Below are 57671 nucleotides of genomic sequence, written 5' to 3'. Positions count from 1 at the left end.
TGTCGTTCACCGCAGATGAAATTTGGGCTGAGCTGCCGGGCAGCCGTGAGAAATTCGTCTTTACCGAAGAATGGTATGACGGTTTGTTCGGTCTGGCGGGCAACGAATCCATGAACGATGCGTTCTGGGATGAACTGCTGAAAGTCCGTGGCGAAGTGAATAAAGTGATTGAACAGGCGCGTGCAGATAAACGTCTGGGCGGTTCTCTGGAAGCGGCGGTCACGCTGTTTGCTGATGATGCGCTGGCAGCCGACCTGCGTTCTCTGGGCAACGAACTGCGCTTCGTGCTGCTGACTTCAGGTGCGAAAGTTGCCGCGCTGTCTGAAGCAGACGATGCCGCTGTGCCAAGTGAATTGCTCAAAGGCCTGAAAATCGGTCTGGCGAAAGCGGAAGGCGACAAATGTCCGCGCTGCTGGCATTACACTACTGACGTCGGCCAGAACGCGGAACATAGCGATATCTGCGGCCGTTGTGTCACTAACATCGCTGGCGACGGCGAAGAGCGTAAGTTTGCATAATGAGTAAATCGATTTGTTCCACCGGACTCCGCTGGCTCTGGCTGGCGGTCGTGGTCATTATCGTGGATCTGGGCAGTAAGTTTCTCATTATGGGAAACTTCCAGCTCGGCGAATCCATGCCATTGATCCCGTATTTAAATCTGTTCTACGCCCAGAACCATGGCGCTGCGTTCAGTTTCCTGGCAGATAAAGGCGGCTGGCAGCGTTGGTTCTTCGCGTTAATCGCACTGGTTATCGTCGTGGCGCTGGTCGTGCTGATGTATCGCGGCAGCGCGAAGCAGAAGCTGAATAACATTGCCTTCGCTATGATTATCGGTGGCGCACTCGGTAACTTGTTTGACCGCCTGTACCACGGTTTCGTGGTCGACTTTATCGATTTTTATGTCGGTAGCTGGCATTTCGCGACCTTCAATCTGGCCGACAGTTTTATCTGCGTCGGTGCGGCAATGGTGGTGCTGGAAGGTTTTCTGGCTAAACCGAATGAAGCCACGAAGAGCAAAGGATAAGAATTATGTCTCAACAGGTGAAACACGACAGCGCCGTGCTGGTGCATTTTACGTTGAAGCTGGAAGACGGCTCGACGGCAGAATCGACCCGCGCTAATGGGAAACCTGCGCTGTTTCGCCTTGGCGACAGCAGCTTGTCTGACGCGCTGGAAAATCAGCTGTTAGGGCTGAACGTGGGGGATAAACGTGCATTCACGTTAGCCCCTGAATCGGCATTCGGGACTAAAAGCCCGGATCTGGTTCAGTTCTTCTCCCGTCGTGATTTTCAGGAAACAGGGGTGCCGGATGTCGGCACCATCATGTTGTTCAGTGGCCGCGATGGCAGTGAAATGCCTGGCGTTGTCCGTGAAGTGACCGAAGATTCCATCACTGTAGATTTCAACCATCCGCTGGCAGGGCAACATATCGATTTCGATATTGAAGTGCTGGAAATTGACCCGGAGCTTGAGGGGAAACATGCAGATATTGCTGGCTAACCCGAGAGGGTTTTGCGCGGGCGTTGACCGCGCAATCAGTATTGTTGAACGTGCGCTGGAAATTTACGGCGCGCCTATTTATGTGCGTCACGAAGTGGTACACAACCGCTATGTGGTCGACAGCCTGCGTCAGCGCGGGGCGGTTTTTATTGAGCAAATCAGCGAAGTGCCGGATGGCTCAATTCTGATCTTCTCCGCCCACGGTGTTTCTCAGGCTGTGCGCGCAGAAGCGAAAGCCCGTGACCTGACGATGTTGTTTGATGCGACCTGTCCGCTGGTGACCAAAGTCCATATGGAAGTGGCGCGCGCCAGTCGTAAAGGCACTGAAGCCATTTTGATTGGTCATGCCGGTCACCCGGAAGTGGAAGGCACGATGGGCCAGTACAGCAACCCGAACGGGGGCATGTATCTGGTTGAAGCACCGGAAGATGTGTATAAATTGCAGGTGAAAGATGAAAACAACCTGTGCTTTATGACGCAAACCACGCTGTCGGTTGACGATACTTCAGCGATCATTGATGCGTTGCGCGATCGTTTCCCGAACATTGTCGGGCCGCGCAAAGATGATATCTGTTACGCCACCACTAACCGTCAGGAAGCCGTGCGTACGCTGGCGGATGGCGCAGATGTTGTGCTGGTGGTGGGGTCGAAAAATTCGTCGAACTCCAACCGTCTGGCGGAACTCGCCCAGCGTGTCGGTGTGCCTTCTTATCTCATCGACTCGGCAGCTGATATTCAGGAAGGCTGGCTGAAAGATGCGAAAAGCATTGGCGTAACGGCAGGCGCATCTGCACCGGATATTCTGGTGCAGGACGTGATCAGCAAGCTGAAAACCTTTGGTGGCCTTGATGTGATTAACATCGAAGGACGCGAAGAAAATATCGTGTTCGAAGTGCCGAAAGAGCTGCGCGTAGATGTAAAACAGATCGACTGACATCAGGCTTTAAAATGAAAAACCGGCTCACTGTGGCCGGTTTTTTTATCGCTGAAATCCGGAGGGAATTAAGGCTTTTCGAGTTTAAACAAATTCTGTGGCGCACCCACCGCGGTGGTTTCTACATGCAGTAACGCACCTTCCAGTGCATGTGGCGCATCGAGGTTTTTACGGGCTGAGGTGATAAACAGCTCAGTCATATCCGGACCACCAAACGTGCAGCAACTCGGTTGTGTCACCGGCACCGGTTGCGTATCCAGCTTCAGTAATTCACCCTGATTAATCTGCTGACGCAGCAGGCATTTCGATCCCCAGCATGCGGTGATCAGCCAGCCATTTTGTGTCAGTGCTGAACCATCCGGGATTTTATCGCCTGAAGAGAAGCAGGATATTTTCAGTGGATTGATCCGGCGGGCGTTGGCGGAAAAGAAGCGTTTTTTCTTGCTGTCAGCGAACCAGACTTTACCTTCATGCCAGACCAGCGTGTTGGTACAACCGACGCCATCGAGCATCATTTCAGGTTTTTCTGCCCCTGCTTCATAGCGGAACCATTCGCCGTTGTCCTTCTCTTCCTTAATATCGAGCGTACCAAACCACAGCGAACCGTCGGGGGCGACAGCGGCTTCGTTCGGCCGCGTGCCTTCGGCACCGGGATAATCACAAAGCTTCTGACGGGATTTTTGCTCGTAATCGTAGAGGTAGATACCGTCGACGGAAACCAGCAAAAATTGATTTCTCTTTTCGGTCAGCAACACGGCGCTGGTGACGGCGGGAAGCTCATGGATTTCAGTTTGCCCGGTATCAGGCCAGTAGCGCAGAACGCGCTGAGCCAGAATATCGACCCAAAGCAAAGATTGTGTGCGCTGGCACCAGACGGGAGTTTCACCCAATTCGGCTCGATAGTCGCCAATGGCAGTTATGTCGGACCGGAATAATGCTGACATCGCAAAGCTCTCCTGCAGGTTACAAAGTGGATATAGCGACAATTGTCTCTATGAGTCTAGTCTGGCTTTGCTTCTGCGGGATAGGTGAAATGATGTAAAAAGAAAGGGCCAGCCCGTCAATAAGACGTAAAGCCGGCCCTCAGAGTTCAATCGTTAAGGCTTAGAAGTCGTAACGAAGACGGATCAGGTTCATATCACCGAGGTTATCGGTAGAGGACGTGAACACGTGCTCGTAATCAACACGGAAGCCGTAATCAAGCTGGAAGGACACGCCCAGCCCGTTATCAATACGCTGGTAATTACGGCCAGTCACATAGGTCAGACGGTCACCCATGAAGTATGGCTGAATGGTTTTAACTGCCAGCTGATTGATTGGGAAAGCATAACCCAGGAAGTATTCCAGCCCGTAAGCGTCGCCCGCGAAGAAGTTGTCTTCAGTTTTCACGCCAGTGGTCAGGAAGTCATGGTAGTAACCGCCGCCGAAGGACGCCGTCCAGTTGCCCGGTTTCCAGCTCAGTGCGGTACCGACAATGCTCTGGTTGTAGTCTTTAGAGGTGTTATCGCCAGGGTTTCTCATTTCTGCATCGGTGTAGTTGTACGCCGTACCCCAGGTCAGATCTTTGGTGATGTGGTAATCCACACCGACGGAACCGCCGCCGTTACGTTTGTAACGCAGGCCATTTTTGCCGGTCAGCAACTCGTTGTCTTCGAACAGGTAAGAGGCATACACATCGGCGTCGCCGAAGGTGTTTTTGTATTTCAGCATCTTACGGGAACGGTAAGAACCGTCGTAATCGCCGTTCACACCATTACCCGGTGCCTGGGCGAGCATGTCGTAATCCCAGATATCGGTTTTCGCACCGACCACATCGTAGTAAACGCTGTTTTGCTGACCGAAAGTCAGCTGCCCGTAGGTTTTGCTTTTCAGACCGGTATAAAGCATACGGCGGCTGGTGTTATGCGCGCCATCTGCGTGGTGATTGTCCCAGCCCGTCAGGGCCGGGATATTGACACCCAGTTCGTAGTAGTTAATCCAGCTGATATCATCAAACAGATAATAATCAGTGGAGAAACGGAAACGTGTACCGCCATCAAAACCGTTAGTTTTGTAGTTTTTCACGCCATTCTGGAACTGGAACTGCGGACGAATACTCCCGCCAACCTGGAATTGCAGACGGCTCAGCGGATCGTTCGGCTGCGGGTCTTGTTTAATCAGGGTGATTTCTGCGTGTGAAGCGAAAGAGGCTAAGCCAAAGAACAGGCCAGCAGTAGTCGCCTGGGCGACTTTGTTTAGTTTGAATTTCATCTTGAGTCCCTGTGCCAACATGCTGATTAGAAAAATCAGCAACAATATTGGCCCTGTATTTTTATTTTTCCCCTCACTGATGACTGTCTGGTGAGGGTGAAGACGCGCCTTATGATGCCAGGCTACTCATTTTGACTGCGTTTAAATCAAATTTCCGCAGTTAAAATTAGGTTGCTATTTATTACCACAATCATTGGTTTTATCAATATTATTTGTGTAGATATAATAAAAATTTAATGTTTCAGATCTAAGAAATGCTGCGTTTGATGCATTATTTGTCATTACGGCAGCAGGAACAAAAGTGCGCAGATATCGCCGACATGTTCGCTTTATTCCTGAATAACATATTGTCAGACGGTGCTTTGAAGGACGGTGGTAAAATCACTAAAGTGAGTGATAAGGTGACTGAGGTGTTGGAATGGCAGAGTTTATGCAGGTTATTGCATGATTATGCGAATGGCGTTTTCAGGGGCTTTTTGGTGAGTTTCGCCCGTCAAGTTCCAGTTCTGTCAGCGGGTTAACACAAAACCCTACGTTTAGTAACCTGAAACCAGATGGCTTTTACTGATATTAACCGGCCTGTATCATAATTTTCTAATTATGAGGCAATTTCGCTGGCTCCCTCATGGCGGGGCCGATAACCTGATTCTGTTTCACGGCAGAACCCCTATAAGAAGAGAGTAATTATGAGTAACGCTGATATTCGCATGGCCATTGTTGGCGCAGGTGGCCGCATGGGCCGGCAGCTGATTCAGGCCGTATCCGATGCCGATGGTGTGGTGTTGGGCGCAGCGCTGGAACGTTCGGGCTCTTCCTTAGTGGGTGCCGATGCGGGTGAACTGGCCGGTGTCGGTACTATGGGCATTAAAGTGCATGACAATCTGGATGCTGTGACGAATGACTTCGATATTTTGATCGACTTCACCCGTCCGGAAGGCACGCTGGCGCATCTGGAATTTTGCCAGAAGCACCATAAAGGCATGATTATCGGGACCACGGGCTTTGATGATGCCGGTAAGGCCGCAATTAAGCAGGCTTCGGAGATCATTCCGGTCGTTTTTGCCGCCAACTTCAGCGTTGGCGTGAATGTTGTCCTCAAGCTGCTGGAAAAGGCGGCCAAAGTCATGGGCGATTACACGGATATTGAAATCGTGGAAGCGCACCACCGTCATAAAGTTGATGCACCATCAGGTACAGCACTGGCGATGGGTGAAGCGATTGCCGGTGCATTATGCCGTGATCTCAAAGAGTGCGCGGTGTATGCCCGTGAAGGTTATACCGGTGAACGTGATCCAAAGAGTATTGGTTTTGCCACAATTCGTGCAGGCGATATCGTCGGTGAACACACCGCGATGTTTGCAGATATCGGTGAGCGCGTTGAGATAACGCACAAGGCTTCCAGCCGCATGACATTCGCAAATGGCGCTGTTCGTGCGGGTAAGTGGCTTTCCTCACATAAAACCGGTCTTTATGACATGCGCGACGTGCTTGGTTTAGACGATTTGTAAAAGATGATTTAGATGTGATGTGGTTGTTTTGGTCATAATGTTTTGATAAAAGGGCAGTTCCTTGATTGCCCTTCTCTTTTTATTAAAAAATAAGTGTTTCGCTTGTTTTTATCTGTGTGTTATCATTTTTATAGTGTTTTCACTGGTTTTATCTGATGTATTGCATGTTTTTTGAACGCGACCACTCTCCGGCTCTGTAACAATTCCCCTTTGCTCGTCATTTTCCACACATCCTCTCCCGCAAACGGTTACTATGACGACTTAGTCACTATTTTTATGCCAGTCAGAGAGCCTTTTCTCTGAGTTGTACGAAAAGAAGAGAAATATTGGTGCTTTTGGTAGACAAACCGTACTGCCATCATTAGAATGCGCGCAATTTGCCAAAAATTGCCTTTGGGAGCGATTTTTGCATTGATTTAGATCGGGTTATCTGAATTAATATGCAGATATTGTGATTTATTATTCTTGGAGGATGCTTTGATAAAGTCAGCGCTATTGGTTCTGGAAGACGGAACCCAATTCCACGGTCGGGCCATCGGGGCAGAAGGGTCGGCAGTGGGGGAAGTGGTCTTCAATACGTCGATGACCGGTTATCAAGAAATCCTCACTGATCCTTCCTATTCCCGCCAGATTGTCACTCTCACTTATCCCCATATCGGTAATGTCGGCACTAACGCCGCTGATGCAGAATCCTCCGCAGTACACGCTCAAGGCCTGGTCATTCGCGATTTACCTCTGATTGCCAGCAATTACCGCAGTGAAGAAAACCTCTCTGATTATCTCAAGCGCAACAACATCGTTGCCATCGCCGATATTGATACCCGCAAACTGACCCGCCTGTTACGTGAAAAAGGCGCACAGAACGGCTGCATCATTGCGGGCGATTCACCGGATGCTGAACTGGCGCTGCAAAAAGCCAAAGCATTCCCGGGGCTGAAAGGGATGGATCTGGCGAAAGAAGTGACGACGACAGAATCCTACAGCTGGCAGCAAGGCAGCTGGACGCTGGAAGGCGAACTGCCGGAAGCGAAGAAATCTGAAGAACTGCCATTCCACGTGGTGGCTTACGACTACGGCGCGAAGCGTAATATCCTGCGCATGCTGGTGGATCGCGGTTGCCGCCTGACAGTGGTTCCTGCGCAAACGCCTGCAGAAGAAGTGCTGAAGATGAATCCGGACGGTATTTTCCTGTCCAACGGCCCGGGTGACCCGGAGCCATGTGATTACGCGATCGCGGCGATCAAATCCTTCCTGGAAACTGACATTCCGGTATTCGGCATCTGTCTCGGCCACCAGTTACTGGCACTGGCCAGCGGCGCGAAGACCGTAAAAATGAAGCTCGGCCACCACGGCGGTAACCACCCGGTAAAAGATATCGATAAAGATATCGTGATGATCACCGCGCAGAACCACGGTTTTGCGGTTGATGAAACCGGTCTGCCTGCCAACCTGCGCGTGACCCACAAATCACTGTTCGACCACACGGTGCAGGGAATTCATCGCACTGATAAAGCGGCGTTCAGCTTCCAGGGACACCCTGAAGCCAGTCCGGGCCCGCACGATGCGGCACCGCTGTTCGACCACTTCATCGAACTGATCGAAGCTTTTCGCGCTACCAATAAAAACGACGCCACTCTTACAGGCAAATAAATCAGGAGCAAGAAAAAATGCCAAAACGTACAGACATAAAAAGCATCCTGATCCTGGGCGCCGGCCCGATTGTTATCGGCCAGGCTTGTGAATTTGACTACTCGGGTGCGCAGGCGTGTAAGGCGCTGCGTGAAGAGGGTTACCGCGTCATTCTGGTGAACTCCAACCCTGCGACCATCATGACTGACCCGGAAATGGCCGATGCGACTTACATCGAGCCAATTCACTGGGAAGTGGTGCGCAAGATTATCGAGAAAGAACGTCCGGATGCCGTGCTGCCAACCATGGGCGGCCAGACCGCACTGAACTGTGCGCTGGAACTGGAACGTCAGGGCGTGCTGGAAGAATTCGGCGTGACCATGATTGGTGCGACCGCCGATGCGATTGATAAAGCGGAAGACCGTCGCCGTTTCGACGTGGCGATGAAAAAAATCGGCCTCGACACCGCACGTTCCGGTATCGCACACACCATGGAAGAAGCGCTGGCGGTTGCCGCTGATGTTGGCTTCCCGTGCATCATTCGTCCTTCCTTCACCATGGGCGGCACCGGTGGCGGTATCGCGTACAACCGTGAAGAGTTTGAAGAGATTTGCGAACGCGGTCTGGATCTTTCTCCAACCAAAGAGCTGCTGATTGATGAGTCGCTGATTGGCTGGAAAGAGTACGAGATGGAAGTGGTGCGTGATAAAAACGACAACTGCATCATCGTCTGCTCCATCGAAAACTTCGATGCGATGGGCATCCATACCGGTGACTCCATCACCGTAGCACCCGCGCAAACCCTGACCGACAAAGAATACCAAATCATGCGTAACGCCTCGATGGCGGTACTGCGTGAAATCGGCGTAGAAACCGGTGGCTCTAACGTCCAGTTCTCGGTAAACCCGAAAAATGGCCGTCTGATCGTTATCGAAATGAACCCGCGCGTATCACGTTCTTCCGCGCTGGCGTCTAAAGCGACCGGTTTCCCGATTGCCAAAGTGGCCGCGAAACTGGCGGTGGGTTACACCCTCGATGAGCTGATGAACGACATCACCGGCGGTAAAACCCCGGCCTCGTTCGAACCTTCCATCGACTACGTTGTGACCAAGATTCCTCGCTTCAACTTCGAGAAATTTGCCGGTGCCAACGACCGTCTGACCACGCAGATGAAATCTGTCGGCGAAGTGATGGCGATTGGCCGCACTCAGCAGGAATCTCTGCAAAAAGCCCTTCGCGGTCTGGAAGTGGGCGCGAGTGGTTTTGACCCGAAAGTGAGTCTGGATGACCCGGAAGCGCTGACTAAAATTCGTCGCGAGCTGAAAGAAGCCGGTGCCGAGCGTATCTGGTACATCGCTGATGCTTTCCGCGCTGGCATGTCCGTTGACGGTATCTTCAACCTGACCAACGTGGATCGCTGGTTCCTGGTGCAGATTGAAGAGCTGGTGAAACTGGAAAATGAAGTGGCCGAAGGTGGCTTCAACATCCTGACCCACGATTACCTGCGCATGCTTAAGCGCAAAGGCTTTGCGGATCTGCGTCTGGCGAAACTGGTCGGCGTTTCAGAAAGCGAAGTGCGCAAACTGCGTCACAAATACAACCTGCATCCGGTCTACAAACGTGTGGATACCTGTGCGGCGGAATTCTCTACCGATACCGCCTACATGTATTCGACGTATGAAGAAGAATGCGAATCTAACCCGACCAACGACAAGCCGAAAATCATGGTGCTGGGCGGTGGTCCAAACCGTATCGGTCAGGGTATCGAGTTCGACTATTGCTGCGTTCACGCCTCACTGGCGCTGCGCGAAGACGGTTACGAAACCATCATGGTTAACTGTAACCCGGAAACGGTGTCTACTGACTACGACACTTCCGATCGTCTGTATTTCGAATCCGTCACACTGGAAGACGTGCTGGAAATCGTGCGTATCGAACAGCCGAAAGGGGTGATTGTTCAGTATGGCGGCCAGACTCCGCTGAAACTTGCGCGTGAACTGGAAGCCGCTGGCGTGCCAATTATTGGTACCAGCCCGGACGCGATTGACCGTGCCGAAGACCGCGAACGTTTCCAGCAGGCGGTTCACCGTCTGGGTCTGAAACAACCGGCGAACGCCACCGTTGCGACTATCGAACAGGCAGTCGAAAAAGCGGCGGGTATCGGTTATCCGCTGGTGGTGCGTCCTTCGTATGTGCTGGGCGGCCGCGCGATGGAAATCGTCTACGACGAAATCGACCTGCGCCGTTACTTCCAGAACGCGGTCAGCGTCTCGAACGATGCTCCGGTTCTGCTGGATCGCTTCCTTGACGACGCCGTAGAAGTTGACGTTGATGCTATCTGCGACGGCGAGCGCGTACTGATTGGCGGCATCATGGAGCACATCGAACAGGCGGGTGTTCACTCCGGTGACTCCGCATGTTCATTGCCTTGTTACACGCTGAGCCAGGAAATTCAGGATGTGATGCGTCAGCAGGTCGAGAAACTGGCTTTCGAGCTGAGTGTTCGCGGTCTGATGAACGTCCAGTTCGCCGTGAAGAACAACGAAGTCTATCTGATTGAAGTTAACCCGCGTGCAGCCCGTACCGTACCGTTCGTCTCCAAAGCGACCGGTGTACCGCTGGCGAAAGTGGCGGCTCGCGTGATGGCGGGTCAGACTCTGGCACAGCAGGGCATTACCGAAGAAGTGATCCCGCCTTACTACTCCGTGAAAGAAGTGGTACTGCCGTTCAACAAATTCCCTGGCGTTGACCCGATTCTGGGGCCGGAAATGCGTTCTACCGGTGAAGTCATGGGCGTCGGCCGTACCTTCGCAGAAGCCTTTGCTAAAGCGCAGCTGGGCAGTAATTCCGGTATGAAGAAAGCCGGTCGCGCCCTGTTGTCAGTCCGCGAGGGTGACAAAGGTCGCGTGGTGGATTTAGCCGCGAAACTGCTGAAACGCGGTTTCGAGCTGGATGCAACCCACGGCACGGCGGTAGTGCTGGGCGAGGCCGGGATTAATCCACGTCTGGTCAACAAGGTGCATGAAGGCCGCCCGCATATTCAGGACCGTATCAAGAACGGCGAATATGTCTATATCGTGAACACCACGGCTGGCCGTCAGGCGATTGAAGACTCTAAGCTTATCCGTCGCAGCGCACTGCAATACAAAGTGCATTACGACACCACGCTGAACGGTGGTTTTGCTACCGCGATGGCGCTGTCATCTGACCCGACTGAGCAGGTAATTTCGGTGCAGGAAATGCACGCCAAAATCAGCAAATAAGTCTCCGCTGTTTTCATCCGGTCGTTAAGACGCCCGCTCCCGAAAGGGGCGGGTGTCTTTTTATATCTGTTAGGCTAAAATGTTAAACATAATCATTAATTATGTTTAACATTCAAATCATATTTTTTATGTATTGGTATCTTCATATGAAAGAGGGTTTTGATGTAACTTATTCTTTTAGATCGATATTTCAGGTTAATGTGATGAGTGTCATGTTGTTTTAATGTTTAATTATTGTTATGTGTTTATGTCTGATTTTATACTCGAAGCCTTGGTTAGTTCACATCGAGAATTAACCCTTCTTGCAGCGCTTCCAGTCAAAAAATGAGGAATTTCACATGTACAAAACTCCTGTCAGCCTTCTGGCTTTGCTTATCGGCACGGTACTTGCGCCGGTCTCACAGGCGGCTCTACCCGGAAAGCCAACCCTTGGCGCGGATGAAACCACCTTTGCCATTGTTGATATCAATCAGTCTGCCTCGGCCTATAACCAGCTGGTGACGGTAAAAAATGCGGCGGATGTGACGGTCACCTGGAATTTATGGACCGGCGACGCGGGCCAGACGGCCAAAGTTTTACTCAATGGTGCGCAGGTCTGGAGCGGTCCCTCAGGCGCGACAGGCAGCGCCACGTTTGCTGTCAATAAAGGCGGGCGTTATCAGTTACAGGTCGCCTTATGTAACAGCGAAGGTTGTACCACCAGCGATGCCAAACAAATTGTGGTGGCAGATACCGACGGCAGTCATCTGCTACCGTTAACCAGCACGCTGAAGGAAAACAACCAGCCTTATAACAACAAGTCTGGCAAGGTCGTTGGCGCATATTTTGTTGAGTGGGGCGTGTATGGTCGCGGATTCTCCGTGGATAAAATCCCTGCGCAGAACCTGACACATATCCTGTACGGCTTCACGCCGATTTGCGGCGGGGACGGGATTAACGACAGTTTAAAAAGCATTGAGGGCAGTTTTCAGGCCTTGCAACGCGCCTGTGCGGGGCGTCAGGATTTTAAAGTTGCGATACACGATCCCTGGGCTGCGGTGCAGATGCCTCAGCAAGGCGTCAGTGAATATTCAGCACCTTATAAAGGTAACTTTGGTCAGCTGATGGCGCTGAAGAAAGCCTATCCAAACCTGAAAATTGTCCCTTCCATCGGTGGCTGGACGTTGTCAGACCCGTTCTATTTCATGAAGGATAAGGCGAAGCGGGATGTCTTCGTGGCCTCGGTAAAAGAATTTCTGCAAACCTGGAAGTTCTTTGACGGTGTGGATATTGACTGGGAATTTCCGGGTGGTGGCGGTGAAAACCCGGCGCTGGGCAGCACGGCGGATGGCGATACCTATGTGCAGCTGATGAAAGATCTGCGGGCGATGCTTAATGAATTGTCAGCCCAGACAGGAAAAACCTACGAACTGAGTTCGGCGATCAGTGCAGGCAGGGACAAAATTGATAACGTGGATTACAGTTCCGCGCAGCAGTATATGGATCACATATTCCTGATGAGCTACGACTTCTATGGGGCTTTCTCACTGACGACGCTGGGGCATCAAACCGCCTTATACGGTTCCGCCTCGAAACCCGATACCGATTACACCACCGATCATGGCGTGCAGGCATTGCTTTCACAGGGCGTGACGCCGGGCAAAATCGTGGTGGGTGCCGCTATGTACGGACGCGGCTGGACAGGAGTGAAGAATTTCCAGAATAACGATCCTTTCACCGGCACCGCGACGGGCCCGACCGCAGGGACCTGGGAAAATGGCATTCTCGATTACCGTCAGGTGGCGAAGCTTAAAGCCAGCAGTGACTGGCAGTACAACTATGATCCGGCGGCTGAAGCCCCGTATTTGTGGAAGCCTTCCACCGGTGATTTGATCACTTACGATGACAACCGTTCAGTGATTGCCAAAGGTAAATACGTTCTGGCTAATCAGCTTGGCGGCCTGTTCGCATGGGAAATCGACGCAGATAACGGCGATATTTTGAATGCCATGCATGAAGGGTTAGGGGATGGCAGCGGCGGCGGCACTACAAATCTTGCGCCGCTGGCTAGTGCGGGAACGAATCAGAACGTGACCGGTCCGGTTACCGTGGTACTTGATGGTTCAGCCTCCCGAGACCCGGAAAATAGTGCGCTGACGTATCTGTGGACCAAAATCTCCGGCCCGGCAGTGACGCTGACTAATGCAGACAAAGCCAAAGCGCAGTTTAACGTCCTGACTACCACACAAGATCAGGTGTGGGTATTCCAGCTCAAAGTCACCGACCCGCAAGGACTGAGCGCTACTGCGCAGGTTCAGGTGACAAACTCGGCGGTTCAGGCGAACCAGCCGCCGGTGGTGACGCTGCCAGCGACCATGACCGTGACGGCAGGTAATACCTTCGCGCTGGTGGCACAGGCGACGGATGCTAACAGCGATCCGCTCACGTATCAGTGGACGTTGGCCGCCGGTCTGAGCGCCAGCTCGCTGACGACAAGCTCCATCAACGTTACCGCTCCGGCGGTCACCACCAGCACGGTTTATCAGGTCAGTGTTGTGGTCAGCGACGGAAAATCATCCGGCATGGCCAGCTTACAGCTGACAGTAAATCCGGCGACCTCAGGCGGATGTGGCGTGACAACGGATCCTGCAGCGGCACAAGTGGCAGCCTGGGACAGCAGCAAAATCTACAATACCGGTGATGCCGTAAGCTACAACCAGCTGATATGGAAGGCGAAATACTGGACGCAAAACAATCCGCCATTGCGCAGCAGCGATCAGTGGCAACTCGTCAGCAATATCACTTTGCCTTACGACAATGCGGCTACCTATGTTCAGGGTGAAATGGCCACTTACGGCGGCCATAACTGGAAAGCGAAAGTCTGGACACAGGGAGTGACGCCGGTTGCGGGTGACAACTGGCTGGATCTCGGGGCAGTAAGTTGCCCGTAAACCTTTCATCTAAATCAACAGGGCCTGAGGGCCCTGTTTTTCATCGTGTATACGGCAGTTAATAAATGTTAAAAATACTTTATGATGAATGCATATTTTGTCGATATGAGTTCACTGATGATTTTAATAATTTACGCCCATCCTTATCCGCGTCATTCAAGAGCCAATCAGGGGCTGCTGTCTGCCGTCAGTGATTTGCCCAATGTTGAAGTGCGCTCGCTTTACGACCTCTATCCCGATTTCAATATCGATATCGCCGCTGAACAGAAAGCGGTTGAACGCGCGGATTTGGTGGTTTTTCAGCATCCCATCCAATGGTACAGCCTGCCGCCGCTGATGAAACTGTGGATCGACAAAGTGCTTGAGCATGGCTGGGCCTACGGTCACGAAGGCAATGCGCTGAACGGAAAACATTGCCTGTGGGCGGTGACGACCGGTGGCAACGAGCACCATTTCGAACTGGGTGATCACCCTGATTTCGACGTGCTGGCGCAGCCGTTACAGGCGACAGCCATTTATTGCGGTATGCACTGGCTGCCGTATTTTGCCGTCCACAACACCTTTATTTGTGATGAAGTGGCGCTGAAGGCGGCGGGCGAGGAATATCGCCGGCGTTTAACGGCTTGTCTGAGTCTGAAAGAAGGCTGTCCGCCGGAGGTGAGTCTTGGATAACCATAACCTGATGATCGAAGGCCTGATTTATCTCGGCTCGGCGGCGCTGTTTGTGCCGATTGCGGTGCGGCTGGGGCTGGGTTCCGTGCTCGGTTATTTGATCGCCGGCTGCATTATCGGTCCGTGGGGGCTGAAGCTGGTGTCAGATGCGGAGTCGATTCTGACCTTTGCGGAAATCGGCGTGGTGCTGATGCTGTTTGTCATCGGTCTGGAGCTGGATCCCAAACGGTTATGGACCATGCGTGCCTCAGTATTCGGCGGCGGCAGTATTCAGATGGTCGGCTGCGGCGTGGTGCTCAGCGCGTTCTGTTACTTCCTCGGGCTGGACTGGAAAATCGCGTTGCTGATTGGCCTGACGCTGGCGCTGTCCTCAACGGCCATAGCCATGCAGGCGATGAGTGAGCGCAGCCTGACCGCGTCACCCATTGGCCGCAGCGCGTTTGCGGTATTGCTGTTTCAGGATATCGCGGCGATCCCGCTGGTGGCGATGATCCCGTTACTGGCAAGTACCGGCGAAGCCACCACGCTGATGAGTTTTGGTTTGTCAGCGGCAAAAGTGGCCGGTGCGCTGGTGCTGGTTATTCTGCTCGGACGCTATGTCACGCGGCCATTACTGCACTTCGTGGCACGTTCCGGCATGCGAGAAGTGTTCAGTGCCGTTGCGCTGTTTCTTGTATTCGGTTTCGGCATTTTGCTGGAAATGGCCGGTATGTCGATGGCGATGGGCGCATTTCTGGCAGGCGTATTGCTGGCGAGTTCTGAATACCGTCACGCGCTGGAAAGCGATATTCAGCCGTTTAAAGGCCTGCTGCTCGGCCTGTTCTTTATCGGCGTCGGGATGTCTATCGACTTCGGCACGCTGGTCCATCAGCCGTTGCTGATCGCCACATTGCTGGTCGGATTTATGGCGCTGAAAGCCGCTTTGCTGTGGCTGATTGCGCCGTGGCTGGGTGTGCCGAAAAAGCAGCGCGGCCTGTTTGCCATCTTAATCGGGCAGGGCAGTGAATTCGCGTTCGTGATTTTCAGTACGGCGCAGATGGCCGGTGTGTTGCCGGTGGAATGGTCAAAAGCGCTGACGCTGGCCGTTGCACTTTCTATGGCGGTGACGCCATTACTGCTGGTGTTGTCGGCGCGTCTTGAACGCAATGCGCCAAAAGATGACCGTCCGCAAGACACCATCGATGAAGAAAATGCGCAGGTTATTATCGCCGGATTCGGTCGTTTTGGTCAGATTGCCGGTCGTCTGTTACTGGCCAACAACGTTCATACCGTGGTTCTTGACCACGATCCTGACCATATTGAAACGCTGCGCAAATTTGGTACCAAAGTATTTTACGGCGATGCCACGCGCGTGGATTTGCTGGAATCGGCAGGCGCGGCGCAGGCTAAAGTCCTGATTAACGCCATTGATGATGTGGACGCCAACCTTCAGCTGACCGCGCTGGCGAAAGAGCATTTCCCGAACCTGAAAGTGATTGCCCGTGCGCGTGACGTTGATCACTGGTATCAGTTGCGCCAGTTAGGTGTAGAAGCGCCGGAGCGTGAACTGTTTGAAGGTTCACTGCGCGTCGGTCGTGATGTGCTGGAAGCGCTGGGGCTGGATGCTTATGAAGCCCGTGAGAAAGCCGATTTGTTCCGCCGCTATAACCTGAAAATGCTGGAAGCGACTATCGAGAATTACGAAGATACCGAATTCCGCATCGCCAGTATGCAGCGTGCGAAAGATATGCTGACGGCAGCTATTGAGCAGGATCAGGAGCGTCTGGCTTCCGGTCAGCAACAGGGCTGGCGCGGCAGTATTGACGGAAAAGCCCCGGAGAATGAGGTGATTGAAGCGAAGGGGTAAACAGATTCAAAATACAAAACCGGTGCCTGATGCACCGGTTTTTTTCTTTCCTGATTCAGTACAAATCAGCTCAGTGCGACTTTGATACCTAAACCAATCAGCACGCCACCCAGCAGCTTATCGATAATTTTTTGTGCTTTTGCCAGACCGCGACGTACCGGCGGGCTCTGGATCAGCAAGGCCAGTGACGGCCACCAGATAGCAGACAAACCCACGATTATCGAGGCGTACCACAGCTTTTCACCGACGGTGGAGTTGATCTGCAAAACCTGAGTAAACATCGCCAGGAAGAAAAGCGTCGCCTTAGGATTCAGCAGATTACACAGGTAACCCTGCACGAACGCCGTGCGTAATTTCACCTGCTGCGGCTCGAGCCCGTCGAGGTTCATTTTGCTGTTGCTGCGGGAGAACAACGCCTGAATACCCACCCAGATCAGATACACGGCACCGACGTATTTCAGCAAATTGAATAACCACGGCGTAGTGGTGATCACCACTGCCAGACCCGCCACGCAGTAAGACATGTGCGTAATCACGCCGCAAATCACACCCAGCGACGTCATGAGTGCCGCAATGCGCGGATAGCGGGCCGCATTTTTGATCACCAGAAAGAAATCAGGGCCGGGAGAAAGCATGCCGAGGAAGGCAATACTGGCAACAAAAAGGGTGGTTTCAAGCATGAAAATAACCGTCGTCAATGTTCGGAGCAAAAGAAGGCGGCATGATACGCCAATCCTCAGTAAGTTAAATCACTCTTATTGCTTTTTTTGCGGACGGTGAATGGTATGCAGGATCCGGTCATAGAATACCCGGTGCGTGAAAGCCCCGAGGCGCATCATCAGCGTGAAATTACCCGGTTATGCATCGAATGTGCCCTGATGCTGTTGCAGCATGGCGCGGAAAGTATGCTGGTCGAACAGCTGTCGGCAAGACTTGGTGTCGCGCTGGGCATGGACCGGGTGGAAAGCTCAATCTCCGCCAATGCCATTGTGCTCAGCACGCTCAGCGGCGGTTACTGCCTGACCTCAACGCGTAAGAATGTCGATCGCGGGATCAACATGCAGGTGGTGACCGAAGTCCAGCACACGGTGATCCTGGCTGAGCATAAACTGCTCGACAGCGCGCTGGTGGCAAAACGCCTGCAAAAAATCAAACCGCTGCGCTATCCGCGCTGGCTGATGGTGTTGATGGTGGCGCTCTCCTGCGGGTGTTTCAGCAAACTTAACGGCGGCGGATGGGATGCTTTCATCGTCACCTTTTTAGCCAGCGGCGTCGCTATGGCCGTTCGCCAAAGTCTGACTGCGCAGCACATGAATCCGCTGATCAACTTTTGCTGTACTGCATTTGTGGCGACCTCCATTTCAGGGCTGTTGTTGCGGCTGGGCATTTTTGATCAGTCGTCAAACGTCGCCATGGCCGCCAGCGTATTATTGCTGGTGCCGGGTTTTCCGCTGATTAACGCTGTGGCGGATATGTTCAAGGGGCATGTGAATACCGGGCTGGCACGCTGGACGATGGCAAGTCTGCTGACGCTGGCAACCTGCATCGGTGTGGTCATGGCCATGGCGCTGTGGGATTTGCGGGGGTGGTCATGAGTCTTTTATGGGCGCTGATCGAGGACATGATTTTTGCCGCGGTGCCTGCGCTGGGCTTTGCGATGGTGTTTAATGTTCCACGCCGGGCATTACCCTATTGCGCACTGCTTGGCGGGCTCGGCCATGGCACCCGGATGTTACTTATTCATGGCGGGATCAACATTGAGTGGGCGTCCCTGCTGGCGGCTATACTGATTGGCATTATGGGCATTCGCTGGTCACGCTGGTTGCTGGCGCATCCTAAAGTTTTCACCGTTGCCGCCGTTATACCGATGTTCCCCGGTATATCAGCCTACACGGCGATGATTTCCGTGGTGGAGATTTCTCACCTTGGCTACAGCGAGGCATTGCTGTCGACGGCGCTTACCAATTTTCTGAAAGCCAGTTTTATCGTCGGAGCTTTATCTATCGGATTATCATTACCGGGATTGTGGCTGTACCGTAAACGCCCCGGTGTGTAAGGGATGTTGTACAACATGGATATACAGGACGAAATGAAGATAAACGGTTTAGCATTTTCGACTGAATTACGGCGAAAGCTTCCGGCTTTTGACCACTCTTCAGGGGCTGAACTGGCACTTTTGACGGGGAATATCCCGGCAGGGTTAAAGCTCTCTTATATCTTTGTAAAGCGCAGGTCTTCCTATCGACGGCTGATAGGGCTTTCCGTATAGTGTCAGCTCTTTTTTCGGGTCACGCTCCAATTCCTTCTCTACACAGGGCTTCACAATGATTATTAGCCTGATCGCCGCACTGGCGACCGATCGCGTTATTGGCATGGAAAACGCTATGCCTTGGCATTTACCCGGTGATCTGGCCTGGTTCAAGCGTAATACGCTGAACAAACCTGTCATCATGGGACGCAAGACGTTTGAGTCAATCGGACGCCCATTGCCTGGCCGGCTGAATATCGTCATCAGCTCTAAACCGGGCGAACATGAAGGCGTGACCTGGGTAACGTCCGTTGACGCTGCACTGGCGGCGGCCGGTGATGTGGAAGAAGTGATGGTGATGGGCGGAGGCCGCGTTTACGAGCAGTTGCTGCCAAAAGCTAACCGTTTATACCTGACTCACATCGATGCAGAAGTGGAAGGCGACACACATTTCCCTGATTACGAGCCGGATGACTGGGAAAGCACCTTCAGCGAATTCCATGATGCGGATGAGCAGAACTCCCACGGTTATTGCTTTGAAATTCTCGATCGCCGCGCCTGATCCCTGATCAACCTGAAATAAAAAAGGCACCCCTTGAAGGTGCCTTTTTGCTGTCTGAATGTCTGCGGTTTATTAAATCGCTTTTGGGATCTCAGACTGCTCTTTTTCGCTGTGGCGGTTGGACGGCTGCGTGAAGTAGGTTTTATCTTCCCAGCGTAGCATCGTCAGATCTCCGCCCCAGCAACAGCCGGTATCGAGTGCGTAAATACCTTCCGGCGCGCCTTTTCCTTCCAGAGACGCCCAGTGACCAAACGCAATGCTGTAACCCGCTTCCCGGACAGGACCCGGAATATCAAACCAGGGTTTGAGCGGTTTTGGCGCGCTTTCCGGCACATCTTTGCAAATCATGTCCAGCTGACCGTTTGGGAAACAGTAGCGCATACGGGTAAACGCGTTGGTGCTGAAACGCAGGCGTGCCAGGCCCGAAAGCTCCGGGTGCCAGTTGTTTGGCATATCGCCATACATCGCATCCAGAAATAGCGGATAGGTGTCGCTGCTCAGCACGGATTCCACTTCACGGGCGCACATCTGCGCCGTTTCGAGATCCCACTGCGGCGTGATCCCGGCGTGTGCCATGACCAGCTTCAGCTCATCGTCTACCTGCAATACCGGCTGACGTCGCAGCCAGTTGATCAGCTCATCAGCATCTTCGGCTTCAAGCAGAGGCGTGATGCGATCTTTCGGTTTGTTAAAGCTGATGCCGGCGTAAACCGCCAGCAGATGCAGATCATGGTTCCCTAGCACCATGCGAACCGAATCGCCCAAACCGCTGACAAAACGCAGCACGTCAAGAGAGGACGGACCGCGGGCAACCAGATCACCGGTCAGCCACAGGACATCATTTTGCGGATCAAAATCCACCTGCGCCAATAGCGCCTTGAGTTCATCGATGCAGCCGTGAACATCACCAATAAGATATGTCGACATGAGGATTAATTTATCAGCGTAGGGATGGCGAGGCGGAAGACCGGAACAGGCACACGGAAGGCTTCACCGTCTTGTGCGACCATTTCATAATGGCCTTCCATCGTGCCCAGCGGCGTTTCTAAAATCGCGCCGCTGGTATAGTGAAATTCATTGCCAGGCAGGATCAGCGGTTGTTCACCGATGACCCCTTCGCCCTGAACTTCTGTCTGGCGGCCATTACTGTTGGTAATCAGCCAGTAACGGCGAAGCAGTTGGACATTAAAACGCCCCAGATTGCGGATGGTGATGGTGTAAGCGAAGACAAAACGTTCTTCTTCCGGTATCGACTGTGACTCAACGTAGATACTTTGCACCTGAACACAAACGCGGGGCGAATTAAGCATAACGCTACTCCTGAGGTTCCGGGGTTTTAGGTCGTGTGGACAACCAGTTAGCCAGTTTACAGAATTGCTCTACAGAAATATTTTCAGCACGCATGCTGAGATCTAAGCCCAGTTCGGTCATTTGCTCTGGTGTGAACAGATGGCCGAGGCTGTTGCGTACGGTTTTACGACGCTGGTTGAACGCATCGGTAGTCAGACGGCTCAGAATGCGAATATCCGGGACCGGATACGGGATCACTTCATGCGGCACTAAACGTACCACAGCGGATTCCACTTTCGGCGCCGGTGTGAAGGATTCTGGTGGAACTTCCAGCACCGGGATCACGTTGCAATAATATTGCGCCATCACCGTTAAACGACCATACGCTTTGCTGTTCGGACCTGCAACCAGACGGTTTACCACTTCCTTCTGCAACATAAAATGCATGTCTTTGATAGCGTTGGTATAGGTGAACAAATGAAACATCAGTGGCGTAGAAATGTTGTACGGCAGGTTACCAAAGACGCGCAGTGGCTGACCGAGTTCTTCAGACAGCTCGCCGAAATTGATTTTCATTGCGTCAGACTGAATGACCCGCAATTTTCCCTGAAACTTAGGGTTATTTTCCAGACGCGTTGCCAGATCACGGTCGAGTTCGATCACCGTCATGCTGTCCAGACGTGAAGCGACAGGCTCAGTTAATGCTGCCAGACCCGGACCGATTTCAACGACAGCTTCACCCGGCATAGGGTGAATGGCCGACACGATGCTATCGATAACAAACTGATCGGTTAAGAAGTTTTGCCCAAAACGTTTACGGGCAAAGTGACCTTGGTGGACTCTACTATTCATTGTTGTTATTTATCGTTGCTGTTATTTGCCATGTGAATGGCGAGATTTATTGCTGTCTTGAAACTGCCCGCATCGGCGGTGCCGGTGGCGGCGAGTTCAAGGGCGGTACCGTGATCAACGGAAGTCCGGATAAAAGGCAGGCCAAGCGTGATATTCACTGCGCGACCGAATCCCTGATATTTTAGCACCGGAAGGCCCTGATCGTGATACATCGATAAAACAGCATCGGCATGTTGCAGATATTTAGGCTGGAATAACGTATCAGCGGGCAGCGGGCCGATGAGATCCATCCCTTGCTGGCGCAGTTCGTCCAGTGCAGGAATGATAATGTCGATCTCTTCGTGCCCCATGTGGCCACCTTCGCCGGCATGTGGATTCAGACCACACACATAAATTTTCGGCGCGGTAATACCAAATTTGGTTTTCAGATCATGATGCAAAATGGTGATGACTTCATGCAGGCATTCACGGGTAATGGCACCCGGCACCGCCAGCAGAGGCAAGTGCGTAGTCGCCAGCGCAACGCGCAATTCTTCAGTCGCCAGCATCATCACAACACGGTTGCAATGGCTGCGGTCGGCGAAGAATTCGGTGTGACCGATGAAGGGAATACCGGCATCATTGATAATACTTTTCTGAACCGGACCGGTAATCAGTGCGGAAAATTCGCCGCTGATGGCACCGTCGCAGGCACGCACCAGCGTTTCAACCACATAAGGCGCATTAGCAACATCCAGTTTCCCGGCTGTCACAGGCGCGGCGAGGTTAACGGGTAAAACGGTCAGTGTGCCTGCCGCCTGAGGCTCAGGCGGACGGCCTTGCTGATAATCACGCAACTGAATACTCAGACCCAGTTTCTCAGCACGTTCAAGCAGTAAGGCCGGATCGGCACATACCACTAACTCAACAGGCCATGCCTGCTGAGCCAGAGCAAGTACCAGATCCGGCCCAACCCCGGCTGGCTCGCCGGGGGTGATGACCACAGATTTTGTCACGGAAGTATTATTTTCCATTACCATCCATAATTTTCACATACGCTTCAGCACGTTGTTCCTGCATCCAGGTCTGAGCTTCTTCCGCAAATTTACGGTTGAACAGCATGCGGTAAGCACGTTCTTTCTGTGCTGCATCTGTTTTATCGACCTGACGGGTGTCCATCAGTTGGATCAAATGCCAGCCGAACGAGGAGTGAACCGGTGCGCTCATTTCACCTTTTTTCAGGTTCATCAGGGCATCACGGAACGCCGGATCGTACATGTCTGGTGAAGCCCAACCTAAATCGCCGCCCTGATTGGCAGAGCCCGGATCCTGAGAAAGCTGTTTAGCTTCATCAGCGAAGGTCGCTTTGCCGCTCTTAATATCCGCAGCCACTTGTTCCAGTTTTGCACGCGCCTGCGCATCGGTCATCACCACTGAAGGTTTCAGCAGGATGTGGCGGGCGTGTACTTCGGTGACGGAAACGGTTTTGTTATCGCCACGGATATCGTTCACTTTCAGGATATGGAAGCCAACACCTGAACGGATCGGACCGATAACCTGACCTTTCTGCGCGGTGCTCAACGCCTGTGCAAACAGGGAAGGCAGTTCCTGCAATTTGCCCCAGCCCATGTTGCCGCCTTTCAGCGCCTGGGAGTCAGCAGAGTAGGTGATCGCCAGTTTGCCGAAATCCGCACCATTGTTCAGATCAGAGACGATTTTCTTCGCCAGCTGTTCTGCAGAATCAACTTGATCCTGCGTCGGGTTTTCTGGCAATGGCAACAGGATGTGGCTGAGGTTGAATTCAGCACCGCTGCCATTTTGCGCAGCAACCTGTTTGGCCAGCTGATCCACTTCCTGAGGCAGGATCGTAACGCGACGACGTACTTCGCTGTTACGCACTTCGCTGATGATCATTTCTTTGCGGATCTGGGCACGGTAGGTGCTGTAGTTCAAACCGTCATATGCAAGACGGCTGCGAAGCTGATCGACAGAAATGTTGTTCTGCTGGGCGATACTGGCGATGGCTTTATCGACATCCTGATCGTTTGGCGTGATCCCCATACGGGTCGCCATCTGCAACTGGATCTGATCCATGATCAGACGATCGAGGATCTGGTGACGTAACGTTGCGTCATCCGGCAGCTGTTGTTTAGCCTGCTGTGCCTGCTGTTTAACGGAATTAAACAAACCATCCACGTCACTTTGCAATACGACGCCGTTGTTCACGACGGCAGCAACTTTATCAACTTCCTGAGGGGCAGCAAACGCAGTGCTGGCACAAAGCGTCACGCCGAGGAGAAGTGTTCTCCAGTTCTTCATACTTTTTCCATTTGTCTAATCCGCAAGCGCGGGTTTCAAGTTCACTGAGTTCGTAGTGTCTTCACTAAATCAGCCCTGTCTGCACGAAATGACATGCAGACAGGAAATCAAGAGCGTCGTCGGGCTTAGAAAGCTCGCTGATATGGCAGTATGCCGGTGGCCAACATTTCTTTTGTTCCGAGGGTTTGATTGTTACCCAGGCCTCTAAGTTCAATATTGAAACCAATCTTATTGTCATACTTACTTTCGGACTTGGTCGTGTCGTAGTTGGTGATCTTACGTTCGTAACCGACATTGATTGCCCAGCAGCAGGTATTGTATTGCAGGCCGATTAACTGATCGGCGCTTTGCTGTGCTTTGGTATCGTAATAATACGCACCGACGATGGACCAGCGATCGGCAATCGGCCAGCTGGCGATACCGCCGACCTGAGAAATACCGTCCTGATACCCCGGGTTGGTGACCTGAGGTAATGTCGCCTGAATATATTCCGGGCTGGCATAACGGTAGCTCAACTGAATCATTTTCTCTGAGTCAGCACGATACTCAAGCACTGCATCGCCCAGCGCCAGTGCATCAAGACGGGTGTCATATTGCACACCGCCGCGAACGCCCCAGAAGTTATTGATTTTGTAATAAGTGTCACCTGCCCAAACCAGGCTGCCGGTGTCATCATTTTTATCCAGCACGCTGTTCTGATCGCCAGTGCGCGGTGGCTGGAAGTAATAAATCTGTCCGGCAGAGGCGTTAAAACGCTCTTCCAGATTTTCGTCGTAAATACGCGTGGTTAAACCACTCGCCACCTGATTGGCAGAAGCGATGCGGTCAAGGCCACTGTAACTTTTATCGCGGAACAGACCGGTGTAGTCGGACTGTAACAACGTGGAGTCATAGGTATTGATCGAACTCTGGTTACGATACGGAATGTACAGGTACTGCACTCGCGGCTCGAGGGTCTGGGTGTAATCACTGTTCCAGTCCATCGTACGGTCAAACACCATTTTGCCGTCGGTTTTAAATTCAGGCATAACGCGGTTCACGGATGAACGCAGTTTGGTGTCCGGGTTCGCATCATAATAGGCATCTGGAATATCCTGCTGATAGTGAGTAGCCATCAGCTTGATTTCGTTATCCAGACTGCCCCAGCCATTACTGAGCGGCAGGCTTAACGTAGGTTCGAAGTGCGTACGTATCGCTTCCGGGTTATCCGGGTTCACGCTGGTGAATTTCACCGCCTGACCGTACAGGTGCAGGTCGAACGGACCTACATCGTTTTTATAATAGTTAATGTCCAGCTGTGGCTGGGCACGGTAAGCATTGCTGTTACCATAATCAGTGAAGACCTGGAACTGCTTACTTGCCAGCGTCACATCCCAGTTCTTATTCGCATACCCTACACTGAATTTTTGCGTGGAATAGCCATCGGTACTGGAACCGTATTTCGAATCGAAATCGGTGAAGTAATAAGGGTCACTGACTTTGGTGTAATCGACGTTGAAGCGCCACACCTGATCGTAAACACCTGAATGACGCCAGTAATACATCCAGCGTTTGGTGGTGTTATCACTGGTACGGCCTTCGTCCTTCAGGAACTGATCGTCGATCTTCTTATCATTGCCCAGATAATCGAACTCCATCAGACCCGCACCGGCGACGGTCAGGTAGCGGAATTCGTTCTGCAGCTGCAGACCACGATCGCTCATGTAATTTGGCGTGATCGTGGCGTCGTAGTTTGGCGCAATGTTCCAGTAATAAGGAACTGTCAGGCCGAAACCATTGTTGGTGCTGTATTTAGCGTTAGGGATAAGGAAACCGGAACGGCGCTTATCCCCAATCGGTAACTGCATATAAGGGCTGTAGAACACAGGAACCGGGCCGATATGGAAACGTGCGTTCCAGATCTCAGCCACTTCTTCCTGACGGTCCTGAATCACTTCTGAACCGACGACGCTCCAGCTGTTATCACCGGGCAGACAGGTGGTGAACGTGCCGTTATCCATGATGGTGTAGCGGTTATTGTCACGCTGCTTCATCTTGTCAGCCTGGCCACGACCCTGACGGCCAACCATCTGATAATCACCATCCTGAACATCAGTGTCTTTTGTGGTCAGGTTTGCAAAGCCTTTCGGGCCCTTCAGCTTGATTTGATTATCGTTATAACGCACGTTGCCGGTCGCTGTGGCGGTTCGGGTCGGCGTTGGCTGATTAGGATTCGCGATTTGATTGAGCTGAACCTGATCAGCGTCCAGTGTGCTGTTTCCCTGAACAACGTTAACGTTGCCGCTAAACAACGCGCTGTCGGGATAATTGCCTGTCGCCTTATCGGCATTAATAGTGACAGGCAGTGAGTTAGGATCACCCTGCACCAAAGGTTTGTCATAGGTCGGAACGCCGAGCATACATTGTTCTGCGAGATCGGCCATTGCGCCGTGACTGTACAATACTGACCAGATTGTGGCGGCCAGCATTGTCGGTAAGCGTGTTTTCAGACGTCTGTTTTTCATACGTAAAATGGTGTTCCGTCATCAGAGGCATCATGCCGGCAAACGGTCAGAGACTATCTCACTCATCATGGTTGCGCTAGTGTTAAATCCCACCGGTTACGTTGCCGCCGTTAGGCACAACGATAAATGCCGGTTATGATAAAGCAATTTTTAAGCGACGGCATGGCGAATTGAGGAGTATATGCAGTATTGGGGAAAACTGCTCGGACTTATCCTTGGCTTATGGTCAGGTTTAGGCTTCTGGGGAATTGTTGCAGGGCTGGTGATAGGGCATATGTTTGATACCGCGCGTTCCGCGAAACGCCGGGGATATTTTGCCGATCAGCAGACACGTCAAACCATCTTTTTCCGCACCACCTTTGAGGTGATGGGGAATCTGACTAAATCAAAAGGCAGAGTTACCGAAGCAGATATTCAGATCGCCAGTCTTTACATGGAACGTATGCAACTGCATGGCGAGCAACGTGAAGCCGCGCAACGTGCCTTCCGTGATGGCAAAGAAGCCAATTATCCTTTGCGGGAAAAAATGCGTGAACTGCGCAGTGCGTGTTTTGGTCGTTTTGACCTGATACGGACTTTTCTGGAAATTCAGATCCAGGCGGCCTATGCCGACGGTTCATTGCATCCTAACGAACGCGAAGTGCTGTATGTGATTGCTGAAGAACTGGGTATTTCACGGATGCAGTTCGATCAGTTCCTGCGCATGATGGAAGGCGGCCAGCAGTTTGGCGGCCATCAGCAGGGCGGGCGTTCCTATGGCGGCGGTTATCACCAGACGCAGCAAGGCCCGACGCTGGCGGATGCCTGTAAAGTGCTGGGCGTGAATGCCACCGACGACGCGACGACCATCAAGCGTGCCTATCGCAAACTGATGGGCGAGCATCATCCTGACAAACTGGTGGCGAAAGGTTTGCCACCTGAAATGATGGAAATGGCCAAGGAAAAAGCGCAGGCGATACAGGCGGCGTATGACCTGATCAAACGCGAAAAAGGCTTTAAATAACGTCATCGTAAAAAAGGCGTCCATTCCAGGACGCCTTTTGCTTTTCGTTTCATATGCGGTCAGGGATCAGAAACTCACCTTCACGCCTGCAATCGCCTGCCAGTAATCAACCCCTTCATCTTCAATTCTGTGCTGATACTGCACACCGGTGTTCAGTGACACATTTGGTGTCGGGTTACTGATAATCCCCAGATCGATCATACCAGAGCTACCTGTTGCCCCACTGCGGAAGCTGTTGCTGACGTCGCTATAGGTGTCCCCGATGTCCACTGACGCATCGTCACTGAGATCTTTAATGAACAGGGTATTGGCGGTCACCGCCCATTTACCTGCATTCGCGGTATCCCAGTCGTAGCGGTAACGCATCCCTAAGCGGGCAGTCGGACGGGTGATATCGTCATAATGCACCTTGGTATTATCAACATCTGTAAAATCATCGACTTGCAGTCGCTGAACGCCAAACCCAACGGATGGCGTCAGCTCATGATTGCCTGCCTGGATTTTATATCCTACATCGACAGAGCCGCCGAAGGATTTCGCACTGATATCCGCCACTTCACCGCTGCGCAGGTCGGTCGAGACATTGCCATCATAGATGGCGACATCCGAAGCCACATCCACCGTTAATCCGCTGACATACTGATACGAAAGCAGTGAAGAGAGTCCCCAGGTGGTGTATTGCGTTTTGCTGTTGCCATCGGCGGCATCCGGCGTGACATCCAGATTAGCGCTGGAAAGGCCGAGGCTCAGTCCCAATGCGTGAGTATCATTACCCAGTTGCAGAACTTTACCGCCAAACAACCAGCCTTCTTCTTTCTGGGTGTAGTCATAGCCATAATTCATAAAGCCCAACGAGGAATGATATTTGTCTTCTCCGTTGAGGTACTGGAAGAACATGTGCAGTTTTTTATCATCCTGCGCCAGTGTCTGGTTACGGAATGTCTCATTCACCCGGCTGTTATAGCTCAGCAGGGCGGAAGGTAATGAAAGATAGGAAGGTACCTGCGGTGTGACAGCCGGGCGTGTATTTTTCCCGTTATCATCCTCATCGGGTGTCGGAGCGGGAGGAACAGGTATGTCGCTGTCATCCGGAGTTGGGTCTGGAATCGGTGTATCATCGCCGCCGTCATCCGGTGTCGGATCGGGAACCGGCGTATCGTCGCCGCCGTCATCCGGCGTGGGATCCGGAACCGGCGTGTTATCGACAGGCACTGTGTTATCGCCTTCAGTCAGCATGTTGTTTTGCAGACGATAGTCCCAGAACTGATCGCCGCTTCCTTCAACATCACGCTGCTCTTCGGAGCTGCGTCCCGGCGCGAATGCGTAAAGGTTGTAGGCATAAGCGCCACGCGCGACGTATTCCCCCGCCAGTTTGAAGCTGTTTTTTGTGGCGTTACCCGCTACCTGAATCAGAGAAATCCCTTCCTGATTATCTGCTGCACCGTCATTATCGGTGTCGGTGAAGAAGCCGGCACCCGAAGGTGTGACCTGAACGATAACAGGGGCTGAAGAAACCACGTCGCCATTGATCAGTAACTTGTCGGTTTGCGCAAAACTCGGGTCGAAATGTGTGCGCAAGCTGAGCAGATTATTGTTACCTGCAGCGAGTGTGCCGTTAACGGTTTGTGTTGCCGGCACAAAGGCATCGCTTTCGCTCTCTGCTGGCCATTGAGGAAGAAGCTGAACATCATCTTTCAGAATAAGATCTGTGACGGTGCTGTTTCCCGCCAGCACGGTGTTTTGTTCCATAGTCACGGTCGAGGTAAGGGAGCCGTTGAGGATCAATGCGCCGCTGTAAATATGGGTTGAGCCGGTGAAGGTATTATCGCTGTTGATATATAACGCACCCGGCGCCATTTTTTTCAGCGTTCCGTTACCGGAAATGGCGGCATCTATGATCACATCATTATTGCCATCAGTGCTGGTGGTTTTATTGTCTGTCTGATCAACGGAAATCACACTGCCAGAGGCTAACTCAACCTGACCGCTCAAATGTGATTTGCTGTTCAGCATCATGTTTGCCTGCTCATTGAGCTTAACGTTGGCATTCAGCGTGGCATGTTCATTCACCCGCAGGGTGGCATGGCTGGCGACATCAACCTGGTTAACATTATAGGTTTCATCAATCCAATCATCACTGAAAACAGTGCCGCCGGCATGCGGTGTCGGGCGTCCGACAAGTCTTAGAATGCCGTTTTGCACGGAAAGCTGATTCAGATCGGCACCGCCCGCCAGGTCCCAGATGCCCGCAGAAGAATCAGGAGCATAATCGACGTTTAAATTTGATGCTGTTTCTTTACTGCCGAGATGGCCAATAAATGTCTGGTTATCTGAGTTATTCAACGTCAGCGTACTGATCTGGTCTGCATTGCTGTTAATAATCGCTGCACCAGAATCACTGTGATTGATGGTGCTGAAAGCCATGTCATAGCCATTCAGATCCAGATTACCGCCACGGTAGCCAAAGTTTATGTCACTGCTTTCAATCTGGTTTTCACCGCCGATCTGCACCGTCGGGCGCCCGCTTACGATGGTGATTTTGGAGAAGGCCTTTTGCTCACCCGCTTCATTGGCTTGTTGTGCCAGAACCACCAGACCGTCGCCAACATTCAGCGCGCCGCCATTATTGCCCACGGCATTGACGTACAGCGTACCTTCACCGATTTTATGCAGGGTGTCTCCGTCTAATCCATTGACTTCCCAGTCGACGGTTTTCCCCGCATCGACTTCGATCCCGCCGCCCACCCAGGTGCTGTTGGCTCCGTCGGCAGAGACGACGCGGTAATCGTTGGAAAACTGCAGTTTTGCCGCACCGTGATTCACCGCGCTGTCGAGTACGATCAGGCCGCCATCACCGGCAAAGCGCAGGTCTTTGGAGGCATCGAGTTCATCATTCGTGGCCTGCGAAGGCAGTGCCGTGTTAACACCGTGCCACTGCCAGCTGTTTTCGCCCTGGGTAATATTGGCCGCCGTCCAGTGAATGTCGCCATCGGCAGCGATATCAGTCACATCCGGGTCAATATTTTTGGCAAACACGCTCTCCATGAAAGCCTGTTGTATGTAAAGGGTATAGCTGTCGTATTTATAAGGTCCGTAACCGCCGCTCCAGGGTGAAACCCCGACAATTTTCCAGATTTTTTCTTTATTGTCATAAACAAACAGCGGGCTGCCGCTGTCACCGGCCTGAATTGCACTGCTGAAAGGCTGAACGCGTGAATCTGTAGGACCATAATTGATCCACTTCAGTTGCCCGCTCTGAAAGGTAGGATTAACAATCGTGCCACCCGATTTCCAGACATACGCATCCGCGAGATATTTCATTTTATGCGTAACAGGATCGACCTGATATTGCGTGCCGGATCCGGCGCGTGCGAAATAGGTATAACGCTCTTTATCAGTGGTAAACTCAGCGGGATCTGCGACAGGCATCGGTGCAGCTTCAGTAACCACTTTATTTAAACGCGGGACATGGAAATCTTTATTTTTGGTGTAATACTCCGGGTCAATGTTGCGATTAATCAGTTTATAGGTAGTTCTGTATTTCGCATGATTCCCAAAGTCTACGGAAGTATATCCACCGTTATGGGCCACGCTGACAATATAAGAGGGAGAAATTAATGTCGCGAACCCCAGACTGCTGACGGCGCCAAAATCAGGCATAGGGAAGTTAAGAATGCCCGCTGACGTGCCGTCCGTTTTAAAAACTTCGACATTTTCTTCACCCGCACCATATTTCCCAAGGTTTTCAGCAAAATCACGATAGTCCTGAACCGCGACATCCTCGCGCATTACACCGGCATCGGCATCAAAAAGCGCCAATGCAATCAGGCTGCTGAGCAGCTTTGGTTTCCATTTCATTATTATCTTCCCTGAGGATGAAATTATTAAAAGGAGGGGATGTTAACAGTTGCAGGAAGAGTAATGACAGGTCAGTCAATAACTGACTCAGGGAATATACTATTTTGCGGGGCGTTAAAACCTAATAAAACAATATGATGGAAATACAATACATATTACTTAAAAGTGATTTAAGAAATATGTATTGTTTGAATGATTAAAAATCCGGTTCGCAATTAAACACCAGTGGCGCATCCGTTATCGGATGATAGAACGATAATTCCTGTGCATGCAGTTGTAAACGGTCTGCTGCTGCCAGTGCCTGCGGATGCGCATAGAATTTATCGCCCAGAATCGGATGTCCCAGCGCCAGAAGGTGCACGCGCAGCTGATGCGAACGTCCGGTGATTGGCCGCAGTTTCACCCGTGTGGTGCCGTCATCATCCCATGACATCACTTCGTATTGCGTCAGCGCCTTTTTACCGGTTTCATGGCAGACCTTCTGCTTTGGCCGGTTGGGATAATCGCAAATCAGCGGTAAATCAATAATGCCGTAATCTTCTTCAACCCGTCCCCAGACCCGCGCGATGTACACTTTCTTGGTTTCACGCTCGCGGAACTGACGTTTTAGTTCGCGCTCGGCGTCCTTGGTCAGCGCCACCACAATCACACCGCTGGTCGACATATCCAGACGATGGACCGACTCGGCTTCTGGGAATTCCTGCTGAATCCGGGTCATCAGGCTGTCCTGATGCTCGGCCAGTTTGCCGGGTACCGAAAGCAGCCCGCTCGGTTTATTGACCACCATGATGTGCTCATCCTGAAAAATCACCTGTAACCAGGGATCGGTCGGTGGATTGTAATTCTCCAGCGGCCGGGTTTTGGAAGGCTCAGGAATTGTCGGTTGATGTTCGCTCATAGCGGTTTCAGTCTGTATTCAGGTTGAAATAAAGAAGGGATGCAGACCGGCTGCATCCCGTCGGGCTTACTGGTGGCTGACCACCACCAGGCGGATAGCATCCAGACGCCAGCTGGCATCGTTCAGATTCGCCAATACCTGCTTCCGGTTAGAGTCTACCGATTCCAGTTCATCATCACGAATGTTCGGGTTCACTTCCTTCAGCGCTTTCAGGCGATCCAGCTCTTTGGTCAGCTGCTCATCGGCTTCTACTTTGGCCGCTTCAATCAGGGCGCGTGCCTGCTCAGCGATTTCCGCTTCTGCCTGTTGCAACATAGCGTGGACATCCTGCTGCACCGCATTCACCAGCTTGCTGGAGTTATGACGGTTGATGGCGTTCAGCTGACGGTTAAAGCTCTCAAACTCGACCTGCGCCGCCAGATTGGTGCCTTTACGATCCATCAGCATGCGCACCGGCGTCGGTGGCAGGAAACGGGTCAGTTGCAGATGTTTCGGCGCCTGACATTCCACCACGTAAACCAGCTCAGCCAGCAGGGTACCGACCGGCAGCGCTTTGTTTTTCAGGATCGATACCGCACAGCTGCCGGTATCGCCGGACAGGATTAGATCCAGCCCGTTACGCACGATCGGATGTTCCCAGCTGATGAACTGCGCATCTTCACGGGACAGCGCCTGTTCACGATCGAAGGTGACGGTACAACCGTCTTCCGGCAGCCCCGGGAAATCCGGCACCAGCATGTGATCGGAAGGCGTCAGTACGATCAGATTGTCGCTGCGATCTTCCTGATTGATGCCGACGATATCGAACAGATTCAGCGCAAAGTTGACCAGGTTAACGTCGTTATCCTGCTCGCCGATTTCCTTCGCCAGTTGCTGCGCACGTTCGCCGCCGTTGGAATGCATCTCCAGCAGACGGTCGCGGCCATTTTCCAGCTTCTCTTTCAGCGCATCATGTTCGGCGCGACATGTGAGAATAAACTCGTCCAGACCAGCCTGCTCGGCAGGCGTGGCCAGGAAGGCAATCAGTTGTTCATATGCGCTGTCATAAATGGTACGGCCGGTCGGACAGGTATGTTCGAACGCATCCAGACCTTCATGGAACCAGCGAACCAGCACCGACTGCGCGGTCTGTTCGAGGTAAGGCACCATGATGTCGATATTATTTTGCTGGCCGATACGATCCAGACGCCCGATACGCTGCTCCAGCAGATCCGGGTTAAACGGCAGATCGAACATCACCATTTTGCTGGCGAACTGGAAGTTACGGCCTTCGGAGCCGATTTCGGAACACAGCAGCACCTGCGCGCCTTCTTCCTGAGAAGCAAAGTAAGCGGCAGCGCGGTCACGTTCAATGATCGACAACCCTTCGTGGAACACGGCGGCACGGATCGCTTCACGTTCACGCAGAACCTGTTCCAGTTGCAATGCGGTGGCGGCTTTGGCGCAGATCACCAGCACTTTCTCGTCACGGTTAGCGGTCAGATAACCGAGCAGCCATTCGACGCGCGGATCAAAATTCCACCAGGTGGCGTTCTCGCCTTCGAACTCCTGATAAATCTGCTCCGGGTACAGCATGTCGTGCGCACGGGCTTCGGCGGTTTTCTTCGCGCCCATAATGCCTGAGACTTTAATCGCGGTCTGATACTGCGTCGGCAGCGGCAGTTTCACCGCGTGCAGATGGCGCTCAGGGAAACCTTTCACCCCGTTACGGGTGTTACGGAACAGCACGCGGCTGGTGCCGTGACGATCCATCAGCATGGAAACCAGCTGTTTCGCTGCCGCTTCATCGCCTTTATTGGCGGCGGTCAGCAGGGCATCGGTATCGGCGTTGCCGACACTTTCACCCAGTAACGCCAGCGCTTCCGGCGTCAGAGGTTCTTTGTTGAGTAATAGCGTGACGGCATCGGCCACCGGCTGATACTGCTGTTGTTCTTCAATGAATTCTTCGTAATCGTGGAAACGATCCGGATCCAGCAGGCGCAGACGCGCAAAGTGACTTTCCTGACCCAGTTGTTCCGGCGTCGCCGTCAGCAGCAGAACGCTCGGGATTTGCTGGGAAAGTTGCTCGATAACCTGATATTCGCGGCTTGGCGCGTCTTCGCTCCACACCAGATGGTGCGCTTCATCGACCACCAGCATGTCCCACGCCGCATCAGAAAGCTGTTCAAGACGGGATTTATTGCGACGCACGAAATCAAGAGAACAGATCACCAGCTGTTCAGTTTCAAACGGATTAGTCGCTTCATGCACGGATTCAGCGTAGCGGTCGTCATCAAACAGAGAGAAACGCAGGTTGAAGCGGCGCAGCATTTCTACCAGCCACTGGTGTTGCAGGGTTTCCGGCACCACGATCAATACGCGCTCAGCACGGCCAGACAGCAGTTGCTGATGAATAATCATACCGGCTTCAATGGTTTTACCCAGACCCACTTCATCAGCCAGTAAAACGCGCGGCGCGTGACGCTGACCGACTTCGTAAGCAATGTGCAACTGATGCGGGATCAGGCTGGCGCGCATACCGCGCAGGCCGCCGAATTCCAGACGGAACTGCTCGCGCTGATATTTACGGGCGCGGAAACGCAGGGCGAAGCGATCCATACGGTCAATCTGACCGGCAAACAGACGGTCCTGCGGCTTACTGAACGTCAGCTTGCTGTCGAGCAGCACTTCACGCATCGCGACGCCGGTTTCTTCGGTATCCAGACGGGTACCGATGTAAGTCAGCAGGCCTTTATCTTCCAGGACTTCTTCGACCTGTAACTGCCAGCCTTCATGACTGCTGATGGTGTCACCGGGATTGAACATCACGCGGGTGATCGGGGAATCATTTCGGGCATACAAACGGTTTTCACCGGTGGCGGGGAAAAGCAGAGTAACCATGCGCACGTCCAGCGCTACTACGGTCCCTAATCCTAATTCGCTTTCCGTATCGCTTATCCAGCGTTGACCCAATGTAAACGGCATAATCTCTCTCTGTGTTGTTTGCTCGGTATACGACGACTGCGCAATGCGTGTTCAGCCCGTGAACTTTCTCGGGCAATAGTTTTCTTTCCCCGCCAGATGGCGCGGAGTAGTTCGCTGTGTGAGGATGTTTCAGAAATGGGAAAGGGCGCTATGGTAATGGAAGGTAAGCCTTTCGTCACCTGCGAATCAAAGAGCAATCCTTTTTTTGCTCAGAATAATCCCATCTGACCTGTAATCAGTGTAGCAAAGTCGTCATGCAGGAAAGGCAAAATACCGTCGGCAACCGGCTCCAGCTGACGTTCGATGTAATGATCGTAATCGATGGGGGACTGGCGGTTCTCCAGAGGTTCAGGCCCGGACGTGGTCATCACGTAACTTATCCAGCCGCCGTTCTGATACTGTTTTGCGCGCCCGTGCTGAACATTATAATCATCCGCCAGCCTCGCGGCGCGAACATGCGGGGGAACGTTTTTTTCGTAATCACTCAGCTTGCGGCGAAGACGTTTGCGGTACACCAGCTTGTCATCAAATTCGCCGTCGAGCGTGCGCGCCACATAATCGCGAACGTAATCCTGATATGGCTGCCGGTGGAAAATGCGCTGATACAGTTCCTGCTGAAACTCCTGCGCCAGTTTCGTCCAGTCGGTGCGTACGGTTTCCAGCCCTTTATAAACGATGTGCTCGCCGTCGGCGTCATTCACCAGGCCGGCATAGCGTTTTTTGCTGCCGGTTTCCGAACCGCGGATGGTCGGCATCAGGAAGCGCTGATAGTGCGTTTCGAATTCCAGTTCCAGCGCGCTTTCCAGCCCGTATTCCTTTTGCAGATGCGCTTTCCACCAGACATTAACCTGTTCCACCAGATGACGACCAATGACGCTGGCGTCTTCCTGTGAATGGGGTTTATTGAGCCAGACAAAGGTGGAATCGGTGTCCCCGTAAATCACCTGATAGCCTTCGGCCTCAATCAGTTCACGGGTCTGGCGCATAATGTCGTGCCCGCGCAGCGTAATAGAAGACGCGAGGCGCGGATCAAAGAACCGGCAGCCGCTGGAGCCGAGCACGCCGTAAAAGGCGTTCATGATGATTTTCAGTGCCTGCGAGAGGGGTTTATTTTTCTGCTTTTTAGCTTCCTCGCGGCCCATCCAGATCTGGCGGACGATCTCCGGCAAACAATGTTTTTCCCGCGAGAAGCGGGCATTGCGGTAACCCGGCACCGAGTGTTCGTCGTCAGGCTGTTGCAGTCCGGCAACCAGCCCGACCGGGTCGATCAGAAAAGTGCGAATAATCGACGGGTACAAACTTTTATAATCGAGCACTAATACGGAATCGTACAAACCGGGGCGCGAATCCATTACAAAGCCACCAGGGCTCATTTCACCCTCTAATTCGCCCAGATTTGGCGCGACATACCCGGCGCGGTGCATGCGCGGTAAATAAAGATGGGTAAACGCCGCTACCGAACCGCCGCTGCGATCTACCGCCAGACCCGTCACCGAGGCACGTTCCAGCAAAAATGGCATCAGCTCTGTTTTGGCGAAAATACGCGTCACCAGTTCGCAGTCTTTCAGGTTATAGCGTGCCAGCGCCGGTTTATCTTCGCGAAAACGCTGTTCGATTTCGGCCAGCCGCTGATAGGGATTGTCACTGGCTTTGCCTTCGCCTAATAAACTTTGCGAGACGAATTCCAGACTGAACGAGTTGAAGTTCCAGAATGCGGATTTCAATGCTTCAATGCCGTCGATAATCAGGCGTCCAGCGGCAGCGGCAAAAAAGTGCCCCTGTTTGAAGCCATGTTCACGCCATTCAAGATCACCGCCACCGCGCCCGAATTTCAGCGGGATTTTGTAGCGGTCTGCATGTTTCTGTAAAACGCGCAGGTCGAACTGCACCACGCTCCAGCCGATGATGGCATCGGGGTCGTAAGTCTCCAGCCACTCATTGAGTTTTTCCAGTAACTGCGGGCGGCTGTCGACGTAAACCATGTTGAAATCGAACTGAGCATCCGGATCGCCGTTGGGCGGGCCGAGCATATAAACGTGGCGCTGCCCGCAGCCTTCCAGCCCGATGCAATACAACTCGCCGTTGCCGCTGGTTTCGATATCCAGCGAACACAGTTTCAGCGGCGGCCGGTAATCTTCCGCCGGTTTCATTTTGGTGTCCAGCAACAGCTTGTCCGGCCCGGGTTTGCCGCTGAACCAGACCGGTGCGGTGATGTAGCGTTCCATCAGGAAGCGTTCCGGCGGGCGGATATCCGCTTCGAAAACATTGACGCCATTATCTTTCAGCAGTTTTTCAATCCGCATTAACTGCCGGTGTTGCGGGCAGTAAAGCCCAAGAACGGCGCGGGATTGGAAATCCTGCAACGGCAACGGACGCAGACTAATATTTTTTTCATCAATGAGAATACGCTCCGCCGCCGCACGCTGTTCAGCGGGAATAAACGCCACCGATTCCTGCAAGGGCAGACGCACTTTTTGCGGGCCGTCGTCTGTCGCCAGCCATAAATCCACCTCTGTACCCCGCGGCGTGTCGCGCCAGTGGCGGGTCAGCACAAATCCCTGACGCGGCGCCGTGTCAGGGGTTCGGGCAGATGAGGGGACGGAATTTGCGTTAATAAGCGCCTCGGAACAGATGAAATAAAAGATGAAATGCAAAGACAGAGTATGGTTATTTATACAGTCTTTGTCTATGCCTCAGGTTTCTGCCAAATACGCATACAATTACGCGGTTGACTGTGATAGTTCATGCGCTGACAATTCAGCCGCTTGATGTATTTACTACAATGAGAATGCAGAAAACTCACACTAGTCTCATTTATCTGCGCAATTGGCGCGGACGTAACTCAATTCTGGGAATTTATGGAAGCCTATCTACAACATCTGGTCGCTCAGTCGGTGGGCTTCGCATTAATTATTGTCGCTGTGGTGGCTTTCTTCGAGTCGCTGGCGCTGGTCGGGCTGATTTTGCCGGGCACCGTGATGATGGCGACGCTCGGCACGCTGATCGGCAGCGGTCAGGTCGGGTTGTACGAAGCCTGGCTGGCGGCGGGTCTGGGCTGTTTCTTTGGCGACTGGGCCTCGTATTTCATTGGCCGCGGTTTCAAGGAACCGTTACACCGCTGGCGCTTCCTTAAGCGTTACCAGTCATTACTGGATAAAACCGGTTATGCGCTGGATAGGCATAGCTTTGCCACCGTCATTATCGGGCGTTTCATCGGGCCAACACGCCCGCTGGTGCCGATGGTGGCCGGTATGCTGAACCTGCCGCCTTATAAATTTGCACCGCCGAATATCATCGGCTGCATCACCTGGCCGCCGGTGTATTTCCTGCCGGGGATCCTGGCGGGCGTTGCGATTGATATTCCGGCCAGCCACAACAGTTCAGTGTTCAAATGGATGCTGTTTGCCGCCGTGGTGCTGATCTGGCTCAGTGCCTGGTTGCTGTGGCGCTGGTTCCGGTCGGGCAAAGCTTCACCTGATGCGATGACCAAATGGTTGCCTCTGCCGCGTCTGCGCGTCGTTTGTGTGCTGAGTCTGATCGCAACAGCAGTGAGTCTGGTGATGCTTAGCAAACAGCCGATGATGCCGGTCTACGGTCATCTGCTGTGGAAAGTGATCACCCGCTGATGTCTGGCGGATGCCCTAAACGTCCGCTCCAGAAACATCTATCCCCAATACTCTGGCTTCCGGCGCACTGCCGTCGGCCAGTGCCTGCGTCGGTCCGTCGTAGAAAATCCGGCCATCGACAACCAGCAGTGTGCGGGGAGCAATCCGCGCCGCGTCATCCAGATTATGCGACACCATCAGTAATGTGAGATGACGTTGCCCGCACACTTTATCCAGCAAACTCAGCATCTCACTGCGCAGCGCCGGATCGAGTGCCGAAAACGGTTCGTCGAGCAATAAGATTGGCTGGCTGCGTAACAGGCAGCGCGCCAGTGCGACACGCTGACGCTGGCCGCCGGAAAGCTGCGACGGTAAGCGATCCAGACACTCTGCCAGCCCGACCTGTCGGGCGATATCTTCCAGCTCGCGCTTCTGCTGTGCGGTGAGTTTCAGCCCCGGATGTAACCCCAGTCCCATGTTCTGACGCACGGTCAGATGCGAGAACAGATTGTTTTCCTGAAACAGCATCGACACCGGACGTTTTGCCGGTGGTGTCGCGCTGTGATCTGCATCGTTAAGCAGGATCTGTCCGCTGACCGGTGGCAGAAAACCGGCGACCAGGCTGAGCAGGGTACTTTTCCCCGCGCCGCTCGGCCCGAGAATGGCCACGCGCTCACCGGCCTCGATCTGTAAATCGAAGCGCATCGGCAGGTGTTCGTACAGGTACGTCAGTTTATTCAGCGTCAGCATGGCGGCCTGGTAATTTCTCAATCAGGGTGAATAACAGGAAGCATAACAGCAGCAATAACAGCGCCGTCACCGCGCCGTCCTGGCTGCGATAGGAGCCGATCTGCTGATACAGATAAAACGGCAGGGTGCGGAAGTTCTCATTGCCAAATAAGGCGATCACGCCGAAATCCCCCAGCGACAGCACGCAGGCAAACGCCAGCGCCTGCGCAATCGGGCGCTTCAGTGCGCTCAGTTCCACCCAGCGCAGGCGCTGCCAGCCGTGCATATCCAGTGAAAGGCACAGCGGCGTGTAACGTTCGGCCACGTCGCGCATCGGGTTATCCAGCACTTTTAGCGCATAAGGCACCGCCATCAGCGCATTGGTCATGATCACCAGCGGCCATGGCGATTGCGGCATACCTGTCGTATCGCCAAGGAGCAGGAAAAAACCGGTCGCCAGCACAATGCCCGGCATCGCGAGGATCAGCATACCGCTGAGATCCATCGCCTGCGCCCAGCCATTTCTCTGGCGTAATCGCAGTTCGCGACTGCTCCACAACAGCATCATGGTGAGCAGGACACACACTATCCCGCTGCCCAGGGCGATACGCACGGATGTCCATAATGCCTGCCACAGTGCGGGTTGTTGTAAAACACCGACTGCTGCACGGTTGATACCGTCAGTAATCACAGCGAGTAATGGTGGCAGGATCAGCATTAACGCCAGGCCGACCAGCACGGTATCTGCGATGCGCCTCAGCCAGGAATCGTCCGGGTTACGCCAGCGCTGAGAATGCGTTTGTCCGACCGGCAACGCCTGACTGAGTTTCTGGCTGAGCAAGACCAGCGCCAGACAACAAAACAGCTGGATCAGCGCCAGCGTGGCGGCGCGGCTTAAATCGTAGTCGTAACTTAACGCCTGAAAAATCGCCAGTTCAATGGTGGTCGCCTGCGGGCCGCCGCCCAGCGACAGCACGGTGGCGAAGCTGGCGAAGCACAACATAAAAATCAACGCGGCGGCGGGGAAAATCTGCCGGCGAATGGCAGGCCATTCAACAAAGCGAAATTGCTGCCAGGCGTTCATCCCAAGCTGCGCAGCCAGCTGACGCTGTTCGACGGCGATATTTTCCAGCGCCTGCAATAAGAGTCGGGCTGCCAGTGGCAGATTAAAAAACACATGAGCCAGTAAAATGCCCTGTAAACCATAAGGCGAGAAACGGTAATCCACGCCCAGCCAGCCGCAAATCTGCGCCAGCCAGCCCTGCCGTCCATAGACGCTGAGAATGCCGAAGACTGCCACCAGAACCGGCAATACCAGCGTCATCGCGCATAAGCGTAGTAACAGCTGACGTCCGGGGAAGCGGCGGCGGAACAGCGCACGGGCCAGCAGAATGGCGGGCAGCACAGAACAGAGCGCCGAAAGCAGCGCCTGCCAGAAGGTAAAGCGGATCACATGCCAGAGATAAGGATTCTGCCACAGCGAGGCGCCGCTCATCTGTGGCGCATGACGCCACAGAGAGCCTAACGCCAGCATAGCCACCAGCAACATCAGCAGCGAGGCGATGGCGCCCGGCCACAACCAGCGAGGGATCAACGGCTGACGGCGTTCTGCCATGCCTGGATCCATTGTGAACGGTGAGTGGCGACATCCTGTGCGCTGTATTGCAGGGACTTAGCCGGTACCGTCAGCTGTTTAAAGGCGTCAGGCAGCGGGGTGTTGATCACCGGATACATCCAGTTGCCGGCCGGGATCACTTTCTGGAAATCTTCCGTAGTGATGAATTTCATAAATGCTTCAGCCAGTTCAGGTTGCTTGCTGTTCGCCAGCTGACCCGCCACTTCGACCTGCATGTAATGACCTTCGGTGAAATCCGCCGCCGCGTAGTTATCTTTCTTTTCTTCGACGATGTGATACGCCGGAGATGTGGTATAGCTCAGCACCAGATCGCTCTCGCCTTTGAGGAATAAACCGTAAGCCTCGCTCCAGCCTTTGGTGACGGTAACGGTTTTCTTCGCCAGTTTTTCCCATGCTTGCGGTGCTTTGTCGCCATAGACTTTTTGCATCCACAACATCAGGCCCAGACCCGGTGTACTGGTGCGCGGATCTTCGTAAATGACTTTCCATTTCTGGTCGCTGTTGATCAGCTCATCGAGGCTTTTTGGCGGGTTCTTCAGTTTGTTTTTGTCATACACGAACGCGAAATAGCCGTAATCGTAAGGCACGAACGTGGTGTTGTCCCAGCCGCCTGGTACGGTCAGTCTGGCATCGGTTTTCGGCGCTTTGGCAAATAATCCGGTTTGTTCGGCCGCCTGCAACAGGTTGTTATCCAGCCCGAGAACCACGTCGGCTTTGCTGTTTTTGCCTTCCATCCGCAGACGGTTAAGCAAAGAGACACCGTCTTCCAGCGCAACGTATTTCAGTTCGCAACCGCACCGGGCTTCAAAAGCTTTTTTAATCGCCGGGCCAGGACCCCAGTCGGCAGAGAAAGAATCGTAGGTATAAACCGTCAGAACAGGTTTTGCAGCCAGTGCAGGGGCAGAAAGTAACAGCAGGCAGGACAATAATTTTTTCAACTTTGCGCTCCAAAAAAATGAAAGGGCAAAGGATTTTGAGTAAGCATCGCGCAGTCTCAAATCCCTCCGCCGGGGTTAACCGGATCAGGTTCGACGGGTCTAAATCTCAGCCTTTTAAACTTGCTGTGCGTGTGTTGATCGGGCGTCGTACAGTGCTCGAAATGCTCACGTACTTTGTGTACGCTCCGCTTTCTGTACGCTGGACTTCACCCGCTGAACACGCGCTCGCGGCGTTTAAAGATCGAGTTCATTCTTCTTGAAAAAGAACGCACTTTGGCACCCCGTTGAGAACGGATGTCATTCTAGAGACTAACGGCGCGATGCGATAGTCCGATTAACTGTCCGGCGGCGCAAACCACGCGGATTTGAAATCGAACCAGCCGAGGGTGTTCATGCGCACGCCGCGCATACTGCGCTGCCCCTGCAACACCAGCCAGTGATGAAACAGAGGATGGATCTGATGGCTGACTGTTTGTTTCTGACTCCATTTGGCGATCGATAAATTCCCCGCATGCCACTGCGCGGCGTCATCTTCCATCTCTTCACTGAAGCAGTGTTTCGCCAGCGGTAATTCATAGAAATGCGCAAAGAGTGAAAATTCCAGCGGCAGGGTAAAGTTGGCGCTGCCGAGCCACAGATCACTTTTGGCGTCGCCACGGTGCCAGACCGCGTAATCCACGACCTGAATAATCAGCTCAATGCCTTCGGATGCCAGAAGCGGCTGCAGCGCATTGCAGATCGCCTGATGCTCGGAATGCTCGCCGTAAAATGTGAGTGTCACCTGCGTCAGGTTTTGCGGTTTGGGCGGACGCGGTTGTGGCGCTTTATGGTGCCAGCGTGGCAGCAGGCCGTAAGCCGGCGACCAGTAGCGCTGATAAATCGGTTCGGCATTATTCAGTAAAGCGATGGGATTGAGTAAATCGCACAGCCACTGGCGGGTTTCTGCGGATTGTCCCACCGGCGAGCGCTGGTCAAATAACAAAAAATAGCAGCCTTCTTCCAGGCGACTTTCCAGTTCGCTTTTGCCCGATTCATCAGCCTGTAGCTGTACACCGGAATGCACCAGTTCTTCACTCAGTTCCGGCAACACCCAGATATTTACTTCGTCAATCAGTGCCCGGAAGCCAAAATAATCATCAAAGGCGCGGATGCGCAGTTGGGTTTTCAGGTTACGCACCACGGCGTAAGGGCCGGTACCGACCGGATGGCGGGCAAAATCGGGCAGCGACTGCCACTCCTGCGGCAGGATCATCGCGTGGATATTGCCGAACAGCCACGGCAACCAGCGATCGGGTTCATTCAGGTGGATATCAATAACATTTGGCGTGGGCGTTGTGACTGACTTCAGGTTACTGAACAGCGGATGCGTTTTCAGCCGGGTAAAGGTAGCAATGATATCCACCATCTCCAGCTCACGGCCATGATGAAAATGAATGGCAGGGCGCAGATAAAACCGCCACTGCAATGGCGAAATCTCCTGCCAGTGATGGGCTAAATCGCCTTCGACTTCCCCTTTTTCCTCATTTATGCGTGTGAGGCCGCTGAAAATCTGCCGGGCAATATGGGTTTCAGAGCGGCGTAACATGGTGCCGGGCAGCAGATTAATCAGCGGACGGTAATACAACACACGCAGGATATGCTTACCCTGACGAAAGCTGCGCCCGAGCTGGGAAAGCAGCATCTGGCGCACCAGGGTTTTGTCGCCGACCAGTTGTACCAGCTGATCAATACGATCCTGCTCCAGCAGCTCTTCGGCGCGCTGTTGCTGGAGTGCGAGGCCGGTATACAAAAATTTCAGCGTGGAACGTTTGCCGCGTCCGGCTTCTGCATCCCACGTCAGCCAGCCCTGTTCCTGCATGGTGCTGAGCAACGAGCGCATGTGTCTGCGTGAGCAACTCAGAACTTCCGACAGTGCCTGTAGCGTCGTTTCAGTGTCTTGACCGTGACAGCTTTGCCACAGGCGGATGAACTGTTGTTGCAAACGGGACGAGGACATAAAAGAGGAACTCCACGGGCAATTTTCATCAATTTATCTTTCCTCATATTACGCTGATACTGTTTCTCAACGAAAGCCTGTTGTGAATCACCGGAGGTCAGCATGAAACGCAGTCTGAACGCCCGTTTCTATCAGCGTTATTTTGAAGCCATCAAAAAGAACGCCTCTAAAAATCATGCAGACTGGCTGTCCTGGGTTCCGGTGCAATACCGTCTGGATATTCTGTCCCGTCTTACGCAGTGGGATATGGAAACACTGGACGACGAGCAATACCGCCGGCGACTGTGACTTCAGGTCTGACTAAATTCGATTTTCTGAGTAATGGTGTATTGTCACCAGCCAGTGAGGAAACTCACTGGTTTTTTTATTCGTACACCCTTCATATTTCGAGCCGCAGACGCGTTGGCCGCTCTTACTCATCCGAATCACTGACCTGTGTCAGCTCATCGGGATTCGTGCGCTTGCCGCCTTTCTGCAACTCGAACTGTTTTGGGTATACACTGTATGTTGTGCTGTAAGACATTCATTTCTCAGGGACGACGTCATGCCAAAACCTCGTTTTAATCGTATTTATGTCACCTTTCTGGTGGTCTCCTTGCTGTGCGGCGTGGCGGGCGCATTACAGGCGCCGACGCTGAGTCTGTTTCTGACTAACGAAGTGAAGGTCCGTCCGCTGTGGGTAGGGTTCTTTTATACCGTTAACGCCATCGCCGGGATCGCGATCAGTTTTCTGCTGGCTAACCGTTCCGATAACAAAGGCGACCGGCGGAAATTGCTGATGTTCTGCTGCCTGATGGCGCTGGGTAACAGCCTGGTATTTGCCTTTAGCCGCGATTATCTGGTGCTGATCACCGTCGGCGTATTGCTGGCGGCGATAGGCAATGCGTCGATGCCGCAGCTGTTTGCGCTGGCGCGTGAACATGCGGATCGCTCCGCCAGTGAAGTGGTGATGTTCAGTTCGATGATGCGTGCGATGCTCTCGCTGGCTTGGGTGCTGGGCCCGCCGCTCTCTTTTATGCTGGCGCTGAATTACGGCTTTACGCCGATGTACCTGAGTGCCGCCGCAGTGTTTGTCGGCAGCATATTAATGATCCTTTTCTTCCTTCCGTCAGTGCCGCGCCTTGAACAGCCGGTGGATGAAAAAGCCGTGCCGGTTAGCGCCTGGCGCAACAAAGATGTGCGGCTGTTGTTCTTTTCCTCCCTGCTGATGTGGACCTGCAATATCATGTATGTCATTGATATGCCGCTGTACATCACCAGTGATTTGGGGCTGCCGGAAGGGCTGGCGGGGCTGCTGATGGGAACCGCTGCCGGACTGGAAATTCCGGCGATGTTGCTGGCGGGTTATCTGGTCAAACGTACTGGTAAACGCAAGCTGATGCTGTATGCCGTGGTAAGCGGTGTGATTTTCTATGCCGGACTGGTGGCGTTTCAGTTCAAAGCCGCGCTGATGATCCTGCAATTGTTCAACGCGATTTTCATCGGCATCGTCGCCGGGATCGGAATGTTATATTTTCAGGATCTGATGCCGGGAAGGGCGGGTTCAGCGACCACACTTTTCACCAACAGCATCTCCACTGGTGTGATTTGCGCGGGGTTGTTGCAGGGCTTTATCGTGGAAAACTTCGGCCACTATCCGGTGTACTGGGCGGCGACTGTGCTGGCGGTGGTGGCACTCGGGCTGATGTATAAAGTCAAAGACGTCTGATTTATTTCACTTCAGTACATTATATATTTATTTGAGCGCCCGTTATCTGATGTCATGGATGTCGGGATGCTATCCAATAGGATCACTCCTTTTGAAATAATCAACAGGGAGTGATCCGAATATGATTCAGATTTGCAATATACGAAAAGAATACAGCCAGTTTGTTATTGAGAATAAATCGAGTGGATTTTGTTTTGGTTTTTGCCTGACTTGGTTAGGCGATATTTTGAAAGAACGCCCGGCACAAAATACCGGTGGTTGGCTGTCAGGGTGGTTTACCTCCACGCCAACAGCTGAGAAGAAAGCCTTCCTGCCTTCCGACTCTGCCCGTTTAAGAAAACTTTTTGAGCGCGCGGCAAGGAAGCAAAATAACTTTTTCCAAAGATATGATGCCAGAGATAAGTGCGCCTCTGGAAAGTCAGAATATGTCGAGTTTACAGCTAATTATAAAAACACCCGTCAAAGTGCGAAGGAAAAGATCAGCGGTGTCCCCGGGCTGAATTATCGGTATTTTGAGCGAGATTATTTTAGGCAGTGCGAAGGCGCTGATCACTACAGGGATAAAAATGTACTGACGGGCGTCATTATAACATTTGAATTTTTGGGGCAGGGGGACGTCAGAGCAGGGCACGCTGTGGCATTATTTCGGCTGGGTGAATACGATACTTTATTCCTGGATCCAAACTACGGATTATTTCGCACAAATAATCATCATGTCATGATGGATATCGAACACCTTCTCTCGCAGCTATATAAAGAACCGCTGGTTTTATCAGAGGTGATTATCTCAAGGAGATTGAATACAAAATAGCGGTATACGCCGCTATTTTGTATGTTCAGTGTGCCAGGAGGACTAACCCTTCTTTGCTTTGGTCATTAATTCATGAAAGCAGGCAGCTTATGCTCGTAGCTGGAAATGTTTGTTTCGTGCTGCAATGTCAGGCCGATGCTGTCCAGACCGTTGATCATGCAGTGACGGCGGAAGCTGTCGATGACGAACGGATAGGTTTTATCGCCCGCTTTGACGGTTTGCGCTTCCAGATCTACTTCGAACTGAATACCTTCGTTGTTTTTTACCAGTTCAAACAACTCGTCGATCTCTGCTTCGCTCAGGGTGATCGGCAGCAACTGGTTGTTGAAAGAATTACCGTAGAAGATATCGGCAAAGCTTGGTGCGATCACTGCATGGAAGCCGTAATCGGTCAGCGCCCAGGGCGCATGTTCGCGGGAAGAACCGCAACCAAAGTTTTCGCGTGCCAGTAAAATGCTCGCGCCTTTGTAACGCGGCTTGTTCAGCACGAAATCAGGATTGGGCACCTGACCTGCATCGTCCAGAAAACGCCAGTCGTTAAACAGGTGCTGACCGAAACCGGTGCGGGTCACTTTCTGCAAAAACTGTTTCGGAATAATGGCATCGGTATCGACGTTAGCTGCATCCAGCGGAACCACCAGACCGATGTGTTGGGTAAATTTAGCCATGGTGTTTTCCTCAGTTCAGTTCACGGATATCAGCGAAACGGCCGGTAACCGCCGCCGCCGCCGCCATTGCCGGGCTGACCAGATGCGTACGGCCGCCACGACCCTGACGGCCTTCGAAGTTACGGTTACTGGTAGACGCGCAACGCTCGCCGGGTTCCAGACGGTCATTGTTCATCGCCAGACACATTGAGCAGCCTGGCAGACGCCATTCGAACCCCGCTTCGATGAAGATCTTATCCAGACCTTCTTCTTCCGCCTGCGCTTTTACCGGACCGGAGCCTGGTACCACAATCGCCTGTACGCCGCTCGCCACTTTACGGCCTTTGGCAATGGCTGCCGCCGCACGTAAATCTTCGATACGGGAGTTGGTGCAGGAACCGATAAACACTTTATCGATCGCCACGTCGGTCAATTTAATGCCCGGTTGCAGATCCATATACGCCAGCGCTTTTTCAGCAGAAGCACGTTCTACCGGATCAGCAAATGAGGCCGGATTCGGGATGGTCTGGTTTACCGCCATCACCTGACCCGGGTTAGTGCCCCAGGTGACCTGTGGTGCGATTTCAGACGCGTCCAGGGTGACAATGCTGTCAAACTTCGCACCGTCTTCCGTTTTCAGCGTCTTCCAGTACTCCACCGCCGCGTCCCAGTTCTGGTCTTTCGGTGCGAACTGACGGCCTTTCAGATAGGCAAACGTGGTTTCGTCCGGCGCAACCAGACCGGCTTTCGCACCCATTTCGATCGCCATGTTGCACAGGGTCATACGACCTTCCATGCTCAGCGCCTCAATGGCTTTACCGCAGAATTCTACAACGTGACCCGTACCGCCAGCGCTGCCGGTTTTACCAATGATCGCCAGAACGATATCTTTCGCCGTGATACCGGCAGGTGCATCGCCAGTCACTTCGATTTTCATGGTTTTGGCGCGACCCTGTTTCAGGGTTTGCGTCGCCAGAACGTGTTCCACTTCTGATGTACCGATACCGAAGGCCAGCGAACCAAACGCACCGTGCGTGGCAGTATGGGAATCACCACACACAATGGTCATGCCCGGCAAGGTCATGCCCTGCTCAGGACCGATAACGTGAACGATGCCCTGATACGGATGGTTCAGGTCATACAACTGCACGCCGAATTCCGCACAGTTTTTAATTAATTCCTGCATCTGGATGCGCGCCATTTCGCCGCTCGCATTGATGTCTTTGGTTTGCGTGGACACGTTGTGGTCCATGGTCGCAAAGGTTTTACCTGGCTGGCGCACCTGACGGCCCATCGCGCGCAGGCCGTCAAAAGCTTGCGGAGATGTCACTTCGTGAACCAGGTGGCGGTCGATGTATAACAATGGCGTTTCGTTTTGTGCTTCATAAACGACGTGCGCATCAAACAATTTCTGATACAGAGTTTTGGCCATGTTATGCCCCTTCTTTCACAAAGCGGGCAATGATATCGCCCATTTCACTGGTGCCCAGTGCCTGCTGACCGTTAGCTAAATCGCCCGTACGGTGTCCGGCTTCCAGTGCTTTATTAACAGCTTGTTCGATGGCATTGGCCGCGTCATCCGCACCCAGGCTGTAACGCAGTAACAGCGCGGCAGACAGGATTTGTGCAATCGGGTTAGCGATGTTTTTACCGGCGATATCCGGCGCTGAGCCACCCGCAGGCTCGAACAAACCAAATGCCTGCTCGTTCATGCTGGCAGAAGGCAACATGCCCATGGAGCCGGTGATCATCGCGCACTCGTCAGACAGAATGTCGCCGAACAGGTTGGAACACAGCAGCACGTCAAACTGTGACGGGTCTTTTATCAGCTGCATGGTCGCATTATCGATGTACATGTGGCTCAGGCTGACATCCGGATAATCTTTGGCGATTTCGTTAACCACTTCGCGCCACATAATGGAAGTCTGCAACACGTTCGCTTTATCGATGGAGGTCACTTTGCTGCGGCGTTTGCGCGCAGATTCAAAGGCGATACGGGCGATACGCTCAATCTCAAAGCGGTAATACACTTCGGTATCAAACGCTTTCTCATGCATACCCTGACCTTCGCGGCCTTTAGGCTGACCGAAATAAATGCCACCCGTCAGTTCACGCACACACAAAATATCGAAACCTTTTGCGGCGATGTCGGCACGCAGCGGGCAGAATTCTTCCAGCCCCTGATACAGACGGGCAGGGCGCAGGTTGCTGAACAGTTTGAAATGTTTGCGCAGGGGCAATAATGCGCCGCGCTCAGGCTGATCGTTTGGCGGCAAATGTTCCCATTTCGGGCCACCAACGGAACCGAACAAAATGGCATCTGCTTGTTCGCAACCGGCGACGGTCACTTCCGGCAACGGGCTGCCGTGTTTGTCGATGGCTGCGCCACCCACATCGTATTCGCTGGTGGTGATCTTCAGACCAAAACGCTGACGTACTGCTTCCAGAACTTTATATGCCTGGGCCATAACTTCCGGGCCAATTCCGTCTCCGGGTAAGACGGCAATATGATGGGGCTTGCTCATGTTCACACCGTTTCCTGATTATTTTGAATGTTGTTGTGTTGCTGACCTGACTGCTGCAAACGTTGTTTTTCAATCTCAACTTGTTTGCTGCGCCAGATGTTATTCAGTACGTGTACCATCGCTTTTGCGGAGGATTCGACAATGTCCGTTGCCAGGCCGACACCGTGGAAACGGCGGCCATTGAAGGAGACGACCACGTCAACCTGGCCCAGTGCATCGCGGCCCTGGCCTTTGGCGCTCAGCTGGTATTTCACCAGCTCAATCTGATAACCAGTGATGCGGTTGATGGCCTGATATACGGCATCCACCGGACCGTTGCCGGTGGCGGCTTCGGTGATAATTTCTTCGCCGCAGGACAAATTGACTGATGCAGTGGCGGTAATTTTGGAGCCGGACTGCACGCTGAAGTTATCCAGACGGTAGAACTCAGGCTCTTCCTGCTGCTTGTTAATGAAGACCAGTGCTTCTAAATCGTAGTCGAAAACCTGACCTTTTTTGTCGGCCAGCTTCAGGAACGCGGCATACAGATGATCCAGATTGTAATCGGCTTCTTTGTAGCCCATTTCTTCCATACGATGCTTAACGGCAGCACGACCGGAGCGGGAAGTCAGGTTCAGCTGAACCTGATTCAGACCGATGGATTCCGGGGTCATGATTTCGTAGTTTTCGCGGTTTTTCAGCACGCCGTCCTGGTGGATACCGGAGGAATGCGCGAAGGCGTTAGAACCGACAATCGCTTTGTTGCCCGGGATCGGCATGTTGGTGATCTGGCTGACAATCTGGCTGGTGCGGTAGATTTCTTTGTGATTGATGTTGGTGTGAACGTTCATGTAGTCGCTGCGGGTGCGGATTGCCATGATCACTTCTTCCAGCGCAGTGTTACCGGCACGTTCGCCGATACCGTTCAGTGTGCCCTCAACCTGACGCGCACCGGCCTGAATCGCTGCGATGGAGTTACCGACTGCCATGCCCAGATCGTCGTGGCAGTGAACGGAAATAATCGCTTTATCAATGTTAGGCACGCGTTCATACAGATTGGTGATAATGCCACCGAACTGAACCGGTGTGGTGTAACCCACGGTGTCAGGAATGTTAATGGTGGTCGCCCCGGCTTTGATGGCAGCTTCTACAACGCGGCACAGGTTATCCAGCGGGGTACGTCCTGCATCTTCGCAGGAGAATTCGACATCATCGGTGTAATTACGGGCGCGTTTCACGGAGTGAGTTGCCATCTCCAGCACCTGATCAAACGAACGCTTCAGCTTGGATTCAATATGCAGGGTAGAGGTGGCCAGGAATACGTGGATGCGAAAAGCTTCTGCTACGCGCAATGCTTCGGCGGCGGCGTCGATATCACCGTCCACACAGCGGGCCAGACCGCAAACCCGGCTGTTTTTGATCTGACGGGCAATGGTTTGTACAGACTCGAAATCGCCGGGAGAAGAGACCGGGAAGCCGACTTCCATCACGTCAACGCCCATCCTTTCCAGCGCCATTGCAATTTGAATCTTCTCTTTAACACTCAGGCTGGCCTGTAACGCCTGTTCACCGTCACGCAGCGTGGTATCGAAAATAATGACTTGCTCGCTCATGGGTTGTTCCTTGTCTGCTTTTATTTTCGCGCCCTGCGGAGAGATAAAAAAAAACCCGCGCATCGGCGCGGGTTTATTGTCTGTGGAAGTTGAAATCAGTTCTGATTATCGCCCACTGGCTTACCGCGCAAATTTTCTGCGTTGAGTAGTAGGCCTAGGAGACGGGTAATCATAAACATGTGTTTTCAGCTTCTCGTAATCAGGTGGTCAGAACGTACATCGTTCAAACAGTGCTTAAAGTGATACGGGAATGTGTGCGGTATGTCAACCTTCAAGGTGTGGAAATTTAAAAATGATAATTCATCTCATTTAGCATTAAAAACTACTTTGCCAAATGTATCTGGAACGAAGGGTTTTGTTCATTCAGGCGGCAGTAAAGAAAAAAAACAGTCTCAAAATGGACATTAACTTATCTGGTCAATAGTAATAAACTATTGAATACAGTGGGTTATAAATGATTTAGTGGAGCTTAACTTATTATTCATTTTCCGCATGTTGTTTCTATAAACATTTTATTGTTCTATATCATCAGTTTTGCCTAGATGAAATTAAGATAGCATTTATCTTTCTGATTATTGGAAATGAGAGCCGATTTCTTTCCGAAAATAGAATGCATTGCGTTACTGAATTCATCTGCTGGTTTTTTGTATGCCCGAATTCATTTCGGTGACATTTTATTAAAAACGAATAATTAAAGGTAATCAGTCTTAAACAGGCTGAGGTATCTTGAATAGGAAATGTAATGTCCGATCTGACTACAGACAATCAAACTAAACCTCCTGAAGCGGAAACACACCTTCGCAATGTAGATTTGAATTTGTTAACGGTATTTGATGCCGTGATGCAATTACAAAATATTACTCGCGCAGCTAATATGTTGGGGATGTCCCAACCGGCGGTGAGTAACGCCGTCGCCCGGTTAAAAATCATGTTTAATGATGATTTGTTTGTCCGCTTTGGGCGTGGGATCCAGCCAACAATGCGAGCGCGCCAGTTATTTGGCCCCATCCGACAGGCTCTGCAACTGGTGATGAACGAACTCCCGGGAGCGGGTTTCGATCCTAACGTGAGTATTCGTGAATTCAATGTGGCGATTTGCAGTCCGCTGGATAAACGTCTGACTTCGCAGGTACTGAATGCGGTCGACACTTTATCGACGGATGTCAGTATTAAATTGCAAACCATTGTGAATGACAATATAGAGCATCAGTTACGTTATCAGAATATTGAATTCATGATCAGTTATCGTAAATTCGACCGCCCGGACTTTTGTAATCAGGCGTTATTTAATGATGAACTGGTTCTGGTGGCGGCACAAAAACATCCGCGGATAAGTCCGCATATGTCAGATGAAAAATATCTGAAAGAAAAACATGCGGTCATGATGCTCGATCGTTTTTATTCATTCAGTTCACCTTATTATGATGACCCCGAAATGCATTCTCTGATTGCTTATCAGGGAACAGATCTTTCCAGCGTAATGGAAATAGTGTCGAAAACAGATATGGTCGCGCTGGTACCGCGCTGGATGGCACAATCGAGTGCCGGAATATTAAATCTGTCCGTGATACCGTTACCCTGGATGAAGAACAATCTGACGTGCTACCTGTCATGGCATGAATCTTCCAGTAAAGATAAAGGCAATATGTGGATGAAGTCGTTATTAAGCCAATGCATTCTCTCTTTATAGCGGGTGACTCTGATACGTCCCATTTTTACTGTGTTTCCTTACACAGTAAAAATGGCTGGTTATGGTTTTCTTTGTGGTTTTTTATCCTGCCTGGTTTTTGCGCCTCGTTAGAGCCACGCAGGTTTTTTTCATTTCTAAAAGTCCTTCCTGGTTTTCCAAAAGAGCACCTGTGCTTCTACAATTTGATTTCACCGTGCAATGTTTGCCGGTAGACTGCGTTAAATCTTTGTAACAGAGCAATGCAGTCAGCTCCCTCCTTTATCTGATTGCGCTGGACGCCGGTATAGACGCTCAATGAATCCAACCTTAAATGACTACCACCTGATCACCCGTTTTCGCCATCAAGTCATCAGCCGTGCTGAAAAAATTGCATTCCGTGAATGGTCGCCTGTGGCTGAAAGCACGCTCACCTGGCGTGAACTCGGTGAGAAAGTCGATGCGCTGTCCGACGTTTTGCTTCAGGAGAACGTGGGTATCCAGGAGCGGATCGCCATTTGCGGAAACAACTCGATGGCCTGGGCGATGACCGATCTGGCGATTTTGCAGTTACGGGCCGTCACCGTGCCCGTGTATGCGACCAATACCCCCGCGCAGTCTGCATATGTGCTTAATGATGCCGATATCCGCATTTTGTTCGTTGTCGGGCAGAGTCAGTATGATGCGGCGGTGGCGTTGCGTGAACTGTGCCCGCAACTGAAACATATCTTTGTGCTCGATAGCGACGTTGATTTGCGCGGTGTGCCCATTGCCCGGCATGTTTCAGGCATTGTTCCTCAGGACAGAGTTTTGGCGGCTGAACGTGAGGCGCGGGTTAACGCCTGTGACCTCAACGATCTCTTCACGCTGATTTATACTTCGGGAACAACGGGGGAGGCGAAAGGCGTCATGCTCGATTACGTCAGCATGGCGACGCAACTAAAGCAGCATGAAAAACGCCTGAGTATTTCTGACCGCGATGTCTCGTTATGCTTCCTGCCGCTGGCGCATGTTTTTGAGCGTGCCTGGAGTTTCTTCGTCATGCACAGTGGCGCGCAGAATGTTTTCCTGCGTGAAACTGATTTGGTGCGCGATGCGTTGCAGGCCGTTAAACCCACAGTGATGTGCGCGGTTCCGCGTTTCTATGAAAAAGTGTTCAGCGCCATACATGACAAAGTAGCCCGAGCCGGAACCTTAAAAAAACGACTGTTCCACTGGGCTGTCGCGCAGGGCAAAGAGAAGTTTCTGACTGAACGCCGTAAAGCGCGTTATTCCTTCTGGCTTTCCCCGGCGTATTTCATCGCCGATAAACTGGTACTGAAAAAGCTGCGCAATCTGCTGGGCGGAAATTTACGCTTTCTGCCGGCAGCGGGCGCCAGTCTTGACGATAACGTGATCTTGTTTTTCGAATCACTAGGTTTGAAAATCAAATACGGTTACGGTCTGACAGAAACCTGCGCCACCGTTACCTGCTGGGAAGAAAACGATTTCCGCTTCGGTTCGGTCGGGACAGCGTTACCCGAAATTGAAGTGCGCATTGGCGAAGAAAATGAAATCCAGGTTCGCGGCCCGACGCTTTTAAGAGGTTATTTTAATAAGCCGGAAGAAACGGCGGCCAGTTTTACGGCTGATGGCTGGTTTAAAACCGGCGATGCCGGAAAAATGGACGCAGAAGGCAATGTGTTCATCACCGAACGGCTGAAGGATCTGATGAAAACCTCGGGCGGCAAATACATTGCGCCGCAGCGTATCGAAGGCACGCTGGTGCAGGATCGTTACATTGAGCAGGCGGCGGTGATCGCCGATGAACGTCACTTTGTTTCCGCGCTGATTGTGCCTGATTTTGACGTGCTGAACGTTTACGCGCAAAATCATCATATCGATTATCTCAACCGCACCGGGCTGGTTAAAAACGAGCAAATTCTTTCACTGTTTGCGCATCAGTTGCGCGAGATCCAGCATGAGCTGGCCGGTTTTGAGCAGGTGAAAAAATTTGTACTGCTGACCAAGCCTTTCACGATGGAGGATGGTGAGCTGACCCCGACGCTTAAGTTACGGCGCAAAATCATCTTCAGCCGTTATCAGAAAGAAATCGACCAGCTTTATCGCGAGTAATTCCTTCCGGATCTGTTTCCCCTTTTCCCTGCGCAATTACCGGCAAACATGCGTTTGCCGGTTTCATCCTCATTTGTATGTCCGTCACGGACATAATTTAATACTGTAATTTTTCGGGCCTTCCTGATATTTCTGACTGGTTGTTACTCTCAGGCAGTGTTTTGTGCCGGGCAGAAGAATGAAGGCAGTGCGAGCCGATATAACGATATTTCCTGACCCTTTTTGGCGTTTGCCTGACTCAGATTCTGACGCTAAGGTACTGAGTTAGGTTTGTGAACGCCAATAAGAACAGCAGGGTTTTTTAATCCCGATAGAAAGTCCTAAAATTCAGCGGTTTCCCCCATAAATCGTTGCCTGATAGAACAGCTAGCTGAAATAAAAAGTCATCCTATAGAAGAAACAAAAAGCCTGGAGGCAAAACCATGGAGATGTTGTCAGGAGCCGAGATGGTCGTCCGGTCGTTAATCGACCAGGGCGTTAAGCACGTATTCGGTTATCCCGGCGGAGCGGTGTTGGATATCTATGATGCCCTGCATACGGTCGGTGGGATAGATCATGTGCTGGTGAGACATGAACAGGGTGCTGTTCATATGGCTGATGGTTATGCGCGCGCCACGGGTGACGTGGGCGTGGTGCTGGTGACTTCAGGTCCCGGCGCAACCAATGCGATCACCGGTATTGCCACGGCTTATATGGATTCCATTCCACTGGTGGTGCTGTCAGGTCAGGTCCACAGTTCACTCATTGGTTATGACGCGTTCCAGGAATGCGACATGGTGGGCATTTCCCGCCCGGTGGTGAAACACAGTTTTCTGGTAAAGCGCGCGGAAGATATTCCGACTGTGCTGAAAAAAGCGTTTTATCTGGCGTCTACCGGCCGTCCTGGGCCGGTTGTCGTTGACCTGCCAAAAGACGTGGTGAATCCGCAGATCAAACTGCCTTACGCCTATCCTGAGCAGGTAACAATGCGCTCCTACAACCCGACGGTACAGGGCCATCGCGGGCAAATCAAACGTGCCGTCCAGACCTTGCTGGCGGCTAAAAAACCGGTGCTGTACGTCGGCGGCGGCGCGATCAACTCTGAGTGTGATGCTGAGCTGCTGCAGCTGGCAGAGAAACTGAATCTGCCGGTAACCAGTTCTCTGATGGGGCTGGGCGCTTTCCCTGGCACGCATCGTCAGAGCCTTGGCATGCTCGGTATGCACGGCACTTACGAAGCCAATATGGCGATGCACAGTGCGGATCTGATTTTCGGCGTAGGTGTGCGTTTCGACGACCGTACTACTAATAATCTGGCGAAATATTGCCCGAATGCGACAGTCATGCATATTGATATCGACCCGACGTCCATTTCTAAAACCGTGAATGCGGATATTCCCATTGTCGGCGATGCAAAACAGACACTGGTTCAGATGCTCGAATTGCTGGCACAAAGCGACGAAAAGCAGGAATTCGATGCGCTGCGTGACTGGTGGCAAAACATTGAAAACTGGCGCGGCCGCGAATGCCTGAGCTACGACAAAAATACCGGCACCATCAAGCCGCAGGCGGTTATCGAAACGCTGCACCGTCTGACCAAAGGCGATGCCTACGTGACGTCGGATGTCGGCCAGCATCAGATGTTTGCTGCGCTGTATTATAAATTCGACAAGCCGCGACACTGGATCAACTCCGGTGGCCTCGGCACGATGGGCTTTGGCCTGCCAGCCGCGCTGGGTGTAAAACTCGGTCTGCCGGATGAAACAGTGATTTGCGTGACCGGCGACGGCAGTATTCAGATGAACATTCAGGAACTGTCGACTGCACTGCAATACGATTTGCCGGTGATCGTGGTGAACCTGAACAACGGTTACCTCGGCATGGTGAAGCAGTGGCAGGACATGATTTACTCCGGCCGTCATTCCCAATCCTATATGCAATCTCTGCCTGATTTTGTGAAACTGGCGGAAGCTTACGGGCACGTGGGTATCGCAATCCGCACGCCGGATGAGCTGGAAAGCAAACTGGCGCTGGCGCTGGAACAGAAAAATCGTCTGGTATTTGTGGATATCAGCATAGATGAAACAGAACACGTTTACCCGATGCACATCCGTGGCGGTGCGATGGACGAAATGTGGTTAAGCAAAACGGAGAGGACCTGATCATGCGCCGGATTTTATCAGTTTTACTGGAAAACGAATCGGGCGCGTTGTCCCGTGTAGTCGGCCTGTTCTCTCAGCGTGGCTACAACATTGAAAGCCTGACCGTGGCACCCACTGACGATCCGACCCTGTCACGCATGACCATTCAGACCGTCGGCGATGCCAAGGTGCTCGAGCAAATCGAAAAGCAACTGCATAAGCTGGTCGATGTACTGCGCGTGACCGAGCTGGTACAGGGCGCTCACGTTGAGCGTGAAATCATGCTGGTGAAGGTGCAGGCTTCAGGCTATGGCCGTGAAGAAGTTAAACGTTCAACTGAGATTTTCCGTGGTCAGATCGTGGACGTCACCGCCACGCTTTACACCGTTCAGCTGGCGGGAACCAGCGACAAGCTTGACGCATTTTTAGCCAGCATCCGTGATGTGGCTGAAATTGTGGAAGTTGCACGCTCCGGCGTGGTCGGTGTTTCGCGTGGCGACAAGATTATGCGTTAAAGCTCAAATAATCAGCAAGATGTGAAGTTTTGCTGATAGTTAAAAGCCCGGCTCATGAG

The 57671-nt window shown here is 52.5% G+C and carries 44 protein-coding genes (1 of these 44 running past the window's edge); 23 read left to right on the top strand and 21 right to left on the bottom strand.

Annotation, left to right across the window (positions count from 1 at the left end):
* The 4 genes in view from ileS to ispH are tightly spaced (at most 5 nt apart) and all read left to right on the top strand, a layout consistent with a single transcriptional unit that may run on beyond the window.
* Nucleotides 1-518 carry the final stretch of an isoleucine--tRNA ligase gene (gene ileS / locus ACJY2G_RS21620; protein ID WP_439292112.1) on the top strand. 2299 nt of this gene lie to the left of the window's left edge, so only the last 518 of its 2817 coding nucleotides appear in the window; its start codon lies off the left edge, out of view; its stop codon occupies nucleotides 516-518.
* Nucleotides 518-1024, top strand: a complete 507-nt coding sequence (gene lspA, locus ACJY2G_RS21615; protein WP_112286995.1) for a signal peptidase II — start codon at nucleotides 518-520, stop codon at nucleotides 1022-1024. The genes ileS and lspA overlap by 1 nt, the downstream gene beginning before the upstream one ends.
* Nucleotides 1025-1029: 5 nt before the next feature.
* On the top strand, nucleotides 1030-1500 hold the full coding sequence (gene fkpB, locus ACJY2G_RS21610) for an FKBP-type peptidyl-prolyl cis-trans isomerase (protein WP_112286994.1): 471 nt from the start codon (nucleotides 1030-1032) through the stop codon (nucleotides 1498-1500).
* Nucleotides 1481-2434 (top strand): 4-hydroxy-3-methylbut-2-enyl diphosphate reductase, encoded by a 954-nt coding sequence (gene ispH, locus ACJY2G_RS21605; protein ID WP_120161954.1) that lies wholly within the window; start codon nucleotides 1481-1483, stop codon nucleotides 2432-2434. The genes fkpB and ispH overlap by 20 nt, the downstream gene beginning before the upstream one ends.
* A gap of 68 nt (nucleotides 2435-2502) precedes the next feature.
* Here ispH and ACJY2G_RS21600 read toward each other — a convergent pair whose 3' ends face one another.
* Together ACJY2G_RS21600 and ACJY2G_RS21595 are read right to left on the bottom strand one after the other, a co-directional pair.
* The gene (locus tag ACJY2G_RS21600; protein WP_430320809.1) at nucleotides 2503-3378 is read right to left on the bottom strand and encodes an SMP-30/gluconolactonase/LRE family protein; all 876 of its coding nucleotides are present in this window, start codon (nucleotides 3376-3378) and stop codon (nucleotides 2503-2505) included.
* A gap of 160 nt (nucleotides 3379-3538) precedes the next feature.
* Nucleotides 3539-4684, bottom strand: a complete 1146-nt coding sequence (locus tag ACJY2G_RS21595; protein ID WP_439292110.1) for a porin — start codon at nucleotides 4682-4684, stop codon at nucleotides 3539-3541.
* Nucleotides 4685-5370: 686 nt separating this feature from the next.
* On the opposite strand from ACJY2G_RS21595, the gene dapB reads away from it, so the two are divergent.
* The 6 genes from dapB to kefC all read left to right on the top strand — a co-directional run bounded on the left by dapB (nucleotide 5371) and on the right by kefC (nucleotide 16532).
* On the top strand, nucleotides 5371-6192 hold the full coding sequence (gene dapB / locus ACJY2G_RS21590; protein WP_430320808.1) for a 4-hydroxy-tetrahydrodipicolinate reductase: 822 nt from the start codon (nucleotides 5371-5373) through the stop codon (nucleotides 6190-6192).
* 477 nt (nucleotides 6193-6669) lie between these two features.
* A complete protein-coding gene (gene carA, locus ACJY2G_RS21585; protein ID WP_113876320.1) occupies nucleotides 6670-7842 on the top strand; it encodes a glutamine-hydrolyzing carbamoyl-phosphate synthase small subunit in 1173 nt (390 codons plus the stop codon).
* Between the two features lie 17 nt (nucleotides 7843-7859).
* On the top strand, nucleotides 7860-11084 hold the full coding sequence (gene carB, locus ACJY2G_RS21580) for a carbamoyl-phosphate synthase large subunit (RefSeq protein ID WP_120161949.1): 3225 nt from the start codon (nucleotides 7860-7862) through the stop codon (nucleotides 11082-11084).
* 338 nt (nucleotides 11085-11422) lie between these two features.
* Nucleotides 11423-14014 (top strand): glycosyl hydrolase family 18 protein, encoded by a 2592-nt coding sequence (locus ACJY2G_RS21575; protein ID WP_439292109.1) that lies wholly within the window; start codon nucleotides 11423-11425, stop codon nucleotides 14012-14014.
* A 117-nt stretch (nucleotides 14015-14131) separates the two neighbouring features.
* On the top strand, nucleotides 14132-14686 hold the full coding sequence (kefF, locus tag ACJY2G_RS21570) for a glutathione-regulated potassium-efflux system oxidoreductase KefF (RefSeq protein WP_037033576.1): 555 nt from the start codon (nucleotides 14132-14134) through the stop codon (nucleotides 14684-14686).
* Nucleotides 14679-16532: a glutathione-regulated potassium-efflux system protein KefC gene (gene kefC / locus ACJY2G_RS21565; RefSeq protein WP_120161947.1), complete on the top strand. Its 1854-nt coding sequence runs from the start codon at nucleotides 14679-14681 to the stop codon at nucleotides 16530-16532. Before kefF ends, kefC begins: the two co-directional genes overlap by 8 nt.
* Nucleotides 16533-16597: 65 nt before the next feature.
* Here the strand turns inward: kefC and ACJY2G_RS21560 are convergent, their stop codons facing one another.
* The gene (locus ACJY2G_RS21560) at nucleotides 16598-17212 is read right to left on the bottom strand and encodes a LysE family translocator (RefSeq protein ID WP_112286983.1); all 615 of its coding nucleotides are present in this window, start codon (nucleotides 17210-17212) and stop codon (nucleotides 16598-16600) included.
* Nucleotides 17213-17317: 105 nt separating this feature from the next.
* Here ACJY2G_RS21560 and ACJY2G_RS21555 point away from each other — a divergent pair, with 105 nt between their 5' ends.
* The 3 genes from ACJY2G_RS21555 (at nucleotide 17318) to folA (ending at nucleotide 19342) form a co-directional block, all read left to right on the top strand.
* Nucleotides 17318-18127, top strand: coding sequence for a threonine/serine ThrE exporter family protein (locus ACJY2G_RS21555; RefSeq protein ID WP_430320805.1), 810 nt, complete (start codon nucleotides 17318-17320; stop codon nucleotides 18125-18127).
* Nucleotides 18124-18588: a threonine/serine exporter gene (locus tag ACJY2G_RS21550; RefSeq protein ID WP_167459622.1), complete on the top strand. Its 465-nt coding sequence runs from the start codon at nucleotides 18124-18126 to the stop codon at nucleotides 18586-18588. Before ACJY2G_RS21555 ends, ACJY2G_RS21550 begins: the two co-directional genes overlap by 4 nt.
* 268 nt (nucleotides 18589-18856) lie before the next feature.
* Entirely contained in the window at nucleotides 18857-19342 is a 486-nt protein-coding gene (folA, locus tag ACJY2G_RS21545; protein WP_013577047.1) for a type 3 dihydrofolate reductase, read from the top strand.
* Nucleotides 19343-19414: 72 nt separating this feature from the next.
* On the opposite strand, the gene apaH is transcribed toward folA, so the two are convergent.
* From apaH to lptD, 6 genes are all read right to left on the bottom strand, one after another.
* Entirely contained in the window at nucleotides 19415-20269 is an 855-nt protein-coding gene (gene apaH / locus ACJY2G_RS21540) for a bis(5'-nucleosyl)-tetraphosphatase (symmetrical) ApaH (protein ID WP_112286980.1), read from the bottom strand.
* Nucleotides 20270-20274: 5 nt separating this feature from the next.
* A complete protein-coding gene (gene apaG / locus ACJY2G_RS21535; protein WP_112286979.1) occupies nucleotides 20275-20652 on the bottom strand; it encodes a Co2+/Mg2+ efflux protein ApaG in 378 nt (125 codons plus the stop codon).
* Between the two features lie 4 nt (nucleotides 20653-20656).
* On the bottom strand, nucleotides 20657-21484 hold the full coding sequence (rsmA, locus tag ACJY2G_RS21530) for a 16S rRNA (adenine(1518)-N(6)/adenine(1519)-N(6))-dimethyltransferase RsmA (protein ID WP_120161943.1): 828 nt from the start codon (nucleotides 21482-21484) through the stop codon (nucleotides 20657-20659).
* A gap of 5 nt (nucleotides 21485-21489) precedes the next feature.
* Nucleotides 21490-22497, bottom strand: coding sequence for a 4-hydroxythreonine-4-phosphate dehydrogenase PdxA (gene pdxA / locus ACJY2G_RS21525; RefSeq protein WP_430320804.1), 1008 nt, complete (start codon nucleotides 22495-22497; stop codon nucleotides 21490-21492).
* A complete protein-coding gene (gene surA / locus ACJY2G_RS21520) occupies nucleotides 22487-23782 on the bottom strand; it encodes a peptidylprolyl isomerase SurA (RefSeq protein ID WP_120161942.1) in 1296 nt (431 codons plus the stop codon). Before surA ends, pdxA begins: the two co-directional genes overlap by 11 nt.
* A gap of 125 nt (nucleotides 23783-23907) precedes the next feature.
* Nucleotides 23908-26286 carry an LPS assembly protein LptD gene (lptD, locus tag ACJY2G_RS21515; RefSeq protein WP_112286976.1) on the bottom strand — a complete coding sequence of 793 codons (2379 nt, stop codon included), beginning with the start codon at nucleotides 26284-26286 and terminating at the stop codon, nucleotides 23908-23910.
* Nucleotides 26287-26467: 181 nt separating this feature from the next.
* On the opposite strand from lptD, the gene djlA reads away from it, so the two are divergent.
* Entirely contained in the window at nucleotides 26468-27289 is an 822-nt protein-coding gene (djlA, locus tag ACJY2G_RS21510; protein WP_112286975.1) for a co-chaperone DjlA, read from the top strand.
* 66 nt (nucleotides 27290-27355) lie between these two features.
* Here djlA and ACJY2G_RS21505 read toward each other — a convergent pair whose 3' ends face one another.
* The 4 genes from ACJY2G_RS21505 to ACJY2G_RS21490 all read right to left on the bottom strand — a co-directional run bounded on the left by ACJY2G_RS21505 (nucleotide 27356) and on the right by ACJY2G_RS21490 (nucleotide 37624).
* A complete protein-coding gene (locus tag ACJY2G_RS21505; RefSeq protein WP_430320803.1) occupies nucleotides 27356-31147 on the bottom strand; it encodes a S6 family peptidase in 3792 nt (1263 codons plus the stop codon).
* A gap of 196 nt (nucleotides 31148-31343) precedes the next feature.
* Nucleotides 31344-32045: a bifunctional tRNA pseudouridine(32) synthase/23S rRNA pseudouridine(746) synthase RluA gene (gene rluA, locus ACJY2G_RS21500; RefSeq protein WP_430320802.1), complete on the bottom strand. Its 702-nt coding sequence runs from the start codon at nucleotides 32043-32045 to the stop codon at nucleotides 31344-31346.
* Nucleotides 32046-32111: 66 nt separating this feature from the next.
* A complete protein-coding gene (gene rapA / locus ACJY2G_RS21495) occupies nucleotides 32112-35009 on the bottom strand; it encodes an RNA polymerase-associated protein RapA (RefSeq protein ID WP_426784992.1) in 2898 nt (965 codons plus the stop codon).
* Nucleotides 35010-35218: 209 nt separating this feature from the next.
* Nucleotides 35219-37624, bottom strand: coding sequence for a DNA polymerase II (locus ACJY2G_RS21490; RefSeq protein WP_430320811.1), 2406 nt, complete (start codon nucleotides 37622-37624; stop codon nucleotides 35219-35221).
* 243 nt (nucleotides 37625-37867) lie between these two features.
* On the opposite strand from ACJY2G_RS21490, the gene ACJY2G_RS21485 reads away from it, so the two are divergent.
* Nucleotides 37868-38635 carry a DedA family protein gene (locus ACJY2G_RS21485; protein WP_112286972.1) on the top strand — a complete coding sequence of 256 codons (768 nt, stop codon included), beginning with the start codon at nucleotides 37868-37870 and terminating at the stop codon, nucleotides 38633-38635.
* Between the two features lie 15 nt (nucleotides 38636-38650).
* On the opposite strand, the gene thiQ is transcribed toward ACJY2G_RS21485, so the two are convergent.
* From thiQ to sgrR, 4 genes are all read right to left on the bottom strand, one after another.
* On the bottom strand, nucleotides 38651-39364 hold the full coding sequence (gene thiQ, locus ACJY2G_RS21480; RefSeq protein ID WP_430320801.1) for a thiamine ABC transporter ATP-binding protein ThiQ: 714 nt from the start codon (nucleotides 39362-39364) through the stop codon (nucleotides 38651-38653).
* Nucleotides 39348-40958: a thiamine/thiamine pyrophosphate ABC transporter permease ThiP gene (thiP, locus tag ACJY2G_RS21475; protein ID WP_430320800.1), complete on the bottom strand. Its 1611-nt coding sequence runs from the start codon at nucleotides 40956-40958 to the stop codon at nucleotides 39348-39350. Before thiP ends, thiQ begins: the two co-directional genes overlap by 17 nt.
* Nucleotides 40934-41917 carry a thiamine ABC transporter substrate binding subunit gene (gene thiB, locus ACJY2G_RS21470; protein ID WP_120161936.1) on the bottom strand — a complete coding sequence of 328 codons (984 nt, stop codon included), beginning with the start codon at nucleotides 41915-41917 and terminating at the stop codon, nucleotides 40934-40936. The genes thiP and thiB overlap by 25 nt, the downstream gene beginning before the upstream one ends.
* A 334-nt stretch (nucleotides 41918-42251) precedes the next feature.
* Nucleotides 42252-43913, bottom strand: a complete 1662-nt coding sequence (gene sgrR / locus ACJY2G_RS21465; RefSeq protein ID WP_120161935.1) for an HTH-type transcriptional regulator SgrR — start codon at nucleotides 43911-43913, stop codon at nucleotides 42252-42254.
* A 102-nt stretch (nucleotides 43914-44015) separates the two neighbouring features.
* Between sgrR and sgrT the strand changes: the two genes are divergently transcribed.
* The 3 genes from sgrT (at nucleotide 44016) to ACJY2G_RS21450 (ending at nucleotide 46432) form a co-directional block, all read left to right on the top strand.
* Nucleotides 44016-44201, top strand: coding sequence for a glucose uptake inhibitor SgrT (gene sgrT / locus ACJY2G_RS21460; RefSeq protein WP_112286968.1), 186 nt, complete (start codon nucleotides 44016-44018; stop codon nucleotides 44199-44201).
* 256 nt (nucleotides 44202-44457) lie between these two features.
* The gene (locus tag ACJY2G_RS21455) at nucleotides 44458-45621 is read left to right on the top strand and encodes an MFS transporter (protein WP_132966675.1); all 1164 of its coding nucleotides are present in this window, start codon (nucleotides 44458-44460) and stop codon (nucleotides 45619-45621) included.
* Between the two features lie 121 nt (nucleotides 45622-45742).
* The gene (locus ACJY2G_RS21450) at nucleotides 45743-46432 is read left to right on the top strand and encodes a hypothetical protein (RefSeq protein WP_430320799.1); all 690 of its coding nucleotides are present in this window, start codon (nucleotides 45743-45745) and stop codon (nucleotides 46430-46432) included.
* A gap of 65 nt (nucleotides 46433-46497) precedes the next feature.
* On the opposite strand, the gene leuD is transcribed toward ACJY2G_RS21450, so the two are convergent.
* From leuD to leuA, 4 genes are read right to left on the bottom strand one after another with little or no spacing between them, the layout of a single operon-like run.
* Entirely contained in the window at nucleotides 46498-47100 is a 603-nt protein-coding gene (leuD, locus tag ACJY2G_RS21445) for a 3-isopropylmalate dehydratase small subunit (RefSeq protein WP_430320798.1), read from the bottom strand.
* Nucleotides 47101-47110: 10 nt separating this feature from the next.
* Nucleotides 47111-48511, bottom strand: coding sequence for a 3-isopropylmalate dehydratase large subunit (gene leuC / locus ACJY2G_RS21440; RefSeq protein ID WP_113876338.1), 1401 nt, complete (start codon nucleotides 48509-48511; stop codon nucleotides 47111-47113).
* A 1-nt stretch (nucleotide 48512) separates the two neighbouring features.
* Complete coding sequence (gene leuB / locus ACJY2G_RS21435) at nucleotides 48513-49604, bottom strand: 3-isopropylmalate dehydrogenase (RefSeq protein WP_439292106.1); 1092 nt, start codon at nucleotides 49602-49604, stop codon at nucleotides 48513-48515.
* 2 nt (nucleotides 49605-49606) lie between these two features.
* Nucleotides 49607-51196, bottom strand: coding sequence for a 2-isopropylmalate synthase (leuA, locus tag ACJY2G_RS21430; protein WP_112286961.1), 1590 nt, complete (start codon nucleotides 51194-51196; stop codon nucleotides 49607-49609).
* Nucleotides 51197-51457: 261 nt separating this feature from the next.
* Here leuA and ACJY2G_RS21425 point away from each other — a divergent pair, with 261 nt between their 5' ends.
* From ACJY2G_RS21425 to ilvN, 5 genes are all read left to right on the top strand, one after another.
* Nucleotides 51458-51604: a hypothetical protein gene (locus ACJY2G_RS21425; RefSeq protein ID WP_430320796.1), complete on the top strand. Its 147-nt coding sequence runs from the start codon at nucleotides 51458-51460 to the stop codon at nucleotides 51602-51604.
* Between the two features lie 334 nt (nucleotides 51605-51938).
* Entirely contained in the window at nucleotides 51939-52886 is a 948-nt protein-coding gene (leuO, locus tag ACJY2G_RS21420; protein ID WP_120161928.1) for a transcriptional regulator LeuO, read from the top strand.
* Between the two features lie 294 nt (nucleotides 52887-53180).
* Nucleotides 53181-54977, top strand: a complete 1797-nt coding sequence (locus ACJY2G_RS21415) for an AMP-dependent synthetase/ligase (protein ID WP_430320795.1) — start codon at nucleotides 53181-53183, stop codon at nucleotides 54975-54977.
* Nucleotides 54978-55399: 422 nt separating this feature from the next.
* Complete coding sequence (gene ilvI / locus ACJY2G_RS21410) at nucleotides 55400-57118, top strand: acetolactate synthase 3 large subunit (RefSeq protein ID WP_113876341.1); 1719 nt, start codon at nucleotides 55400-55402, stop codon at nucleotides 57116-57118.
* Between the two features lie 2 nt (nucleotides 57119-57120).
* Complete coding sequence (gene ilvN, locus ACJY2G_RS21405; RefSeq protein ID WP_013577020.1) at nucleotides 57121-57612, top strand: acetolactate synthase small subunit; 492 nt, start codon at nucleotides 57121-57123, stop codon at nucleotides 57610-57612.
* Nucleotides 57613-57671: the final 59 nt, after the last annotated feature.

This window comes from Rahnella sp. ATs2, assembly GCF_051851855.1.
Lineage (GTDB): Bacteria > Pseudomonadota > Gammaproteobacteria > Enterobacterales > Enterobacteriaceae > Rahnella > Rahnella variigena.
The sequence above is the reverse complement of the archived record's forward strand: the minus strand, read 5'-3'. Positions and strand labels throughout refer to the sequence as shown.

Excerpts from the sequence above, each read along its gene's own strand:
- lspA (WP_112286995.1), top strand. The coding sequence starts at position 518 with ATGAGTAAATCGATTTGTTCCACCGGACTCCGCTGGCTCTGGCTGGCG.
- fkpB (WP_112286994.1), top strand. The coding sequence starts at position 1,030 with ATGTCTCAACAGGTGAAACACGACAGCGCCGTGCTGGTGCATTTTACG.
- ispH (WP_120161954.1), top strand. The coding sequence starts at position 1,481 with ATGCAGATATTGCTGGCTAACCCGAGAGGGTTTTGCGCGGGCGTTGAC.
- ACJY2G_RS21600 (WP_430320809.1), bottom strand. The coding sequence starts at position 3,378 with ATGTCAGCATTATTCCGGTCCGACATAACTGCCATTGGCGACTATCGA.
- ACJY2G_RS21595 (WP_439292110.1), bottom strand. The coding sequence starts at position 4,684 with ATGAAATTCAAACTAAACAAAGTCGCCCAGGCGACTACTGCTGGCCTG.
- dapB (WP_430320808.1), top strand. The coding sequence starts at position 5,371 with ATGAGTAACGCTGATATTCGCATGGCCATTGTTGGCGCAGGTGGCCGC.
- carB (WP_120161949.1), top strand. The coding sequence starts at position 7,860 with ATGCCAAAACGTACAGACATAAAAAGCATCCTGATCCTGGGCGCCGGC.
- ACJY2G_RS21575 (WP_439292109.1), top strand. The coding sequence starts at position 11,423 with ATGTACAAAACTCCTGTCAGCCTTCTGGCTTTGCTTATCGGCACGGTA.
- kefF (WP_037033576.1), top strand. The coding sequence starts at position 14,132 with ATGATTTTAATAATTTACGCCCATCCTTATCCGCGTCATTCAAGAGCC.
- ACJY2G_RS21560 (WP_112286983.1), bottom strand. The coding sequence starts at position 17,212 with ATGCTTGAAACCACCCTTTTTGTTGCCAGTATTGCCTTCCTCGGCATG.
- ACJY2G_RS21555 (WP_430320805.1), top strand. The coding sequence starts at position 17,318 with ATGCAGGATCCGGTCATAGAATACCCGGTGCGTGAAAGCCCCGAGGCG.
- ACJY2G_RS21550 (WP_167459622.1), top strand. The coding sequence starts at position 18,124 with ATGAGTCTTTTATGGGCGCTGATCGAGGACATGATTTTTGCCGCGGTG.
- folA (WP_013577047.1), top strand. The coding sequence starts at position 18,857 with ATGATTATTAGCCTGATCGCCGCACTGGCGACCGATCGCGTTATTGGC.
- apaH (WP_112286980.1), bottom strand. The coding sequence starts at position 20,269 with ATGTCGACATATCTTATTGGTGATGTTCACGGCTGCATCGATGAACTC.
- apaG (WP_112286979.1), bottom strand. The coding sequence starts at position 20,652 with ATGCTTAATTCGCCCCGCGTTTGTGTTCAGGTGCAAAGTATCTACGTT.
- rsmA (WP_120161943.1), bottom strand. The coding sequence starts at position 21,484 with ATGAATAGTAGAGTCCACCAAGGTCACTTTGCCCGTAAACGTTTTGGG.
- pdxA (WP_430320804.1), bottom strand. The coding sequence starts at position 22,497 with ATGGAAAATAATACTTCCGTGACAAAATCTGTGGTCATCACCCCCGGC.
- surA (WP_120161942.1), bottom strand. The coding sequence starts at position 23,782 with ATGAAGAACTGGAGAACACTTCTCCTCGGCGTGACGCTTTGTGCCAGC.
- lptD (WP_112286976.1), bottom strand. The coding sequence starts at position 26,286 with ATGAAAAACAGACGTCTGAAAACACGCTTACCGACAATGCTGGCCGCC.
- djlA (WP_112286975.1), top strand. The coding sequence starts at position 26,468 with ATGCAGTATTGGGGAAAACTGCTCGGACTTATCCTTGGCTTATGGTCA.
- ACJY2G_RS21505 (WP_430320803.1), bottom strand. The coding sequence starts at position 31,147 with ATGAAATGGAAACCAAAGCTGCTCAGCAGCCTGATTGCATTGGCGCTT.
- rluA (WP_430320802.1), bottom strand. The coding sequence starts at position 32,045 with ATGAGCGAACATCAACCGACAATTCCTGAGCCTTCCAAAACCCGGCCG.
- rapA (WP_426784992.1), bottom strand. The coding sequence starts at position 35,009 with ATGCCGTTTACATTGGGTCAACGCTGGATAAGCGATACGGAAAGCGAA.
- ACJY2G_RS21485 (WP_112286972.1), top strand. The coding sequence starts at position 37,868 with ATGGAAGCCTATCTACAACATCTGGTCGCTCAGTCGGTGGGCTTCGCA.
- thiQ (WP_430320801.1), bottom strand. The coding sequence starts at position 39,364 with ATGCTGACGCTGAATAAACTGACGTACCTGTACGAACACCTGCCGATG.
- thiP (WP_430320800.1), bottom strand. The coding sequence starts at position 40,958 with ATGGCAGAACGCCGTCAGCCGTTGATCCCTCGCTGGTTGTGGCCGGGC.
- sgrR (WP_120161935.1), bottom strand. The coding sequence starts at position 43,913 with ATGTCCTCGTCCCGTTTGCAACAACAGTTCATCCGCCTGTGGCAAAGC.
- sgrT (WP_112286968.1), top strand. The coding sequence starts at position 44,016 with ATGAAACGCAGTCTGAACGCCCGTTTCTATCAGCGTTATTTTGAAGCC.
- ACJY2G_RS21455 (WP_132966675.1), top strand. The coding sequence starts at position 44,458 with ATGCCAAAACCTCGTTTTAATCGTATTTATGTCACCTTTCTGGTGGTC.
- ACJY2G_RS21450 (WP_430320799.1), top strand. The coding sequence starts at position 45,743 with ATGATTCAGATTTGCAATATACGAAAAGAATACAGCCAGTTTGTTATT.
- leuD (WP_430320798.1), bottom strand. The coding sequence starts at position 47,100 with ATGGCTAAATTTACCCAACACATCGGTCTGGTGGTTCCGCTGGATGCA.
- leuC (WP_113876338.1), bottom strand. The coding sequence starts at position 48,511 with ATGGCCAAAACTCTGTATCAGAAATTGTTTGATGCGCACGTCGTTTAT.
- leuB (WP_439292106.1), bottom strand. The coding sequence starts at position 49,604 with ATGAGCAAGCCCCATCATATTGCCGTCTTACCCGGAGACGGAATTGGC.
- leuA (WP_112286961.1), bottom strand. The coding sequence starts at position 51,196 with ATGAGCGAGCAAGTCATTATTTTCGATACCACGCTGCGTGACGGTGAA.
- ACJY2G_RS21425 (WP_430320796.1), top strand. The coding sequence starts at position 51,458 with ATGTCAACCTTCAAGGTGTGGAAATTTAAAAATGATAATTCATCTCAT.
- leuO (WP_120161928.1), top strand. The coding sequence starts at position 51,939 with ATGTCCGATCTGACTACAGACAATCAAACTAAACCTCCTGAAGCGGAA.
- ACJY2G_RS21415 (WP_430320795.1), top strand. The coding sequence starts at position 53,181 with ATGAATCCAACCTTAAATGACTACCACCTGATCACCCGTTTTCGCCAT.
- ilvI (WP_113876341.1), top strand. The coding sequence starts at position 55,400 with ATGGAGATGTTGTCAGGAGCCGAGATGGTCGTCCGGTCGTTAATCGAC.
- ilvN (WP_013577020.1), top strand. The coding sequence starts at position 57,121 with ATGCGCCGGATTTTATCAGTTTTACTGGAAAACGAATCGGGCGCGTTG.